The 57,671-nt window shown below is 60.2% G+C and carries 53 protein-coding genes and 1 pseudogene (1 of these 54 running past the window's edge); 32 read left to right on the forward strand and 22 right to left on the reverse strand.

All coding sequences use genetic code 11. The features are described 5' to 3' along the window. The first annotated feature begins 307 nt into the window (after window positions 1–307). The 14 genes and pseudogenes from CO666_RS23620 to CO666_RS23685 all read left to right on the forward strand — a co-directional run bounded on the left by CO666_RS23620 (window position 308) and on the right by CO666_RS23685 (window position 12,780). Window positions 308–487 (forward strand): hypothetical protein, encoded by a 180-nt coding sequence (locus CO666_RS23620; protein WP_245436839.1) that lies wholly within the window; start codon window positions 308–310, stop codon window positions 485–487. 98 nt (window positions 488–585) lie between these two features. Further along, window positions 586–848, forward strand: a pseudogene (locus tag CO666_RS34615) (SDR family NAD(P)-dependent oxidoreductase); the annotation flags it as partial. A 263-nt stretch (window positions 849–1,111) separates the two neighbouring features. After that, on the forward strand, window positions 1,112–2,125 hold the full coding sequence (locus tag CO666_RS23630) for an ABC transporter substrate-binding protein (protein ID WP_097614587.1): 1,014 nt from the start codon (window positions 1,112–1,114) through the stop codon (window positions 2,123–2,125). A 462-nt stretch (window positions 2,126–2,587) separates the two neighbouring features. Further along, window positions 2,588–3,244 (forward strand): response regulator transcription factor, encoded by a 657-nt coding sequence (locus CO666_RS23635; RefSeq protein WP_097614588.1) that lies wholly within the window; start codon window positions 2,588–2,590, stop codon window positions 3,242–3,244. Continuing rightward, entirely contained in the window at window positions 3,241–4,617 is a 1,377-nt protein-coding gene (locus CO666_RS23640; protein WP_097614589.1) for a sensor histidine kinase, read from the forward strand. Before CO666_RS23635 ends, CO666_RS23640 begins: the two co-directional genes overlap by 4 nt. A 164-nt stretch (window positions 4,618–4,781) precedes the next feature. Beyond that, window positions 4,782–5,465: an MtnX-like HAD-IB family phosphatase gene (locus CO666_RS23645; protein WP_097614590.1), complete on the forward strand. Its 684-nt coding sequence runs from the start codon at window positions 4,782–4,784 to the stop codon at window positions 5,463–5,465. 20 nt (window positions 5,466–5,485) lie between these two features. Further along, complete coding sequence (locus CO666_RS23650; RefSeq protein WP_097614680.1) at window positions 5,486–6,907, forward strand: aspartate aminotransferase family protein; 1,422 nt, start codon at window positions 5,486–5,488, stop codon at window positions 6,905–6,907. A gap of 4 nt (window positions 6,908–6,911) precedes the next feature. Then, a complete protein-coding gene (locus CO666_RS23655) occupies window positions 6,912–7,865 on the forward strand; it encodes an arginase family protein (RefSeq protein WP_097614591.1) in 954 nt (317 codons plus the stop codon). Then, window positions 7,862–8,215, forward strand: a complete 354-nt coding sequence (locus CO666_RS23660) for a DMT family transporter (protein ID WP_097614592.1) — start codon at window positions 7,862–7,864, stop codon at window positions 8,213–8,215. Before CO666_RS23655 ends, CO666_RS23660 begins: the two co-directional genes overlap by 4 nt. Next, window positions 8,212–9,084, forward strand: coding sequence for a fatty acid desaturase family protein (locus tag CO666_RS23665; RefSeq protein WP_097614593.1), 873 nt, complete (start codon window positions 8,212–8,214; stop codon window positions 9,082–9,084). Before CO666_RS23660 ends, CO666_RS23665 begins: the two co-directional genes overlap by 4 nt. Further along, window positions 9,074–9,889, forward strand: a complete 816-nt coding sequence (locus CO666_RS23670; RefSeq protein WP_097614594.1) for an alpha/beta hydrolase — start codon at window positions 9,074–9,076, stop codon at window positions 9,887–9,889. The genes CO666_RS23665 and CO666_RS23670 overlap by 11 nt, the downstream gene beginning before the upstream one ends. Beyond that, window positions 9,870–11,015, forward strand: a complete 1,146-nt coding sequence (locus CO666_RS23675; RefSeq protein ID WP_097614595.1) for a GNAT family N-acetyltransferase — start codon at window positions 9,870–9,872, stop codon at window positions 11,013–11,015. Before CO666_RS23670 ends, CO666_RS23675 begins: the two co-directional genes overlap by 20 nt. Beyond that, on the forward strand, window positions 11,015–11,443 hold the full coding sequence (locus tag CO666_RS23680) for an EamA family transporter (protein WP_097614596.1): 429 nt from the start codon (window positions 11,015–11,017) through the stop codon (window positions 11,441–11,443). Before CO666_RS23675 ends, CO666_RS23680 begins: the two co-directional genes overlap by 1 nt. Beyond that, complete coding sequence (locus CO666_RS23685; protein WP_097614597.1) at window positions 11,443–12,780, forward strand: SAM-dependent methyltransferase; 1,338 nt, start codon at window positions 11,443–11,445, stop codon at window positions 12,778–12,780. The genes CO666_RS23680 and CO666_RS23685 overlap by 1 nt, the downstream gene beginning before the upstream one ends. Here the strand turns inward: CO666_RS23685 and CO666_RS23690 are convergent. The 3 genes from CO666_RS23690 to CO666_RS23700 form a co-directional block, all read right to left on the reverse strand. After that, window positions 12,721–13,542 (reverse strand): MipA/OmpV family protein, encoded by an 822-nt coding sequence (locus CO666_RS23690; protein ID WP_097614598.1) that lies wholly within the window; start codon window positions 13,540–13,542, stop codon window positions 12,721–12,723. The genes CO666_RS23685 and CO666_RS23690 overlap by 60 nt on opposite strands. 282 nt (window positions 13,543–13,824) lie before the next feature. After that, window positions 13,825–15,150, reverse strand: coding sequence for an ATP-binding protein (locus CO666_RS23695; RefSeq protein ID WP_245436840.1), 1,326 nt, complete (start codon window positions 15,148–15,150; stop codon window positions 13,825–13,827). Continuing rightward, window positions 15,147–15,803 carry a response regulator gene (locus CO666_RS23700; RefSeq protein WP_097614599.1) on the reverse strand — a complete coding sequence of 219 codons (657 nt, stop codon included), beginning with the start codon at window positions 15,801–15,803 and terminating at the stop codon, window positions 15,147–15,149. Before CO666_RS23700 ends, CO666_RS23695 begins: the two co-directional genes overlap by 4 nt. A 134-nt stretch (window positions 15,804–15,937) precedes the next feature. On the opposite strand from CO666_RS23700, the gene CO666_RS23705 reads away from it, so the two are divergent. The 7 genes from CO666_RS23705 to CO666_RS23735 all read left to right on the forward strand — a co-directional run bounded on the left by CO666_RS23705 (window position 15,938) and on the right by CO666_RS23735 (window position 22,387). Further along, window positions 15,938–16,510 carry a hypothetical protein gene (locus CO666_RS23705; RefSeq protein ID WP_097614600.1) on the forward strand — a complete coding sequence of 191 codons (573 nt, stop codon included), beginning with the start codon at window positions 15,938–15,940 and terminating at the stop codon, window positions 16,508–16,510. Window positions 16,511–16,514: 4 nt separating this feature from the next. Beyond that, complete coding sequence (locus CO666_RS23710) at window positions 16,515–17,177, forward strand: ABC transporter ATP-binding protein (protein ID WP_097614601.1); 663 nt, start codon at window positions 16,515–16,517, stop codon at window positions 17,175–17,177. After that, window positions 17,170–17,853: an ABC transporter ATP-binding protein gene (locus tag CO666_RS23715; protein ID WP_097614602.1), complete on the forward strand. Its 684-nt coding sequence runs from the start codon at window positions 17,170–17,172 to the stop codon at window positions 17,851–17,853. The genes CO666_RS23710 and CO666_RS23715 overlap by 8 nt, the downstream gene beginning before the upstream one ends. Continuing rightward, window positions 17,835–20,489, forward strand: coding sequence for an ABC transporter permease (locus tag CO666_RS23720; protein ID WP_097614603.1), 2,655 nt, complete (start codon window positions 17,835–17,837; stop codon window positions 20,487–20,489). Before CO666_RS23715 ends, CO666_RS23720 begins: the two co-directional genes overlap by 19 nt. 91 nt (window positions 20,490–20,580) lie before the next feature. Beyond that, complete coding sequence (locus tag CO666_RS23725; RefSeq protein ID WP_245436841.1) at window positions 20,581–20,820, forward strand: DUF1344 domain-containing protein; 240 nt, start codon at window positions 20,581–20,583, stop codon at window positions 20,818–20,820. Between the two features lie 261 nt (window positions 20,821–21,081). Continuing rightward, complete coding sequence (locus tag CO666_RS23730) at window positions 21,082–21,471, forward strand: hypothetical protein (protein ID WP_097614605.1); 390 nt, start codon at window positions 21,082–21,084, stop codon at window positions 21,469–21,471. 76 nt (window positions 21,472–21,547) lie between these two features. Further along, on the forward strand, window positions 21,548–22,387 hold the full coding sequence (locus CO666_RS23735; RefSeq protein ID WP_097614606.1) for a COG4705 family protein: 840 nt from the start codon (window positions 21,548–21,550) through the stop codon (window positions 22,385–22,387). Window positions 22,388–22,665: 278 nt separating this feature from the next. On the opposite strand, the gene CO666_RS23740 is transcribed toward CO666_RS23735, so the two are convergent. The 4 genes from CO666_RS23740 to CO666_RS23755 form a co-directional block, all read right to left on the reverse strand. Continuing rightward, complete coding sequence (locus CO666_RS23740; RefSeq protein ID WP_164740519.1) at window positions 22,666–22,962, reverse strand: transposase; 297 nt, start codon at window positions 22,960–22,962, stop codon at window positions 22,666–22,668. After that, complete coding sequence (locus tag CO666_RS23745; RefSeq protein ID WP_097614608.1) at window positions 22,952–24,394, reverse strand: HlyD family type I secretion periplasmic adaptor subunit; 1,443 nt, start codon at window positions 24,392–24,394, stop codon at window positions 22,952–22,954. The genes CO666_RS23740 and CO666_RS23745 overlap by 11 nt, the downstream gene beginning before the upstream one ends. Before the next feature lie 13 nt (window positions 24,395–24,407). Further along, window positions 24,408–26,123, reverse strand: a complete 1,716-nt coding sequence (locus tag CO666_RS23750; protein ID WP_097614609.1) for a type I secretion system permease/ATPase — start codon at window positions 26,121–26,123, stop codon at window positions 24,408–24,410. Window positions 26,124–26,230: 107 nt separating this feature from the next. Continuing rightward, window positions 26,231–26,800 (reverse strand): PE-PGRS family protein, encoded by a 570-nt coding sequence (locus CO666_RS23755; RefSeq protein WP_097614610.1) that lies wholly within the window; start codon window positions 26,798–26,800, stop codon window positions 26,231–26,233. Between the two features lie 475 nt (window positions 26,801–27,275). Between CO666_RS23755 and CO666_RS23760 the strand changes: the two genes are divergently transcribed. The 3 genes from CO666_RS23760 (at window position 27,276) to CO666_RS23775 (ending at window position 31,342) form a co-directional block, all read left to right on the forward strand. Then, entirely contained in the window at window positions 27,276–28,367 is a 1,092-nt protein-coding gene (locus CO666_RS23760; protein WP_097614611.1) for a hypothetical protein, read from the forward strand. Window positions 28,368–29,132: 765 nt separating this feature from the next. Then, window positions 29,133–29,870, forward strand: coding sequence for a response regulator transcription factor (locus tag CO666_RS23770; protein ID WP_097614682.1), 738 nt, complete (start codon window positions 29,133–29,135; stop codon window positions 29,868–29,870). Window positions 29,871–30,262: 392 nt separating this feature from the next. Continuing rightward, window positions 30,263–31,342, forward strand: a complete 1,080-nt coding sequence (locus CO666_RS23775) for a protein-L-isoaspartate(D-aspartate) O-methyltransferase (protein ID WP_097614612.1) — start codon at window positions 30,263–30,265, stop codon at window positions 31,340–31,342. 64 nt (window positions 31,343–31,406) lie between these two features. Here CO666_RS23775 and CO666_RS23780 read toward each other — a convergent pair whose 3' ends face one another. The 7 genes from CO666_RS23780 to CO666_RS23810 form a co-directional block, all read right to left on the reverse strand. Beyond that, on the reverse strand, window positions 31,407–32,171 hold the full coding sequence (locus CO666_RS23780; RefSeq protein ID WP_097614613.1) for a FadR/GntR family transcriptional regulator: 765 nt from the start codon (window positions 32,169–32,171) through the stop codon (window positions 31,407–31,409). Between the two features lie 24 nt (window positions 32,172–32,195). Next, window positions 32,196–33,257 (reverse strand): four-carbon acid sugar kinase family protein, encoded by a 1,062-nt coding sequence (locus CO666_RS23785; RefSeq protein ID WP_097614614.1) that lies wholly within the window; start codon window positions 33,255–33,257, stop codon window positions 32,196–32,198. Further along, complete coding sequence (locus CO666_RS23790; protein WP_097614615.1) at window positions 33,254–34,246, reverse strand: ABC transporter ATP-binding protein; 993 nt, start codon at window positions 34,244–34,246, stop codon at window positions 33,254–33,256. Before CO666_RS23790 ends, CO666_RS23785 begins: the two co-directional genes overlap by 4 nt. Further along, complete coding sequence (locus CO666_RS23795) at window positions 34,246–35,253, reverse strand: ABC transporter ATP-binding protein (RefSeq protein ID WP_097614616.1); 1,008 nt, start codon at window positions 35,251–35,253, stop codon at window positions 34,246–34,248. The genes CO666_RS23790 and CO666_RS23795 overlap by 1 nt, the downstream gene beginning before the upstream one ends. After that, window positions 35,250–36,206 (reverse strand): ABC transporter permease, encoded by a 957-nt coding sequence (locus CO666_RS23800; protein ID WP_097614617.1) that lies wholly within the window; start codon window positions 36,204–36,206, stop codon window positions 35,250–35,252. The genes CO666_RS23795 and CO666_RS23800 overlap by 4 nt, the downstream gene beginning before the upstream one ends. Window positions 36,207–36,208: 2 nt before the next feature. Then, a complete protein-coding gene (locus tag CO666_RS23805) occupies window positions 36,209–37,165 on the reverse strand; it encodes an ABC transporter permease (protein ID WP_097614618.1) in 957 nt (318 codons plus the stop codon). Between the two features lie 127 nt (window positions 37,166–37,292). Beyond that, window positions 37,293–38,930 carry an ABC transporter substrate-binding protein gene (locus CO666_RS23810; protein ID WP_097614619.1) on the reverse strand — a complete coding sequence of 546 codons (1,638 nt, stop codon included), beginning with the start codon at window positions 38,928–38,930 and terminating at the stop codon, window positions 37,293–37,295. 328 nt (window positions 38,931–39,258) lie between these two features. On the opposite strand from CO666_RS23810, the gene CO666_RS23815 reads away from it, so the two are divergent. From CO666_RS23815 to pdxA, 4 genes are all read left to right on the forward strand, one after another. Further along, window positions 39,259–40,164 carry a dihydrodipicolinate synthase family protein gene (locus tag CO666_RS23815; RefSeq protein WP_097614683.1) on the forward strand — a complete coding sequence of 302 codons (906 nt, stop codon included), beginning with the start codon at window positions 39,259–39,261 and terminating at the stop codon, window positions 40,162–40,164. 10 nt (window positions 40,165–40,174) lie between these two features. After that, window positions 40,175–41,359 carry a sialidase family protein gene (locus CO666_RS23820; RefSeq protein WP_097614620.1) on the forward strand — a complete coding sequence of 395 codons (1,185 nt, stop codon included), beginning with the start codon at window positions 40,175–40,177 and terminating at the stop codon, window positions 41,357–41,359. A 348-nt stretch (window positions 41,360–41,707) separates the two neighbouring features. Next, entirely contained in the window at window positions 41,708–42,841 is a 1,134-nt protein-coding gene (locus CO666_RS23825) for an iron-containing alcohol dehydrogenase (protein WP_097614621.1), read from the forward strand. 85 nt (window positions 42,842–42,926) lie between these two features. After that, the gene (gene pdxA, locus CO666_RS23830; protein ID WP_097614622.1) at window positions 42,927–43,913 is read left to right on the forward strand and encodes a 4-hydroxythreonine-4-phosphate dehydrogenase PdxA; all 987 of its coding nucleotides are present in this window, start codon (window positions 42,927–42,929) and stop codon (window positions 43,911–43,913) included. Window positions 43,914–43,936: 23 nt separating this feature from the next. Here the strand turns inward: pdxA and CO666_RS23835 are convergent, their stop codons facing one another. From CO666_RS23835 to CO666_RS23845, 3 genes are all read right to left on the reverse strand, one after another. Then, window positions 43,937–45,028, reverse strand: coding sequence for an acyltransferase family protein (locus CO666_RS23835; protein ID WP_097614623.1), 1,092 nt, complete (start codon window positions 45,026–45,028; stop codon window positions 43,937–43,939). A 138-nt stretch (window positions 45,029–45,166) separates the two neighbouring features. Next, window positions 45,167–46,693 (reverse strand): lipopolysaccharide biosynthesis protein, encoded by a 1,527-nt coding sequence (locus tag CO666_RS23840; RefSeq protein ID WP_097614624.1) that lies wholly within the window; start codon window positions 46,691–46,693, stop codon window positions 45,167–45,169. A 20-nt stretch (window positions 46,694–46,713) separates the two neighbouring features. Further along, window positions 46,714–47,799, reverse strand: coding sequence for a polysaccharide pyruvyl transferase family protein (locus CO666_RS23845; RefSeq protein ID WP_097614625.1), 1,086 nt, complete (start codon window positions 47,797–47,799; stop codon window positions 46,714–46,716). 307 nt (window positions 47,800–48,106) lie between these two features. On the opposite strand from CO666_RS23845, the gene CO666_RS23850 reads away from it, so the two are divergent. The 4 genes from CO666_RS23850 (at window position 48,107) to CO666_RS23865 (ending at window position 52,742) form a co-directional block, all read left to right on the forward strand. Next, window positions 48,107–49,117: a sugar ABC transporter substrate-binding protein gene (locus CO666_RS23850; RefSeq protein WP_097614626.1), complete on the forward strand. Its 1,011-nt coding sequence runs from the start codon at window positions 48,107–48,109 to the stop codon at window positions 49,115–49,117. Between the two features lie 61 nt (window positions 49,118–49,178). Next, window positions 49,179–50,729 carry a sugar ABC transporter ATP-binding protein gene (locus CO666_RS23855; protein WP_097614627.1) on the forward strand — a complete coding sequence of 517 codons (1,551 nt, stop codon included), beginning with the start codon at window positions 49,179–49,181 and terminating at the stop codon, window positions 50,727–50,729. Further along, window positions 50,719–51,738, forward strand: coding sequence for an ABC transporter permease (locus CO666_RS23860; protein ID WP_097614628.1), 1,020 nt, complete (start codon window positions 50,719–50,721; stop codon window positions 51,736–51,738). The genes CO666_RS23855 and CO666_RS23860 overlap by 11 nt, the downstream gene beginning before the upstream one ends. A gap of 2 nt (window positions 51,739–51,740) precedes the next feature. Next, window positions 51,741–52,742 (forward strand): ABC transporter permease, encoded by a 1,002-nt coding sequence (locus CO666_RS23865; RefSeq protein ID WP_097614629.1) that lies wholly within the window; start codon window positions 51,741–51,743, stop codon window positions 52,740–52,742. Window positions 52,743–52,764: 22 nt separating this feature from the next. On the opposite strand, the gene glpK is transcribed toward CO666_RS23865, so the two are convergent. The 5 genes from glpK to CO666_RS23890 form a co-directional block, all read right to left on the reverse strand. Next, on the reverse strand, window positions 52,765–54,267 hold the full coding sequence (glpK, locus tag CO666_RS23870) for a glycerol kinase GlpK (RefSeq protein WP_097614630.1): 1,503 nt from the start codon (window positions 54,265–54,267) through the stop codon (window positions 52,765–52,767). 150 nt (window positions 54,268–54,417) lie between these two features. Further along, the gene (locus tag CO666_RS23875) at window positions 54,418–56,142 is read right to left on the reverse strand and encodes an ABC transporter substrate-binding protein (protein WP_097614631.1); all 1,725 of its coding nucleotides are present in this window, start codon (window positions 56,140–56,142) and stop codon (window positions 54,418–54,420) included. 82 nt (window positions 56,143–56,224) lie between these two features. Next, a complete protein-coding gene (locus CO666_RS23880) occupies window positions 56,225–56,521 on the reverse strand; it encodes a DUF2160 domain-containing protein (protein WP_008536409.1) in 297 nt (98 codons plus the stop codon). Continuing rightward, on the reverse strand, window positions 56,521–57,432 hold the full coding sequence (locus CO666_RS23885; RefSeq protein ID WP_097614632.1) for a carbohydrate ABC transporter permease: 912 nt from the start codon (window positions 57,430–57,432) through the stop codon (window positions 56,521–56,523). The genes CO666_RS23880 and CO666_RS23885 overlap by 1 nt, the downstream gene beginning before the upstream one ends. Window position 57,433: 1 nt before the next feature. Further along, window positions 57,434–57,671 carry the 3' portion of a carbohydrate ABC transporter permease gene (locus CO666_RS23890; RefSeq protein ID WP_008536407.1) on the reverse strand. Its footprint extends 629 nt past the window's final position, so 238 of the gene's 867 nt are visible here — the last part of the coding sequence; its start codon lies off the right edge, out of view — the gene reads right to left on this strand; it ends in the stop codon at window positions 57,434–57,436.

The following is a 57,671-nucleotide window of genomic DNA, read 5'->3' on the forward strand; positions in this document are numbered from 1 at the left end:
GCTTTGCAGCCACGCCGAGAGACAGTCCAAGTCGTTATAATTTCATATGTTTTTTTGTTCCATAACATGCATTATGCCAAACAGGGTACGATAGGGTATATTATATATCCTACAGCGGTCGTCGTTTTCGGCCGTCCAAGCGCCCCTTCCCGAGACATGGAAGGGAACGAAATTCGGAAGGCCTGGTTAGAGCTTGGCACGGTCGTTCCAAGAGCCGTGACGATGCCATGTACCCGAGGAGCATGTTGTGAATGTTCTAAGTTTTCCCAGAGGCAGAAACAATCGCGATGGTCCTGATGCCGGTTTCGTGACCACCGACGCTGATCACCGCCGGCTCTACAGGTTTGCCCTGCAATACGATATGGACGGCAAGACTTGGGCAACCGAGGTCTGGGCCTATTCTTCCAAAGATGCCGAGGACCGGGTCGCTGCCATGCGCAGATCACTGACGCTATGCGGCCAACTCTATGGCGAAGTCGAAGGCTAACACTCCCTGACGCCTGTCACATGCCGCTCGCGCGGACCAGCGGGAAACGCAAGCGTGATATCCGCTGTGATTTCGGTGCCGTTCCGAAGATCGTGGACGGGGTGAGCGTTAGCTGTCTCATGCCGAGGGCAACGGAGACCGAGTTTTTTAAGCGAGCCGATCTCATGGACACCGCCATCGCCAGGCGAAAAAGGACGATGCCGGCGAGGTCGCGCGGATCGGCTACGACGCGATGATGGACGGCGAAGGAGACGTCGTCAGCGGCTGGAAGAACAAGCTGCAGGCAGCCGTTGCCAATGTCACGCCGGCAAGCATGCTTGTCCACCAGCATTCAAAGATGGCGGAGCCGGGTTCCGGCAGGATCGTTTGCGAAGGGGCAGAACCCTTCGCTAAGCAAGTCCGCCAGCAGAGTGATATTGCGAAGTCCGCAGCCACGAGGTTTTCTTGCCCCGCAACAAATCGACAAGGCGGGTAAGCTTCGTCGATCAGTATTATTTACGGATTTGTAAAAGTCCTGAAAGCTTGCTGAAAGGTTCGACGCTGTACGCAAAAGGTGCATCGTGGAGGAGACACGATCAACGTGAGACGGAAGCGATGTAAATCACCGTATCGGAGGAGACTACAATGCGTTTTTCACGTGCACTTTTGCACACTGTTGCTTTTTCGACGTTACTTGCTGCAACCTCCTTGGCTGCAGGAACAGTCAGTGCGGCCGACAAGGTTACCCTGATGGTTGGTGGATATGAGAAGCAGATCTACCTCCCCGCCAAGCTCGCAGAATCTTTGGGTTACTTCAAGGACGAGGGCCTCGATGTCGAACTTCTGAACGAGCCCGCCGGTGTCGATGCCGAAAACCAGCTTCTGGCTGGCGCGGTCCAGGGCGTGGTCGGTTTCTACGACCACTGCATCGATCTTCAGGGCAAGGGCAAGTTCGTCGAATCGGTTGTCCAGTTCAGCCAGGCGCCCGGCGAAGTTGAGCTGGTATCCACCAAGCATCCCGAAATCAAATCGGTTGCAGATTTCAAGGGCAAGAGCCTTGGTGTGACCGGATTGGGATCATCGACGAATTTCCTGACTCAATATCTGGCGGTCAAGAACGGTCTCAGTCTTTCCGATATAACATCGGTGCCTGTCGGCGCAGGCGCAACCTTCATCGCCGCCATGCAACAAGACAAGATCCAGGCCGGCATGACGACAGAACCGACCATCACGCGTCTGGTGAAGACCGGAGAAGCCAGCATCCTTGTCGATATGCGCACGATGGAAAATACCCGTGCGGCCCTTGGCGGCACCTATCCGGCCGCATCGCTTTATATGGAAAGCTCCTGGGTCGAGGCGCACAAGGATACGGTGCAGAAACTCGCCAATGCGTTCGTCAAGACGCTGAAGTACATCAATACGCATTCTGCCGCTGAAATCGCCGACAAGATGCCGAAGGACTTCTACGTCAGCGACAAGGACGGCTACATCAAGGCTCTCGACCGCGGCAAGTCCATGTTCACGGCTGACGGTGTCATGCCGGACGACGGTCCGAAGACGGTGCTTGCCGTCCTGCAGGGCTTTTCGAAATCCCTGAAAGACAAGCAGATCGACCTTTCGAAGACTTACACGACGGATTTCGTCAAGAACGTCAAGTAAGGCCGTGGTGCCGCTCCCGAACCGCGTTCGGAAGCGGCACCCACTCGATCATGGCTTCGTCCGTCTTGCGTATGACTTCCAAGCGTGCTGAGGTCGTCCGCCTATCGCGTTCTCGGTTATCAACGTTGACCGCGTTGATGACGATGTTCAGGGAATCGCCGGCCTGCGTCTGCGAGGTGATGCGGTCGTACCATCTCTTTGTCAGCCTGCGACGGAGGGGAAGCGGATGAGGTCGCCGGGCGCCTTTGCCTCATCGTTGCTGTAGCGATCACCAGCACGATGAGAAGGCCGCCGATGTTCCACCTCGATCGACGCTGATACGATGTCGTCCCATATTCGTCTCAATGGTCGCTGTTGAGTGGATCACAATCCGTTCCCTCGTTTCCGTTGCTGCTCGCCACAACAATGCTTTAAATCGCAACTCACATCGGCCGTTCTACCTGAGTAAGGTTTGGAGCGAAAATGCGCATTCTGCTAGTTGAAGACGACAGCATTCTTGGCTCATCCCTAAAGAAGGCGTTGGAGAAACATGCCTATGGCGTCGATTGGATGCGCGACGGCCAGTCAGGACTCGAAGCGGCGGAGCATTCGCATTTTGCGGCCGTTATCCTCGACATCAACCTGCCGCAGCTTGGCGGCATCGAACTCCTGCAGAGCATACGCCGGAAGGGCAACACGGTTCCCGTCCTACTGCTGACGGCCCTTGATGCGGTCAGGCGCAAGGTCGAAGGCCTCGATGAGGGCGCGGATGACTATCTGGTCAAGCCTTTCGACCTCGATGAATTGCTTGCCCGCCTGCGTGCGCTCATCCGCCGCCGTGAGGGCCGGACCGAAAGCCTGTTGCGGTGCGGCGATGTGGAAGTAGATCCATCGGCAATGGTCGCGCGCAAGGGCAACCTGCAGATTCATACCACGGCCAAGGAATTTCACCTGCTCAAGCTCTTGATGGAGCGCAGCGGCCGCTATGTGACGAAGAACGACATAGAATACGCGCTCTACGATGCACACAGCTCGGTCGAAAGTAATGCAATCGAGGTGATGATCTACAATCTGCGCAAGAAGCTCGGGACCGATTTCATCAAATCGATCCGTGGCATCGGGTACATGATCGAACGATGAGCCAATCTACCCTCACGCGCAAGCTCTTCTTCAGGATCGCGCCAGTCGTGGTGGTGACGATCATGGTGATCGCAGCTTTCGCCTTCAACAGCGCCACGCGCGAGATCAACAACATCTACGACGCGCAACTTATCAACGATGCAAACGTTTTGTGGAGCCTGCTTCATAACCGGCTGCAGCATTTGCCAGAACACACGCCGCAACAGGTCGACGACATCGACTTTAGCATGGACAACCAACTAGCCTTTAACGAAGACGCGGACGACTACGCCGACGCGCATATGTTCCGCGCCTGGGTAAACGGCAAAATCCTCTTCTACAGCAGCACGGCATTCCTGTCCGACGTGCCGCACCAGCGGGCGGGTTTCACGAACCTAAGCTATCGCAATGAGAACTGGCGCGTTTATTCGCTGCCGATCCCGAATTCCGGCATTGTCATGGAAGTCGGCGAGAAGATCTCGCTGCGCCAGACGTTGGTCTCCAATATCCTGCTGAACCTCTTCTTTCCGCTGCTCATACTGGTGCCGGTGATCGGCTTCTTGATCTGGCTCGGCATCAATAACGGCCTGCGCACCATCCATGGACTGGTCCACCAGATTCGTACCCGTTCCCCCGACGACCTTTCAGAAATACCGGTCGGCGATCTGCCCAGGGATCTCTTGCCGCTCCGCCGTTCAATCAATCAGCTTCTCGGCAAACTCGGGCGGTCGCTGACGCTGGAAAGACGCTTTTCGGATCTTGCCGCCCATCAACTGCGCACGCCGCAAGCAAGCGTCAAACTGCTCTTGCAGATGCTGGATAGCGCCGACGACGAACAGGAGCGCAAGGCGATCATTGCCGATCTGGTTACCAGCAACAACCGGGCAACCCATCTGATTGAGCAGTTGCTGCGCCTTGCGAGAGTTAGCCACCATCCCCTAAATCCGATGCCTGTTCGTCTCTACCATCTTATGGCATCGACGCTCGCGGAACTCGGCAACATCATCACCAGCCGTAAGCTCGACGTCTCTTTGGACGGTCCTGAATCGGTCGAGGTGAGGACGGACGCATCGTTGCTGCAGATGATGGTCGGCAACCTCCTGGACAACGCGATAAAGTACACCCCACCCGGTGGTCGGATCGAGGTGGTTCTCGCCGCGGAGGCTGACTTCTGGCTGATTTCAATCAGTGACAGCGGACAGGGAATACCGCCCGACGAACGTCAAGCGGTCTTCAAGCGCTTCTATCGTCTCGACACCCTCAGCGCCGAGGGCGCTGGCCTTGGGCTTGCCATCGTCGCCGATACGGCGGATCGTCTTGCGGCATCGGTCAAGCTTTCCACACCGGTCTGGGGCCACGGCTTGCGAGTTGAGCTGCGACTGCCGAACAACTGAACCCGGACCGATACCTTCCGATCCCGATCAAAGCCTAAATAAACTGACCATCACAGGCGTTTCAGGTCGCGGCGTCCGCATATTTCATTTTCGGATCATTTTCCCTTCAGTCCTGCCTCATCGGCGCCCAGTAAGACCGCCGAGAAAGTTCGAAAGGGCATTTGATGCAGGTTTTCTCCGATTTTGACGGCACGATTTCCATCCAGGACGTGACGGATATCGTGCTGTCGCACTTTGCCGATCCCGAATGGGAACAGATCGAACAGAAATGGAAGGACGGGCTGATCGGATCGGCCGATTGCATGCGCCAGCAGATTGCACTCATCCACGCAAGCCCAAGCGAGCTCGGCGCGCTGCTTGATACGGTCGCCATCGACCCCGGCTTCAAGTCCTTCCTCGACTATTGTCGGCTGGCCGGCGTGCCGGTGAGCGTCGTCTCCGACGGCGTCGACCATTTCATCCGACACGTCTTGCTGCGTAATGGCATCCACGATCTTCCCGTTATTGCCAACCGCCTCTCCTGCCGGCTCGTCGACGGCCGCGAGGCCTACGCCCTTTCGCCCGCGCCCAGGGCGACCGGCTGCTTGTCCGGTTCGGGTGTCTGCAAATGCCAGGTCATCTGGGGCATCGAACCACACATCTTTATCGGGGACGGACGAAGCGATTTCTGCGTTTCCGGCATGGCCGATCTTGTCTTCGCCAAGGACAAGCTCGCCGATTACTGCACCGACCATGGCATCCCGTTTATCGGCTTTGCCGACTTCACCGACCTGCGTTCGAAGCTGAAAACGGTCCTTACAGGCATCGCGCGCCAAGGCCGCGTGGTCCCCCAATCCCAAATCGCATGAACCAGACCAAGAGGCATCTGATGAACATTGTGAATGTCGAAACCTTCTTCGAAAAGTCCCCGCTATCCGAACGCTCGGAGGCCGAACTGCGGCTGATGGAAGAAGCCTACTGCTCGCATGGCGATACCGTCCACTACGCGGCGGAGCCGAAATTCTTTGCGGAATGCGAGGGATCCTATGTCTACGACGCCAAGGGCACACCCTTCCTCGATCTGCAGATGTGGTACTCGGCCGTCAATTTTGGCTATCGCAACGAAAGGCTGAATGCCGCCGTCCATCGACAGCTCGACCGCCTGCCGCAAGTCGCCTCGCAATATCTGCACCGTGAAAAGGTCGAGCTTGCCGCCATGATCGCGCAGGATGCCGAACGCAAATTCGGGCGCAAGGGCCGCGTTCATTTCAATGTCGGCGGCTCACAGGCGGTCGAGGATTCGTTGAAGCTCGTGCGCAACTATACCGGTGGCAAAAGCCTTATGTTCGCGTTCGAAGGCGGCTATCACGGCCGCACCCTCGGGGCCTCGGCCATCACCTCCAGCTATCGCTATCGCCGCCGCTTCGGCCATTTCGGCGAACGGGCGCAGTTCGTCGAGTTCCCCTACCATTTCCGCGGTCCGAAAGGCATGACGAAGGAGGAATATGGCGAGCACTGCGTGCGCAAGTTCGCCCGCCTCTTCGAAAGCGAATATAACGGCGTCTGGGATCCAAAGGTCGGCAGTGCCGAATATGCGGCCTTCTACGTCGAACCGATCCAGGGAACGGGCGGATACGTCATCCCACCGATGAACTTCTTCACGGAACTCAAGAAGGTTCTGGACCAGCACGGCATCCTGCTCGTCGTCGACGAGATTCAGATGGGCGTCTACCGGACGGGCAAACTCTGGTCGATCGAACATTTCGGCGTTCAGCCCGATATCCTTGTCTTCGGCAAGGCAATCACCAATGGGCTCAACCCGCTGTCGGGCGTCTGGGCCAGGGAAGAAATGATCAATCCGACGGTCTTTCCGCCTGGCTCCACCCATTCCACTTTCGCCAGCAACCCGATGGGCACGGCCGTCGCGCTGGAGACCATGAAAATGCTGGAAGAGGAGGATTTCGGCGCCGCGATCATGGCCAAGGGCGCGTATTTCCTCGATGGCCTGAAACAGCTCCAGAAACACCATGCGATCGTCGGCGATGTCGATGGGCTCGGATTGGCGCTGAGATGCGAAATCTGCAAGGAAGACGGTTTCACGCCTGACAAGGCAACGATGGACTGGCTCTGCGACGAGGGCATGAAGGGCGATCTTGAGGTCGGCAACAAAACCTATGGCCTCGTTCTCGACGTCGGCGGCTATCATAAAAACGTCATCACGCTGGCCCCGAACCTGCTGATTACCCGCGAGGAAATCGACCTGGCGCTGACGCTGCTCGACCAGCTCTTCAAGCGCGCGGTCCGGAGATAGTGTCGTGCAGCTTCTCCTCCTTCATCTCGACGATGCTTTGGAGTTGCAGCCGGACTTCGTGCGCGCCTGCACGCTTGCGGGCGCGTGCCACCATGTTGACAAGTTGAGCGGCAAGGCGATCAGACTGTGGGGCAGGCAGAAGATGCTTGCCGAGCTCAGCCGAGACATAGCGCGATCGCTGCCGCCGCGCAGCAGAGGACCGTACCTTGCTTTCATGGGTTCGGGCGATTTCCACCATGTGACCGCCCTGCTGCTCGATGCCGCTCTCGAGCGGTGTCCAGTTTCGACCACGCTCGTTCATTTCGACAATCACCCCGACTGGGTGAATTTCGAGGGCGGCATGCATTGCGGCTCGTGGGTCAACAGCGCACTTTCAAATCCCAATATCGAGAGGGTCGTCACCATCGGGGTCTGCAGCCACGACCTGCGCAATCCCGAGCGCAAGGGCGCCAATCTCGGCTGGCTGCGGCAAGGCAAGCTCGAACTTTATCCTTACGAGCATCCGCCTAGCCGCGTGAAGGCCGATTATGGCAACGGGCCGAGCTACCACCAGGACAAAGGCGCCTTGCACTGGAATTCCATCTCCGAGATCGGAGAGGACAATTTCATCGACCGGATCCTCAGCCGCATCGGCACCGAAGCAGTCTATGTCACGGTCGACAAGGACGTGCTCGCCGCCGATGACGCCGTGACCAACTGGGATCAGGGGCGCATGCGGCTGCCCTATCTGATGGCGCTGATCAGCGAGATCGGCAGCCGCCATCGGATCATTGGTGCCGATGTCATCGGTGATTATTCGGTGCCGAGCTATGCCGGCGGCTTCACGACCCGTCTGCTCAAGCAGGCCGAAATCTTCATCGATCAACCGCGTCTGCGAAAGGCGGCCGATGCAGTGCGCAACATCAACAGCGCTGCAAATCATGCTTTGCTGGAAGTCTTGGCGGAATCGATGGGATGACCGGCAGCCTCACATTGCCGATGCTCGGTCTGATCCTCTTCTGCGTGCTGGCGGAAACGGTGCGCGAAGTCTGCTTCAAGCAGGCTGCCAGCGACAGCCCCGTGCTGGCGACGCTTACCAAACCGCTGACCTGGCTCGGCATTGCCTTCTGGGCCATCGAACTGCTTGCCTGGACGGCCGTGCTTGCCAGCGTGCCGCTCACCATCGCCTTTCCGCTGATGGCGCTCAGCTATGTGGCGACCGCCGCAGCGGGCGCATTTGTCTTCAAGGAAAATATCAACCTTCGCCACGCGACGGGCGTGTTTCTCGTTACCGCCGGCGTGGCCTGTGTCGGAGCAACCGGACTATGAAAATCTTTGCTCATACCAGATGGGACGCCACCCCCGTGTTGGCGGCCGTCGTGCATCTCGTTTTCGACGTCAGTCTGATCGTCGGCTTCGAAAGCCGGCCGATTTGGGTCTCGTTGATCCTGGGCTGCCTTTATGCTGTGTCGATATCCTGGAACATCAACAGCATCTCGCACAATTTCATCCACACGCCCTATTTCAAGCCTCGCTGGATGAATTACGGCTTCAGCCTCCTGGAGTCGGTGGCAATCGGCTTTTCGCAGACCTATTACCACTGGGTGCATATGCGCCATCACTCCGGGAATAGTGACCGGCCGGATGAGAACGGCGACACAATCGATCTTCTGTCGATCTATCGCCACGGCCGCGACGGCCGGCCGGAAAACGTCTGGTCCTACACGCTGAAGAGCTTTTTCCGCGACAGTCTCGGCGATATCCACAAGGCGATCGCCAAACGGCGTCCTTTCGATGCAGCATGGGGCCGCTTCGAGCTGCTCGCCTTTCTCGGCCTCTTGATCATCGCGATGATCTATGACTGGAAAGCCGTATTCTTCTTCCTGCCATTTTACTATGCCGGCAACTGCCTGTCTTCGCTCAACGGCTATTACGAGCACCTCCACGGCAATCCGGAAGAGCCGATCGCCTGGGGCGTCAGCAGCCACAAGCCCTTCTACAACTGGTTGTGGTTCGGCAATGGCTACCATGCCGAACATCACTACCGGCCACGCACCCACTGGACGCGGCTGGCAACGCTGCACGAACAGATTAAGAGCGAACAGGAAAGAGCCGGCACGCACGTGATCAGCACCTGTCATGCGCTCGGCTTCATGGCCCCCGAAAACCGTGAGGCGGAGCTTCGGCATGAGGTCTGAGGATTTGAGTTTCTTCTTGGAAGGAACAAACGGCAAGGGTGTCCTGCTGATCCATGGCCTGACCGGCGCGCCGGCCGAGATGAAGCTCGTTGCCCGCCAGCTCAATCGTCGCGGCTACAGCGTCCATGCGCCGCTGCTGGCCGGTCACGGAGAGGATATCAAGACATTGCGCCGGACCCATTGGGAAGACTGGCTGACAAGTGCGCTGCAAGCATCCGAATTCCTGGCTGAGCGAACCCATGCGATATTTGCGGCCGGCATCTGCGTTGGTGGCAAACTGTCACTGCTCGCAGCCGAGCAGCGGCCGGATCTGATCAAAGCGGTCGCCATCTATTCGCCGTGCTTTCACTATGACGGCTGGGATGTTCCGCGGCATTACACACTGCTCTCACCGCATATTGGATGGTTGTCCCGCATCCCCTTCCTCGACCGCCTCAATTTCAAGGAAAACGAATCACTCGGCATCAAGGACGAACGAATGCGGCGTATGGTCGAAGGCATGGCCGGCGAAGGTATGCTCGACAAGTTCCCGGGCCGGGGCATCGTCGAAATGCATCGGCTGGGGAAGGCGCTTCGCGGAATCCTGCCGCAGATCCAGACACCGACGCTGATCCTGCATGCGGAAGAAGACGATCTGAGCAACCCGAGACATGCCCGCTACATATCCGAGCATCTTGGCGGGCCGCACGAACTCAGGTGGATCAAGGACAGCTATCACATGATCCATCTCGACCGTCAACATCGACAGGTAGCGGCGTTCACGGCGGATTTCTTCGAGGCAAGCCATGCTGCAATTCGCGCATAATCGTCCACTTGCCGGAAACACAGAGCCAGTCACACAGATCTACGACACGATCCGTGCCATCGGCCGCGAGGCGTGGAACGCCTGCTTCCGCGGCCATGTCGAGGATTATGATTGCCTGCTGGCGATAGAAGGCGCCGGCATCGGCGATTTTGAGTGGCGCTATCTCGTTGTCGTCGAGGACGGCAGGATTAGTGCCGCGATGCCGGCTTTTCTTTGTCCCTATGCGCTGGACACTACACTGGAAGATGGCATCGCGCGCCGGCTGATCCGCCGCCTCCGGCAGTCCGCTCCGGGCTTCCTGGTGTTAAGGCTTGCCTGTCTCGGTTCACCCTGCACCGAAACCGGCGCCATCGGCTTCCATCCCGACGTGCCGCAGGAGCGTCGCGAGAGGCTGTTTGCGGGGCTTTTGTGCGCCTTCGAGACCCTAGCGGCCGAAGAAGGTTGTGCGCTGACTGGGATGAAGGATATTCCAGCACCGATTGCTGCCGAATTCGGCGTGCTGTTTGCAAGGCGCCGCTATGCGGCAATAGGGGGCCTGCCGTCCGCTTGGCTCGACATCGATTTTACGACCATCGACGACTACATGGGCAGACTGTCGGCAGGTACCCGCAAGGACATGCGGCGCAAGCTGAAGTCCTCCGACGCCGTCCGCGTCGAAATCAGAACCGATATCGACAAAGAGCTGCCGCGGATCATGGCGCTCTATCACGACACGCGGAATCGAAGCGAATGGCAGTTCGAAGAACTGACGCCGGCCTATTTCGAGGGAATCCTGACCCATATGGCTGACCGCTCGTTCTGTGCCCTTTATTTCGTCGGCGACGAACTGCTTGCCGCCAATCTGATTGTCCATGACGACCAGGTCGCAATCGACAAGTTCTTCTGTATGGATGGTGAGAAAGGACGACCTTACAATCTCTATTTCCTAAGCTGGTTCACCAATCTTCGATACTGTCTCGGCAAGGGCCTTTCCCGCTATCAGAGTGGTCAGGCCTATTACGAAAACAAGGTCAGGCTCGGCAGCCAGCTCACGGCTAACACGATGTACTTTCGGCACCGCAATTCGGTGCTGCAGGCGTTGCTGCGACTGGTTTCGCCACTTTTCTCTCAAGAACAGGCCAAGTGATGACATCGATGCGCCTGAGATGGCTTGCCGTGCCTCTCCTCAACACGCTGTTCCAGATCTTCATCAAGCTCGGCGCGACGCAGCTCGGTACAACCGAGGGCGCGACCTGGTTAAGCGCCGCGCTCACGTCGCACTGGATCCTGGCCGCTATCGTCGTCGAGATTGTCTGCTTCTTCATCTGGATGACGGTGCTTGCCGAACTCGACCTCAGCAAGGCCTTTCCGCTTTCAGGCATCAGCTACGTGCTGATCATTGCCACCGGCTGGTTCGTTTTCGACGAACCGATCGTCGATCTTCAGATTGTCGGCAGCGGTCTGATCCTGGCCGGCGTCTGGCTGATCGCCGGTGCCTCAGGAAAAACGGGCTCTGTCGGCGACCATGATGCGGAACCTGTCCTTCCGCACGCCCATGTCAGTGAGGATCGGTGATGCGGCCACCACGGAATTTCGTCCTCCGTCATGCCGAAGCCGCGGCGTCGGCGTTCAGCAACTGGATCATGAAGCGAGCGCTCTCACGCATCGTCACCCGTGGTTGTCTCAACGTCACCACATCCAATGGACTGCAGCTTTCCTTCGGCGACAGATCCGGAGAGCGGGTGCATGTCAGTTTTGCCGACCTTGCAGCGCAGTGGGCCTTCCTCGCCGATGCCGATCTGCGGCTCGGCGAACTCTATATGGATCGTCGCTTTCTCATCGAACAAGGCTCGCTCCACGAGTTCCTGGCGATGATGCTGCGTGAGTCGCAGAATGCCAGGCATCCGCTCATCGCCCGGCTGATCGATCGTGCTCGCACCCGGCTGCGCATCTTCCGCCATCGCAATCTGCCGGCCCGCTCCCAAGCCAACGTCGCCCACCATTACGACCTCGATGGCCGGCTCTACGCGCTCTTCCTCGATGCAGACCGGCAATATTCCTGCGCCTATTTCGAAAGCCCCGACCAGTCACTGGAGGCAGCGCAGCGCGCAAAGGAGCGGCACCTGGCGGCAAAATTGCTGCTCGGGCCCGGCAAGAGCGTGCTCGATATCGGCTGCGGCTGGGGTGGACTTGCCCTGCACGTGGCCCGGCATGTGCCGGGCGGGCATGTGCTCGGCATTACCCTGTCGGAGGAACAGCATGGCTACGCCCTGAAGCGGCTTGCTGAACACGAGCGAATGCAGGCAGGGGTCCGGTTTGCGCTTCAGGACTATCGCAGCGTGAGGGGACGCTTCGACAGGATCGTGTCGGTCGGCATGTTCGAACATGTCGGACTGGCATCCTACCGCGCCTTCTTCGAGAAATGCGCGGAACTGCTGGAAGATGACGGCATCATGGTTTTGCACACGATCGGCTGTTCTGCCACCCCCGGCTTCACCACGCCCTGGCTGGACAAGTATATCTTTCCCGGCGGTTACATTCCCGCACTGTCGGAGATCCTTCCCGCAATTGAGAAAGCCGGTCTTGCGGTCACCGATATCGAGGTCCTGCGCCTCCACTATGCCTGGACGCTGGCCCATTGGCGAAAGCGCTTCGTAGCGCGCTGGCAGGATGCCGCTGCACTTTACGACGAACGCTTCTGCCGCATGTGGGAATACTATCTTGCAAGCGCCGAAGCCGCATTCCTCCATGAGGATCTGGTGGTTTTCCAGATCCAATTGAGCAAACGCAACGACGCAATCCCGGTGACGCGCGACTATATCGGCGACCACGAACGGGCGGCAGTGCAGTGCTCAGAAGCCGATCTGGAAGGACCGGTTGAGCGTAAGACCGATGATGTTCTGATCGGCTGAGCCGAGCCTCGAGGTGATCGGGCTGTCGGCGGCATCTCCGACAAGGCGGCTATATTTGTCGTATATTTGCACGCTCCAGGCAGGCGAGAGCGTATAGGTGGCCGCCACGGTGAAGCCGATGGATTTCAGTCCGCCGTTTGTGTCGAACGCCTCGACGCGATCATTGCGGGCAGCCTCGCCGGTGGAAACCCCGAAATTGTTGCGCATGTAAATGGCGTTGGCCAGGGACAGACGTGGACCGGCAGACACCAACCAGCGATCACCGACCGGCTGGAACCAATCGAGGTAGAGATCGGCAAGCAGACCGTCGCCACCCCAAAGGGCCTGACGTGTTTCCGCCCGCACGCGCAGACGATCCTCTATCGGCCAATATTGCGCAAAGACGCCGGCATCGAAGTTCCAGTGGACTGAGTGCAGGCCTTCCAGTTCAGAATCATCGAATGGCGACCTTCCGCCTCTCAGGCCGACGACAGGACCGATTTCGATACCGCCGATATCAAACAGCCCATAGTCGATATTGTCGTCGGGCGCGCCGTATTGGGGCGCCTCTCCGAGGCGCCGGAAATCGAAAGACGGCATGACGCTGAAGGAATGGTGTTTCGATCCCTCATAGGAAGGACCGTATTCGACGGATCCTCCGAGTGTCACGACCCATTGGCTTTTTGAGGATTTCGCATCCTGGCACGAGGCCGGGTGAAAACCGAGTATCACGGGCAACGACAGCGCCGCGATGCGGAGTGATGCCCAGCCCGACGATATCATATACGCCTTACTCCACGCCTCAAGCATCAGCGGCCATTCCTTTTTCGAAGAGCCCCGCTTCCCTGTCTCTTAGCGCACTTTCTGCGTTTTGCCAAAGAGTTCACCGACGTACCTGGGAGTCATTGGTCCATAATATACACGCCGACGAAGACCAGTTGTTCCTAGCCGGTTCCTTCTTGTAGGGCTGTCGGCTGATCGGAGGTCCTCGATAGGCGCGATCTCTCATTGAGGCAGTCAGCTACGCCTTTCGACAACCCCTAGATCTGTTTGGGCGGGAGATAACTAAGCTTTTGGTGAGGGCGTTCGTATGATGAGGCTTGCGACAAGGCCAGGCCCGTCCTCGCGCATGGCGAGGGTTAGCCGCGCTCCGTGTCTTTCGGCTGCGGCTTTCGCGATCGCCAGTCCCAAGCCGCTCCCCTCGCTATCCTGAGGCCCTGCGCGGAAGAAGCGTTCAAAGATGCGTGGCATCTCTTCCTGGGCGATGCCGGGGCCAGTGTCGCGGATTTCGATTCGTAGTTCGTGCCCGGCGACGGCCACCGCGACGTCGACGGTTCCGCCCGGTGGCGTGTACCGCACGGCGTTCTCGACCAGATTGTCAAGGATGATCTCGAAATCGGCGAGCGCACCCATCGTAGTAGCCTTGTCATGGCGTGTGATGCCGAGGTCGATCCCTCGGCTCTGGGCGAGCGGGCTCAGGCGCGCAACGGTGTCAAGCGCAAGCTGGACGAGGTCGATCGGCTGCGGTGCGGGCGCGGTCTCGTGGGCGTCGTAGCCCGCGAGGCGCAAGAGCTTACTCACGAGGTTGTTGGCCCTGCCGATTCCAGCTTCGAGTTCGGTCAAGCGCTGAGAAAATCGGCCATCCCGGTCGTCGTGCCGAAGGTTGTCGATCTGAATTTGCAGAGCCGACAGCGGTGTGCGCAATTCATGGGCAGCATCCGAAATGAACCGCCGTTGTCTCTCCAGCAATGCGCGGAGCCGGGTGAGCAACAGATTGATCGAACTTACGAAGGGAATGACTTCGGCCGGTACGTCATCGATCGGAACAGGACTGTCCACCGTCGTGTCTCGGGAGGCGACCGCAGCGGCCAAGTGATTGAGCCGGGCCATGATCCGATCGATGATCCAGCTCAGTGTCAGCAATGACAATGGAATCAGAACGATGATTGGAAGTGCCGCCTGGAGCGCAGCATTGGCCGCCAGTTCCTGTCGGACGCTCATGTCCTGGGAAACCTGAACCGTTCGATCCGGCGCGGCCAGCGTGTAAACGCGCCAATTGTCACTGCCGGTCGAAATGTCGGCAAACCCGGTCGCTGATTGGCGGGGGATAGCAGGGGCGGGATGCGATTGTCGCAACGTCCTTCCGGCCGCATCCCAGACCTGGATGACGAAATCGTCTTCGGGATCGTGCGGCGCACCGCTGTCTGGGCCTGTTGCTGGTGATGAACGCGCATCTCCGACATAGAGTGCGATCTGCCGAAGCTGATTGTCGAGGAAGTCGGCTGCCTCGTCCTGAACCAGGAAGTATGATGTTGTGGCCGCGCAGACGCCGATAGCTCCCATCAAGCCGGCGAGCCATAAGAAAGCCGTGCGTCGGATCGATATTGTCACTTCGGGACCATCCAGCCGGCCCCTCGGACGTTGCGTATGATGTCCTTGTCGAACTTGCGCCGCACGTAATGGATGAGGACGTCTATAGCATTGCTTTCCACCTCCTCACCCCAACCATAGAGCCTTTCCTCAAGCTGGGTGCGGGAAAGAATGGTTCCGGGACGCTCCAGCAATGCCTGAAGCAGTGCAAATTCGCGCGCCGGCAATACCTCGCCGCACCCACGATATTTCACCTCATGGCTAGATAGATCTAGCTCGATTTCGCTCGTATAGAGGATTGAAACCGCCTGACCTCCATGTCGGCGCAGGACCGCGCGCATGCGCGCGAGCAGTTCTTTGACCTGGAACGGCTTCACCAGATAGTCGTCGGCCCCGAGGTCGAGCCCCGTGACGCGATCATCGAGTTTGTCACGGGCGGTGATCACCAGGATTGGCCTCTTGTCGCCGGCCGACCGCAGCGTGCGCAGGATTTCCAGGCCCGAACGGCCGGGCAAGCCGAGGTCGAGCAGCACAAGACCATGGCCGCCAACCGCGACGGCTTCGTCCCCGAGTTGCCCGTCACGCACCCAGTCTACCGACATGCCGGCATCATCGAGGGCTTGCACGAGAGCCCGACCAAGCATGACATCATCTTCGATCACGAGAATACGCATGCTTCAAAGTAGCCTAAACGCATCCCCCTGCACAGATTTTGGTGCGGGTCGACTGCACGACGGCTGATCATCTAAGACCCTCCTAATTCTGCTGGCGTCACATGCCTTCTCAAGTCAGCAGAGGAGCGCCAATCATGACAGTCCGTCATCGAATATCCACCGCATTAGCCGTGCTGCTCACCGTGTCAGCGGGCGCGTTTCCCCCCGCTGTGGCGCAGGAGAAACTCGTTGCGCCCGAGACAAATCCGCCGGGCGACATTCCGGACAATCAGGTTTTCGTCATCTACACCTCTCCTGACGGATTTGATCTGAAGGTGCCCGAAGGATGGTCACGCACCGAGATCGACCATGGCGTTCGGTTCTCCGACAAATACGATGAAATAGATGTTACCCTTGGCACTGCGAGTGCTGCACCCACGGCGTCCTCAGCCAAGGCCCACGAAATCTCTGACCTCAAGACGGCCGCGCACGACGTCAAAGTCACCGCAGTTAAGGATGTAAAGCTCGCAGCCGGCCCGGCAGTTCGCATCAGCTATCTCTCGAGTTCCACGCCAAATCCGGTCGCGAACAAGCTGATCAGGCTCGAGCACGAGCGCTTCATTCTGTTCAAGAACGGCAAGACAGTCACACTCGATCTTGCGGCGCCTGCCGGCGCGGACAACGTCGACCAATGGCAGTTGATCTCCAACTCCCTGCAATGGAAATGATCACATGCCGGTACTAGAGGCGACTGAACTTTACCGTTTCTTTCATGCCGGCGACGACGAAGTCGTAGCTCTGCGCGGGATCACGGTGGCCCTTGATCCCGGGGAACTAACCGCGTTGCGAGGTCCATCGGGCAGCGGAAAGTCGACCTTGCTCGCCTGTCTTGCGGGAATCGACGAACCGGATGGCGGCACGGTGTCGGTCGTCGGCGAGCGCATGAGCCGGCGCTCAGAGGCGGAACGGGCACGCCTTAGAGCCCGCCACCTCGGCATGCTGATGCAGTCCGGCAATCTGTTCGAGCATCTGACGGTCGGAGCCAATGTCCGCCTCCAGATGCAGGTATCCGGCCGTGACCGTCCTGATGAGATCGCGGACATTCTCGACAGCTTGGGCCTCGATGGTCTCGCCAACGTGTTACCCGCCCACCTTTCGGGCGGTGAGGCAGCTCGGGCCGGTCTCGCCGTCGCGCTCGCGCCAAAGCCGCCGATCCTCCTGTGTGACGAACCGACCGCCGAGGTCGACGCGATGACAGAACAGCGTGTCATCGAGCGCCTTATCGAAGCTTGTCGCATTGGCACTGCCGTCCTAGTCGTCACGCACAGCGCCACCCTCGCCGCACGAGCCGATCGCGTGATCGATATCCGGGATGGAGGCATTGTGCATGACTAGAACCTTGTCTATCGCCGCCGATCTTTGGCGCAGCTTCCAGCGAGAACGGGGTGTCGCGGTGGCCGTTCAAGGATGCTCATTCAAGATCAACGCGGGAGAAACCATTGCAATCGTGGGACCCTCGGGCTGCGGCAAGACGACGCTTTTAAACCTGATCGCCGGGTTAGACCGCCCCAGCTCGGGCCGGATCGAGTGGCCCGGCCTGGGTCAGCAAGACACTTTACGCCCCGAGCGAATCGGCGTCGTCTTCCAATCGGCGAACCTGATGCCCGCCCTCACCGCCATCGAAAACGTCGAGCTACCGATCCTTCTCGGTGGCGGCTGCGAAGCCGAGGCGCGCGCGCTCGCAGCGCTTGCCACTTTCGGGGTCGAAGCGCTTGCGGCAAAGTTGCCGGAGCAGCTGTCCGGCGGCCAGGCTGAGCGTATCGCCGTAGCCCGAGCCATTGTGACCCAGCCGGAATTGATTGTCGCTGACGAGCCGACGGGCCAACTCGATCAGGCTGGCGCTGCGATCCTGGTCGACCGGCTCCTCGCCTGGGGACAGCAGACTGGAAGCGCCATTGTCATCGCCACGCACGATGAGCGCGTAGCGGCAAAGATGAACCGCATCTGGCGGATGCGTCATGGCAAATTTGAAAATATGAACGCGAGGCCTGTATGTACAGGTACTGGTTGATTGGACTTCTGCGAACCCGTTCCGGTCGCCTCGTCGGCACCAGCGGCGGTGTAGCGCTGACAGTCGCCTTCATCGCGTGCCTGGGTGCCTTTTTGCAATCCAGCACGGCGGAGATGACGGCACGGTCTGTCGCCCACCTGCCCGTCGATTGGCAGGTCCAGTCGCTGCCCGGGGCGGCCCCTAGTGTAATCGAGGCTGCGATCCATTCAGCCGCTCCGGTTACCAGCCTGCACCTTGTCAACTATGCCGACGTACCAAGCTTTGAGGCGAACACGGGAAGCACCGTGCAGACCACGGGCGGCGGGACAGTTGTTGGAATCGGGCCGGATTATTTTGGCCAATTCCCAGCACAGGTTCGACCGCTCCTTGGATCGGTCGACGGCGTTCTGATAGCGCAGCAGACTGCCGCCAACCTGGACGTCACAGTCGGAGATCAGGTCATCATCCATCGCCAGCAAGCGCCCGATGTCAGCGTCACGATCACCGGCATCGTCGATTTGCCAAACGCCGACGCGATGTTTCAGGCCATCGGTGTCCGGGCTCGCGCCGCACCACAAGCCCCGCCGGACAACGTGCTGCTCTTGCCGATGTCTGAGTGGCGGCAGGTGTTCGAACAGCAAGGCGCCAGCCGGCCTGATACCATTAGGAGCGAGTTTCACGTCAAGCTCGATCATCGTGATCTGCCCTCCGGCCCGATCGCTGCGAGCACTTGGGCAACTGAGCGCGGCCACAATTTCGAGGCGCGCGCCGCTGGAGCCGCGCTGCTTGCAAACAACCTCGCGGCCCGATTGGAGGCTGTCCGCGAGGACGCCCTCTATGCGCGACTGATTTTCCTCTTTCTCGGGGCCCCGGGGGCTATCCTCGCCATCCTCCTTACGCTTGCCGTAGCCGGAGCTGGGCGGGACAGGCGCCGCCGCGACCAGGCGTTGCTGCGCTTGCGGGGGGCAACGGTCGATACGGTTCTTCGCTTGACTGCCGCTGAAGCGGCAGTTGCGGGCCTCGGCGGTGCGATCCTCGGTCTTCTCCTTGCTGCTCTTGCCGCGAATTTTATCCTGGGGATGGCACTCTTGAGCAGCGCAGCGGTTCCGTTGCTCAGCGCTGTGGCGGTGGCGGGGATCGCGCTTTCGCTCGCAGCGATCCTGATCCCCGCCTGGCGCGACGCACGCGGCTCGACCATTGCTGCCGCCCGGCGGCCAATCGGCAATGACCGGACACCAACGTGGCTCCGCTTGTATCTTGATCTGGTGCTGCTGGCGCTCGCCGCGGCGCTCTACTGGCGTTCAGCAGCGAGCGGTTACCAGGTCGTTCTCGCACCGGAGGGCGTGGCAGCGGCGGCGGTCGACTACACTGCCTTCCTCGCCCCTTTGTTGCTCTGGACCGGCCTGGCGCTATCGGCCATGCGGCTCGTCGGAGCCGGGTTGCGGCAAGGCCGGCCGGTGATCGCTAGGGGCTTGCGCCCCGTCGCTGGGCGTCTGGCGGATGTGGTGGCCGCGACATTTGGGCGGCAAGGCCGCCGACTGACTGCTGGCATTGGCCTGGCTGCGCTTGCTTTCGCCTTTGCATCGTCAACCGCGATTTTCAACGCGACCTATGAGGCTCAGGCGCGGGTCGACGCTGAACTCACCAACGGGGCCGACGTCGCCGTCACAGGCACATCCGCCGCGCCCGCATCCCAGGCACTCGCGCGTCTTTCCAAACTACCGGGCATAGCGGCTTCCCAGCCGATGCAACACCGATACGCTTATGTGGGAGCCGACCTTCAGGATCTCTACGGCATCGATCCGATGCGCATCGGGACAGCCACGGCGATCTCCGACGCCTATTTCGCCAATGGCGATGCCACGGCGGCACTCGCCGACCTTGCACAGACGCCGGACGGCGTGCTCGTTTCGCAGGAAACGGTAAACGACTATCAGCTCAGCCGCGGCGACAGCATCAACCTTCGTCTGCAAAACGCAGCCGATCACCAATATCACGTCGTGCCATTTCACATCGTGGGCGTGGTGCGCGAATTCCCGACCGCACCGAAGGATTCGTTCCTGGTCGCTAACGCGGCTTACATCGCCCAGCAGACAGGTTCCTCGGCAAGCGAGATTGTTCTCATTCGATCGAGCGGTGATCCCGCCCGCGTCGCTTTGGCCGCCCGAAATGCGACTGCGGGCATCCCTGGACTCAAGGTCAGCCAGATCGGCGATGCCGTCGCCCTGATCGGGTCGAGCCTCACCGCCATTGACCTCGCCGGCTTGACGCGGCTTGAACTGATCTATGCCTTAGTCGTGCTGGCCGCCTCAGGCGGACTGGTGCTTGGCCTTGGCTTTGCCGACCGCGAGCGCTCGTTTGCCGTTCTCGTGGCTCTAGGAGCCCGACCGCGACAGCTCGGCGCCTTCCTCTGGAGTGAAGCAGCATTGGTTACTGGCAGCGGCATGGTCCTAGGTCTCGGGGCAGGCATGCTGATTGCCTACGTGCTCGTCAAGCTGCTGATTGGGGTGTTCGACCCACCGCCCGATACGCTTTCGATGCCATGGCTTTATCTCCTAGCTCTTATCGTGACGACAGCGGGCGTGGCTCTGGTGGCCGCGACTGGCGAGGCAATACGCAGCCGGACACACGTCACTGAGAAGCTCAGAGGCGAGTGAGACCCTGTTTTCCCGCAACCATGCCGCCGTTACGGGAAAGATAGATATCGGCGGCCGAGATCTTGAAAGGATTAAGCAAATGAAACCGCAAATGACCATGGCCGCCATTCTAGTGCTGGCGCCGATCGGTGTCGCATTCGCTGCACAGACATCCGGCACGATCACCGCGATCAGCAAGAAAGCCGATACGATCACGCTGTCGGACGGCAAGACTTACGTCCTGCCCGAAGGAATTGAAGACACCAAACTCCGCGTCGGCGAGAAGGTTCAGCTAACTTATGCGGACAAGGCCGGTAAGGCGGTTGTCTCTCATCTGGTTCCGCAGAAATGAAGATTGCGGCGGCCGGAGCCATTACCGGCTGCCGCATTCGCTCGCGCGCAATTGGGACGGGTTGACTACGTGTCCGATGTCCCCGGACATGCGCCCTAATTCTCAGCTAATTGAATCCGCGTAGTCAAAACGGGCCAGCCGACCGTCGCCCGCAACCGGACAAACGATAGCGCTACTGCACCAGGCGCTCCATTCAACCGGCGAGGAGCGGCACTGAAGTGACGCCTTCCTTGCACCGCCAAAATTCGGAGAAATCCAGTGATGAGACAGATTTTTCTTGTCATCGCACTCATTGCCGCCCCAGTGGCGGCCTTCACGAGCTTTGAACTCTACGCCAACAATGCGCCCGCCGAGGCGGCGGATCTAGGCGATCTATCATCGTTCAAAGCCATCGTCGCCGATGTTCAGAGTCTCGCTTCCAAAGGAGACCTGCCGGCCGCCGCAAAGCGTATCACCGATTATGAGACGGCCTGGGACGAGGCCGAATCCGCAATCCGTCCGCTGAATCCGAACGACTGGAACAACATTGATGCTGCCTCCGACGCAGCGCTGAAGGCGCTGCGTCAATCCGCTCCATCGGCCGACAAAGTCAATAACACACTTGCCGCTCTCATGGCGGTTCTCAACAACCCGGCTCAACCTTCTCACTAGGCGGGCGGTTAAAACCGCGCGACCCTGTATCAGAACTGTCCCGCGAGACGTCAGCGCTCGCTCAAGGAGACCCGTCATGTCTGCACCGAACGCCAAAGCTGTCGTTTACAATCGTGTTCCCCGTGTCACCACCGAATTCTGGCTCATCAAACTGATGGCCGTTACCATGGGTGAAACGGCTGCCGACTATCTAAGCGTGCAAATGGGTCTGGGCCTGACGGCGACGTCGCTGATTATGTCCGCAATTCTCGCTGTCGCATTGGTTTGGCAGTTTGCGCAGAAGAAATATGTTCCCGCCCCCTATTGGTTTTCCGTGGTGCTGATCAGCATCGTTGGCACATTGATTACCGACAATCTGGTCGACAACTTCCGTGTGCCACTGCTGGATACGACCATTGCATTCTCAATAGCCCTGGCGCTGACTTTCCTGCTGTGGTTCCAGACGGAGCGTACACTTTCCATCCACTCGATATTCTCCGGGCGGCGCGAGGCCTTCTATTGGCTCGCTATCCTATTCACCTTCGCGCTCGGCACGGCCGCCGGCGATCTGGTTGCCGAGAAATTCGCGCTCGGATACTTGGCTACCGGCATCCTGTTCGGCATGATCATCATCTCGCTCTCCATTGGCTACTTCTTCTTGGGTCTGGATCCGATATTGGGCTTCTGGCTGGTCTACATTCTGACAAGGCCTCTGGGCGCGTCGCTCGGCGACCTGATGTCTCAGCCAGCACAATACGGTGGCCTCGGCCTTGGCACAGTCGTAACGAGTGCAATCTTCCTCGCCGCGATCGTCACGATTGTAGCCCTCATGAGCGCGCGGCATGAAGGCGAGGAACTGAACGAGATCGGCGACGATGACGAGGTGGCAAAGGCGAGCCGAGGCGAGAGGTTTACGATTGCCGAAAAAGAGCTCTAGCGTAGACTCCGCGTCCTCCAGCAAACGACCCCAACAATGGCAAGTGCGCGGCATCATTGCTATGACGAACGGAACAGCGGCGGCGGCAGTGGACGAACCGCATTCGCGCCGCGCCACATGCGTTTATAGCCGTTGAAGATATTATGAATTGGCGGTCCAATTGCAGTCGGGACCGCCACGGTGTGATCGAGCGTGCTGCTTTTGGGGCCGCATTCCTTTGCGCGCTTCGGAAGGCTCCCTTTCCGGAACAGGGTGGCGCGCTACTCTACTGTGCAGAGTTAATTTCGCCCTTTCGATGACTTCGCCAGCATCTCGCTCAGCGTGGCCGCCGAGAGCATGGCTTCCGCCAAAAGCTTCTTGAGCTTCTGGTTCTCTTCCTCCAGCGCTCGCACCCTTCTGGCTTCGAGACCGGCGCTTCCGAAGTGCAGGGATTGCCACCGATAGAAGGTCGGCTCGCTGATGCCGTGCTTGTGGCAAACATCTGCCACCGTCACGCCGGCCTGGTGCTCCTTCAGAATGATCGTAATCTGGTCGTCGTCGAATTTCCTCTTGCCCATCACCGCTTCAGTCCTCACGAAATGCTCTGTTGAAGCTGTCGAGAAGTGGTCTGACAGCATAGAGCGCCACGCTGCTTTTGCCTGTTTCGATCAGTGTTTGTGCGGGCATGCCCGCGACCAGTTCGACATCGCGCATTTTCGCCAGCCGCTCGTCCGTTACACGGATCGTCGCGGCAAAATAGGGCTGGCCGTTCTGCGGATCGGTGAGACGGTCCGCTGATACATACTCGACCCGACCTTTCAGGAGTGGAACGCGCCGCTGATTGTATGGCAGGAGGTGAATCTGTGCCTTGAGCCCCGCATGGACGAGATTGATATCTTCCGGTCTGACGTGGGCAGAGACGATAAGGCGATCGGCGCGCGGCAGAAGATCGACGAGCGGTTCTCCCGCACCGATCACCCCACCTGATGTGTGGATGCGCAGGTTCATGACCGTTCCATCTTCGGGAGCACGGATATCGGTCCTTGAAAGCTGGTCGTCGATCGCCCGCAGGCGCTCGCGCAGCTGCATGATCCGGCTTTCCGTGTCGCGCATGCCCTGGGCGACTTCGCTCAACCGGTCGCTCTCGAGCTTTGCGAGATCGGCCTGGGCTTCGCTGATCACCTGATAGGCGCGGGAAATCTGTGCCTCCACTTGCCCCTGCTGGCCATCCAGGTCTGCCTTTTCGCGCTGGAGGTTGAGAAGCCTGCTCCTTCTTTCCAGCCCTTTGGCGGTGAGGTCCGTGACCTGATCCAGTTCCTGGCTCGAGATTGCGGCTCTGTCGGCCAGTGCCGCCTTCTGCGCGCCAAGTCCGACGATTTCCTGCCGCACCTGGGCGATTTTTTCATTGGCGATCTGAATTTCCGCCTGCATGACCCGGCGACGCGCTTCGAAGATTTTCTGTTGCCCACTGAGGATCGCGCTGACGGAGGGGTATCGGTCCATGGCTGCCCTGAGATCCTCGGGATAGGCCACATGGTCGCCGCCCGTCTGCTCCGCAAGCAGACGGGCGCGGCTTCCTTCGGCATCCCAAAGTTGCCCTTGGAGGCTGTCGCGCTCCGAGCGAAACTTCGTGTCGTCGAGTTCGATCAAGATCTGTCCGGCCATGATCGCGTCGCCGTTTTTGACGAGGATCCGTCGGACAATTCCGCCTTCCAGGTGCTGAATGGTCTTGCGGCTGGACTCCGGCTCGATAACGCCCGCGGCGACCGCAGCGCTTTTCAGCGGCGCCAGAACCGACCATATTCCCAATCCGACGATGAAAACCAGGATCAACAGGTTCCCCGTCCAGACGACGCTTTTGAGCCCCGGCATAGGCGAAGGGGGGGCGGGTCCGCGCTGTTTCTGTTCGATCACCGGTGCATAGGCCGTCTGTTGCCTGGCTGCCGTCGGCCGCTGAGCCAACCGCTGGTCCATCCTTGATGGATTTGAAAATCTCGCCGGCGTTGGGTCCAGTGGAACAAGGGTCATGGCGGCGTCTTCCCTACGTTCCTGTTCGAGACGGTGGTTGAAGATAGGTTTCATAAATCCGCTCGCTGTCGCCGAAGGCGGCTACCGTCCCGTTGCGCATGATGGCAATCTTGTTGGTGACCGGCAGGATCCCCATCCGATGGGTGATGACAACGACGATCATCCCCCTGGATTTCATGCGCTCGATTGCCGTAAACAGCATGCGTTCGCCGTCATAATCCAGGCTCGAATTCGGATCGTCGAGAACGATAAGAGACGGATTTCCATAGGCAGCCCGCGCCAGTCCCAGCTGTTGGCGCTGCGCGCGAAGGAGCAGGTTTCCACCTTCGCCGATATCGGTCTCGTAGCCCTGCGGCAGCCGCATGATCGCCTCGTGCAATCCAACCAGCTTGGCGGCGTCGATCGCTTTGCCGGGATCTCCACCGTCCAGCCGGCCGATCACATCCTTGATTGCGCCGCCGAAGAGCTCGATGTCCTGCGGCAGGTACCCGACATGGCGGGTCCCGCCGCACAGACGCAGAGCCGAGATATCGACCCCACCGAGGAGCGCATATCCGCTCGTTGCCGGCACGACGCCTGCGATCACCCGACCAAGCGTCGATTTTCCCGATCCCGACGGACCGATGAGCGCTATGCAGTCGCCCGGCGTCAGCCGCAATGTGATATCGGTCAATATCGGCCGATCGGCGAATGGCTTGAAATAGCTGACGTTATCGAGAAGGAGGCCATTGGGCTCCGGTAGAGGCACCATCCGCGCATCGCAGTCCGATGCGACTGTTATCAGCATTCTGTTCAGGCGATGGAAGGCATTGCGCGCAAACATAAAGGAGCGCCATGCACCTATTGCGCCCTCGATCGGTGCGAGCCCGCGCCCGAGCAGCAGGCTGGCAACGAAGATGATCCCGGGACTGCCGCTGTTTGCGAGTACCAGCCATGTCGCGGATCCCATCATGAAGATCTGTGCAAGTGTGCGGATCGATTTGGAAAAACCAAGAATGATCTCGGTGCGATGCATGGCGATGTCCTGCGCCCTTCTTGCCATTTCCGCGTCGCGATAGACGATCAGCGCTGCGCCGTCCTGCATGCCCATTGCCCTGATAACCTCGATATTCTTGAGGGCGGTCGCAAATCGCAGATAGCTCCTCGAAAGGGCAAGATTGGCGTGGGCAAGCGGTTCTCGCGTCGCCAGTTCCGTCATGAACGCAAACAGCAGAAGTGCCAGTGCGCTCAGAAGGCCGATGGTCCCAAGCAGCGGATGAACGAGAAAGAGCAGGAGCAGGAATATCGGCGCCCAGGGAACGTCAAAAAAAAGCGAGCTGGCCGGTGAATCGAGGAATTGGCGCAATGCCGCCAGGTCCCTGTAGCATTCCGTGGCAGCTCCCGTATCGGCGCGGGCGGCATATTCGAACGAGGCGGTGAGCACCATGGGGCGTAGCCTGTGGTCCAGCCAACTGCCGATGCGCGAAAGAGCTGCCCTGCGCACGATATCCAGCGTGGACCCGACCACAACGGCAATGGCGATGATCATCGTCAGCATCACGAGCGTGTCGACGCTTCGGCTCGACATGACCCTGTCATAGATCTGCAGGAGATAGATGGAAGGCGCCAGAAGAAAGAGATTGTAGCCGCAACTATAGAGGAAGACCAAGCCGAAGGCGCCGGCACAAGCGCGCAGCGCAACAACAAGCTGTGTCGGCGGGCGCGGTGGCTTTATGGAAATCGTTGTCATTATCAGATCTCGCTGCACTTGATACTGACAAGAAGAGGCTGCCGGCTGGTCGAGTCATCCCTGAGGGTCGCCAGCCGAAGCCGGCGGCCCTCATAGGCCTGAATGCATCAGCCAAGATGGCTGACATCGATATGGCCGAAGGCGTTTATGAAATGATCGAGAGAATTGTTCACCGTCGTCGTTTCGGGATCCGTGTGAACCAGAGCCGACGAGATATCGCCGCCTAAGGCGTTGTTTCCGTTGCCGCCGTTGCCGCCGACGCCTGCCAGGATGGTGGCATGCTGATCAGCCACGAGTTGCGTATATTGGGTGGCGGTCGTCGCCGCAGCCACCGAAGCCGTGTCATGGCCGCTCGTGTTGCCTTGATCGCCGTTGGAGTGGGCGTTTCCTCCAGCGCCGCCGGCGCCGCTGGTCAGCGATGCCAGGAAGCCATACTGGGCCTGGCTCAAGCCACCGGATCCACCACCGCCGGCGTCCCAATCTGCCGTCTGCCAAACGTGATCGCCGTTGTGCAGATGGGTGGATGCGCCGTCGACCGTTTGCACGGGCGAGATATAGGCAACCGGATTGTAATTGATGTTCCCATCATTGTGGCCATCACCGCCGTTGCCGGCTTTCGCATCGCCCGCATCCGGGTGGTTGAGATTAATCGTGTCGGATATTTGTGGAATAGGCATTGATGTCACTCCTTCTACTTGGTTTCGTCCGCGTTGGTTTTTACGGCGTCCCCCTACGGCGTGCGTTCGGCACTTCACCGCAGCCAATACAACCGCGGTCGAATATTGCCTGCGATTTAATCTCCGAACTATCTAGATATTCGGGGGCACTCCTTCGGATGTATACTTGACGTTCCAGAGCGTTATTTGGATTGGTGTTTGATGAGTTGGTGTGGGTCGCATGGCGCTGATCATGTCTGCGAACCTCGTCGAAGCGACGCCGGGGCCTCTAATCCAAAGGCGGATCGGTGCTTGCAAATTCCCGTAACGGCCGCTGCGGCCATGACAGCCAAATGGCTACGGAACTAGCCAACAGGATGTAGACGAATTGCAGGCTCCGCTTTTCCTGCGTTCAGATGCACAATGACGGAACAATTCAGGCTGCATCACGCCGCATGCTCGGTTGGCACGCGGTCGACCGCGAATGGAGACGGTAATGGCGGAAACTCGTCCCTTATTGGAAGACCAGCCCAAGTCGGGCGCCGATCAACACCTCGCCCCCAATGCGGCCGCGGGGCATCTGGCGCTGGTGCCGACCTGGCTTCCCCTGGATGTCGCTTCCGGTCCGAGCCATAATTCAGCCGGCAGCGGTGGTAACGGGATCAGCGAAGGCGTGGTCAGCAGCAATGCACTGGCCGTCTTCATGCCGTCCAATGCCGCCATTGCCGGACCGCATTCGGGTGCCGACGCTTTCCAGGGCAACGATGCGCTCATCAATCAGCATCCCACCGAAATGGCTGGGATAGGCGGGAATGGCGGAAGCGGCAATGTTGCGATCGGCAGCGGCGACGGCGCCAATCATGCCGGCACGGGCGGCAATGGGATTTTCTACGGTGGGATGGTGAGCACCGAAGTCGCGCTGTTTGCCCCCGTCAATACTGCCGTGGCTGCAGGCCCCGGTGCGGAAGCTCATGCCGATCAATCGAACAACGCCCTGTTCCTGCAGGGCGCAACCCAGATCGGCGGCATGGGCGGCTCGGGCGGAGACCATAATGTCGCGAGCCATGGCTCGTCGATGAGCCCGGGAACTGCGCTGACATTGACCGGCGACTTTTATGCGGGCCACGGCGGCGATGGATATTTCGTCGGCAGCATGGTCGACGTGAGTATCGCCATCTTCTCACCGATCAATATCGCCATTGGCGCGGCAGGCGGCTCCGCCGAGGCTCATCAGACAAACAATGTCATTTTCGATCAGGGCACGGTGCAGATTGCCGGTATCGGCGGCAATGGCGGCGGCTTCAACCTGTCGTCGGATACGATTTTCACCGGCAATCATGCGCTCGGCGGAGGCGGTGGGCACGGATCGTCGACCGGCAGCATGGTCGACGTCAATTTCGGCTATTTCCATCCCATCAACATTGCCGTCCCCGCCGGTGGGACGGCGGACGCCCAACAGACCGATCATGTTCTCTACGATCAGCATGCGCTTCAGTTGGCCGGCATCGCAGGCCATGGCGGAGACGGCAACCTCACGGATGCCCATTCTGCTCTCGTCGACGACATTCTGAGCTTCATGCATAGCTAGCGGATAGACTCCGCCTTGCATTGCAGCGGTCCAACTGCACGAGGCTGTGCTTCGTGTCATTTTTCAAGCCATATGTTGAATCGCCTCCTCCGCCCGGCTTTCGTCTCTTCAGCCGATATGGCACGGAACGGACCGGCTCACCGAGAGAGCGAACATCCCGCCCTGACCTCATCCGCGTTGTCGCCGATTTCGGCCACCAGAGGCCATGACCTCCGGCTGGCGTCTGTCGGCGCCGAAGGCGCAGGTGTTGCCTGAGCGAGAACAGCATTAACTGGTATTAATGCGTCATTAGAGCGCAGTTTTACTAATCATAACGGGTAGTCGGCGATCTTGTGCTTTTGCCGCTTGTCGCCTTTGTCGTTTTGCTGTCGGGTTTTGCGACTGCTTTGAATTGAGATCTGGAAACAAAGCCGAGCCGATCGCCAGCTCGTTAGATCCAATGGCTCTTTCCTCAATGGGTCTGCGGCAGATCGGTTGCCTTTTCAGTGCCTTTGAAAGCTTTGTTGACCCGCTCGCCGTACGTGAATTCGGCGAAAGCCGGAAAGTCTGCAGCGACAAGTCGAATCAGAGGACCTCCATGAAAAAGCCCTTCAATGTGCTCCGCAGCCCCAGTTATCTATCGATGAAATCTTATAGACTATAAGAATTATCGTGAGAGATCAGACTATTGATACCAACAATACACTCTCTTTTTATCATGACATGTAATGAGAATAGGAATAATGTGAACAGCTGTTGCGTTGCAAATATCTGGGGAGCACGCAAGTGTCAGACATTGCTAGAACTAAGCGCCGTCTGGGGCGCAATGCACCAACTGTGATCATTATTGAGCATTCTACTCTGGCGCGCACGACCGTGGTGAAACTTCTTCAGGGTGAACTTGCCGGGTGGAACTTCATAGACTTAATCTCTACCGAGAGTCTCGATCGAGCTCTTGGAGCTGAGGTGCGTTTGATTGCTCTGGATCTGGCCGGCAGAAGTGTCGACAGCACCAGCCTGCGTGATGATCTCGCGGCAATTGCTGCGCGTTTTCCGGAGGCCCCTATCACGTTGCTCTCAGGTACGGATGACGCCATCATTGCCGGTCAGGCGCTCAAGATAGGCATCCGCGGCTTTTTCTCGACTTCACTGCCCATTGACATTGCCCTTGCCGGTCTTCGTCTCGTTCTGGCGGGCGGAACATTTTTCCCGCAGCTATTGGGAGCTGTTACAGCAGCCTCGAACGCGCATAGCCCGCCCAGAAATGAGGCCGAAAAAAGCCTGGATGATAGGACGCAATATCTGGCGATTGCCGATTTTACTCCCCGCGAGACGGATATCCTCGCAGAGTTGCAAAGCGGCTGCTCAAATAAGGTCATTGCCGGAAAGCTCAATTTGTCGGGGCATACGGTGAAGATGCATTTGCAACACATAATGCGTAAGTTGCAGGCGCAGAACCGCACCGAAGTGGTTGCCCGTTTGGTTCAAAGAGCCGCCGGCGGGCATAACGCCTCGCCGAGTTAGGTAGGTCGTCAGGACCAGGGAGCGTCTCACTGAGTCTGTCAGAGATCCTTTCCAAAGAATGGCTTCGGGCGCCGATGCCCCAATCTCTCGAAGAAGATGTTCATGTCGGGCTTCCTGGTTTGCATAGGCCTGTCGAACTTCCCTCCTCACACTAAATTCTCCGAATGAACCGAGCGAAAACACCGCAATGACGGGTCTCGGAAGAAAGACCTGTTGAGCTCCCCTTCGAAATAGAGTGGGAGAAGCGTTCCTCGACGTATCGGACATCGAATTGACAGGCTCCCGCGTGCCAAAACCTGCCGATCCCAGGAACTCCCCGGTCGCCGATTTGTTTTACATTCTGCACCGCCCGGAAGTTTGCCAAGTTGCAATCGGGACAGTGGAGCTGATCCATGGATATGACGCGCATCCGAGATCAAATGGTGGAGCACCACGTTACGCGTCGTGGCATTCGCGATCAAAACGTCACCGCGGCGATGCGCGCGGTGCCGCGCGAAAAATTCGTAGCGCCCGGCTGCGAGGAATTCGCCTATGAGGATGCACCGCTGTCGATCGGCGAGGGCCAGACGATCTCGCAGCCGTTCATTGTCGCTCTGATGCTCGAAAAGGCCAAGCTGGATGCCGGCGACAAAGTGCTCGAGGTCGGAACCGGCTCCGGCTACGCTTCAGCCCTGATCAGTCGGATAGCAAGGCAGGTCTATTCCATCGAGCGACATGAAAGCCTGGCGCTTCAGGCTAGCGAACGGTTCGAGAAACTCGGATACGGCAACATTGACGTTCGCGTCGGCGATGGCAGCAAAGGCTGGCCGCAAGCCGCCCCGTTCAATGCCATCATCGTTTCTGCGAGCGCACCCCAAGTGCCGACCGCGTTGAAAGAACAGCTGGAGCTTGGGGGCAGGCTCATCATCCCGATCGGCCGCGGTGAAGAGCAGCAGCTGAAACGCATCACGCGCATTGGGGCCACCGCGTTCGAGGAAGAAGATCTCGGCGGGGTGCGTTTCGTTCCCTTGATCGGCGAAGACGCCTGGACTGCCGCACATCCGATGTACACGGCACCGGCCCCATCACCGCCGGGAGCTTTTGCGTCCGCGCAAAGTTTGCCGCGAAACGCTGAAGAAGGGGGCATGGGAAAAATGCCTAAATCGCCCGCGTTGCCGGAAGGCGTGCTCGATCATGGCGAATTCCAGCAATGGTTCTGGGCCGTTCAACGCATTTCCTGGGTCGCCTTTTGCCTTTCCTGCGTCAAGAGGTGGTGGCCTCGCACAGCGCATATCATCGATGGCGTTCCGACCGTCCTCGTGACGGATGGCGTCTACGACGAAGGCGCGCTCAAAGGAGCCCGCCTGCAGAAGGAAGATGTCATGCGAGCGGCTCGAAGCCAGGAAGGCATCGAGAGCGTGACGGAGATCAAATTCGCCATCCTCGAAGTGAGCGGCAATATCAGCATCATCAAGAGAGAGAAATCCGGCTGACCGCCCGAGTTAAGGGCATGAGCTGTCTACAATTTCCGAGCCAACGGCCGCTCGGGAATGCGCTTCAGAAGGACAGGTCGAGCGCCCTGCCCTCGAACAGACGGTCGCGGGAGCCTTCGAGATGCGCCTTCATCAATCTCTGCGCATCGTCAGGCCGGCCATCGGCGATCGCCTTGTAGATGGCATTATGCTCTTCATAGACCTGTTCCAGCCCCTGGCGGGGCCCGAGCAGCGAGAGGCCGTGGAGATGCATGCCGACAGCGATATGGGCCTTCAGCGCATCGATCGAGGCGGTGTAATAATGATTGTTGGCAGCCTCGGTCACCGCGCGGTGGAAGATGAAATCGGCGTCGGTGCGATGAAGTTGGTGGCTGGTCGCCTCGCGCAGATCGGCAAGGGCGCTGGCGATCTTCTGGATCGCCTGCTCATTGCGGCGCTTGGCGGCGAAATAGGCGGCGGCCGGCTCGATGGTCAGGCGGAATTCGTAGCAGCGCTGAATGTCGGCGATCGTCTTGACCGGCGAATAGGCGAGCTGCGTCGTCGGCGACCCATGCGCGCTGACGAAGGTGCCGGCGCCCTGCCGGGCATAGACCATGCCCTGATCGCGCAGGCGGGCCAGCGCATCACGGACGATCGGCCGGGAAACACCCAGCATCGAGGCAAGTTCATGTTCACCGGGAAGGCGTGAATCCGGCGGATAATTTCCGCCGCGAATCCGCTCGAGCAGCTGGTCGAAGACGCGATCGACGAGCTTGACGGCCTTGCCGCGTTCGGGCTTGCCCGCCGGGCCGGCTTCCGCGTTCAAAGATTCGCCATTCACTTCAACCACGTCATTCTCCCCGACGGTATTGTACTATGCCGCCTGATTCCGAGAAACCAGTCTTAGCAAACTATCGGGATGGCCGAAGCCCCCCGACTTGACAGCACACCGAAATTGCCGCCCGTCGCCGGCCGTGACATCGAACCACGGAATACCGGCCTCGATCTCGCCCTTCGGCGCCAACACCCTGACGCCAAGCGCCCGGAACACGGCAAGGGCAGTATCGCCGCCGCCGACCATCAGCATATCAGGCCTCGTATCATCGATGACCGCTTTGACGCCTGCCGCAAAGCGGCTGGCGACGAGGCCCGCATCGGCCGTCAGGTCGCCGGTGCAGCGCAGCAGGACCGGCAGTGCCAGCCCCTCCCCGCATCCGATCTCGCCGACCGGAGCATCCACCACCATGCGCAGGGCACCCGAGGCTTCGAGCCGGTTCATCTGGACGACGGTGATCGGGTCGCGAGAGCCGAAGGCAAACAGCGTCCGCGGGCTTGCCGCAAATTCCATGGCGGGCTGCCCCGCTTCGCCAAGCCGGCGGGCAAGTGCCGCGCCGAGGCCACGCGCACCGACCGCAAGGGTCCTCATCCAGTCATGACCGTCGACGATCTGGTCGAGGTCAAGATCGTCCTCTGCATCGGCAACGACAACATTATCCCCACCGCGCCCGAACAGGTCGGCGATCGGCAATGGCTTGGGAACCCCGCGCCCGACGACGCAGCCCCGGTAGGTTACACGCTCCTGATCGGGAATGGCGGGCGCCACCAGGATGGTTTTCAGACCGAGCGCCTCGGCGAGCGCCAGGCTTTCCGCCGCGACATTGCCCTTCAGCCGGGAATCGATCTTCTTCATCACCACCAACGGCTTCTCGCCGCGAAGCACTTCCGTCGCCGCACGGACCGTTTCGACGGCTTCGCGTTTGCCGAGCGCGCGCGAGGCGGTGTTGACGACGACGACGTCGCAGCCGGTTGCGATGGCATCCTGCGCCGCCCCGACGTCGACGGCGACCGCAACCGAAAGGCCAGCCGCAACGAAGGGCGTACCGGTATCGAGTGCGCCCGTCAGATCGTCGGCGATAATGGCGGCCTTCAATGTCATGCGATCTGCTCTGTATTGACGGCGTGGCAGGCGACGAGATGGCCGGGTTTCGCTTCCTTCCAGGCGGGAATAACCTTGCTGCAAACGTCCATCGCGATCGGGCAGCGCGTGTGGAAACGGCAGCCCGACGGCGGGTTCAGCGGGCTCGGGACATCGCCCTGCAGGATCTGGCGCTGGCGGGTGCGCTCGTGCTCCGGATCCGTCTCCGGAACGGCCGACAGCAGCGCTTTGGTATAGGGGTGCAGCGGATTGTCGAAAAGCTCCTCGCGGGCGGCAAGTTCTGCGAGCCGCCCGAGATACATGACGCCGACACGGGTGCTGATATGGCGCACCACCGCCAGGTCATGCGCGATAAACAGATAGGTCAGCCCGTATTTCTCCTGCAGATCGAGCAGCAGGTTGATGATCTGCGCCTGGATCGATACGTCGAGTGCGGAGATCGCCTCGTCGCAGACGATGAATTTCGGCTGGCAGGCGAGCGCCCGGGCGATGACGACGCGCTGACGCTGGCCGCCGGAAAGCTCGTGCGGATAACGCTGGGCAAACCGGGGCGGCAGGCCGACATCGGTGAGCAGCGTCGCCACCCTCTCCTTCAGCTCGGCCTTGGTGCAGAGCTTGTGGAAGAGGATCGGCTCGCCGATCGCCTCGCCGACCGTCATGCGCGGATTGAGCGTCGAATAGGGGTCCTGGAAGACGATCTGCAGGTCGCGGCGGAAGGGCCGCATCTGCTTTTCGTCGAGCGTCGCGAGATCCTGGCCCTTGTAGACGACCTTGCCGCTGGTTGCCTTGTAGAGGTTGAGGATGGTGAAGCCGGTCGTCGACTTGCCGCAGCCGGATTCGCCGACGAGGCTCAGCGTCTCGCCTTCCATGATGTCGAGATTGACGTTGTCGAGCGCATAGACCGTTGCCGAACGTTCGCCGAAGGCGCCGAGCTTGACGTGGAAATGCTTGACCAGGTTCTCGACCTTGAGCAGCGGTTGAGCAGCCATCACGCGGCCTCCTGCAGTCTCTGGGCGACGAAACAAGCGGTGCGGTGATTGCCGCTGCCGCCAAGCGGTTCGAGCTGCGGCACCTTCTCGTGACAGATCGCCTCTGCAAGCGGGCAGCGCGGCGCGAACGGGCAGCCTTTCGGCCGGCGGCCGGGCTCCGGCGGCGTGCCGCCGATCGAACTCAGCCGGCTTGCCGGCGGATCGGATAGTTTCGGGATCGAGGAGAGCAGACCGCGCGTATAGGGGTGGCTCGGGCGGGCATAGAGCTCGTCGACCGGCGCGTCCTCGACCACCGTGCCGGCATAGAGCACGGCGACGCGATCGACCAGGCCGGCGATCAGCGCCAGGTCATGGGTGATCCAGACGACGGACATGCCGAGCTTGGCTCTAAGATCCTTCACCAGGTCGACGATCTGGGCCTGAATGGTGACGTCGAGCGCCGTCGTCGGCTCGTCGGCGATCAGGAGCTTCGGGTTGCAGGCAAGGCCGATGGCAATCATCACGCGCTGGCGCATGCCGCCTGATAGTTCATGCGGAAAGGCCTGCAGCCGCTCTTCCGGGCCCGGAATGCCGACGAGGCGCAGCAGTTCGACGGCGCGAGCCCGGGCTTGCGCCTTCTTCATGCCGCGGTGATAGATCAGCGGCTCGCAGATCTGGTCGCCGACACGCATGACGGGATTGAGCGAGGTCATCGGATCCTGAAAGACGAAGCCGATATCGCCGCCGCGCACCTTGCGCAGCTCGGCGTTCGACATCGTCTGCAGGTCGCGGCCGTCGAAGGTGGCCGATCCCCTGGTGACCTTGATCTTGTTCGGCAGCAGCCGCATCAGGCTCAGCATGGTCAGGCTCTTGCCGCAGCCGGATTCGCCGACGACGCCGAGGGTCTCGCCCTTGTCGACATGAAGATCGATGCCGTCGACGACGACGGCCGGGCCGCTGCGGCCGTCGATCTCGACGGTGAGGCCCCTGACGTCGAGCAGGCGGTCTTTGCTTTGCGTGTCCATCATTTGCTGCCCCGCGGATTGAGCGCGTCGTTGAGGCCGTCGCCGAGGAAGCTGAAGGCAACCGAGGCAAGGCCGAGCACGGCCGCCGGAGCGGCGAGAAGATGCGGATAATGCTGCCAGACGCGAAGGCCGTCCGAGATCATGTTGCCCCAGCTCGGCGTCGGCGGATTGACGCCGACACCCAAGAAGCTGAAGGCGCTTTCCAGCACCATCGCCGTGCCGAGACCGGCGCTGACCGAGACGATCAGCGGTCCGAGCGCATTCGGCACGACATAACGCTTGATGATGACCCAGTTCGAAAGGCCTAGCGCCTGGGCGGCGGTGATATAGGGACGGCTGCGGATCGACAGCACCTGGGCGCGCACGAGACGGGCATAGGGCGGCCAGGAGATCAACGCCATCGAGCCGAAGACGAGGATGAAATCCACCCATATGGTCTGGCGGTAGAAGGGATTGAGGGTCTCGAGGTAACGCGCCTCCATCCATCGGGTGATCGGCGATTTCAGCGAAGCGTTGATGACGACGACGAGCAGCAGGTTGGGAACCGACATCGTCACATCGGTCAGCCACATGATGACGCGATCGAAGGGATTGCCGAAGAAGCCGGCCACCGCACCGAGCGTCAGACCGATCAGCACGGCGAAGAACGTGACGATGACGGCAACGAGGAAGGCGGTCCGCGTGCCGAAGACCACGCGGCTGAAGACGTCGCGGCCGAGATCGTCGGTGCCGAAGAGGTGGCTCATCGACGGCAGCGCGTTGCGGGCGTTGAGATCCTGGCTCAGATAGTCATAGGGCGTAAGATAGGGCCCGAAGATCGCCGTGAAAGCGAGGATCATGACGACGACGAGGCCGAAGACGGCGAGCTTGTTGCGCTTCAGCCGGTACCAGGCGTCGCGCCACAGACTGACCGGCGGCTCCTCGACGGTTTCGGTGGAAAGAGGAATTGCGGACATGGTCAGCGGCTCCGTCTTGAATCATTGGCACGCGGGTCGAGCAGCGGATAGAGCACGTCGACCAGCAGGTTCGACACCATTACCAGGAACGACCCGATCAGCGTGATGGCCAGGATGACCGGATAATCGGAATTGATGAGCGCCTGCACCGTCAGCCGACCGAGACCCGGCAGGCCGAACACCAGCTCGACGAAGATCGCGCCGTTGACGATGGTGATCATGATCAGACCAAGCTGGGTCACAACGGGCGTCAGCACCGGCCGCAGGATGTGGCGCAACGCCACGACGATCTCAGGCACGCCCTTGGCGCGGGCGGTCCGGACGAAATCCTCCGACAGTACCTCGATGACGGCGGCACGGGTCTGACGCACGATCAGCGCGATCGGCTGGAAGGAAAGCACGAGCAGCGGCAAGAGGATGCGGACATCGAGGATGCCACCCCAGCCATAGGGCACGCTCGCACCCGGCAGAGCCACGATGAGGCCGACCATCAGCAGCGGCCCGGCGACATAGGCCGGGATCGCCCAGAGGAAGAGCGCCGAACCGAGAATGGCATAATCGAGCCGCGAATTCTGGTTCAGCGCGGCGATCATGCCGAGCGGGATCGCGACGACGGCCGTCAGAATGATGGAACAGAGCGCAAGCTGAAAGGAGACGGGTGCGGCAGCCGAGACCATCGCCCAGACGGCGCGGCCCGAAGTCAGCGAATTGCCGAACTGACCGTGCAGCAGGTTCCAGATGTAAAGACCGAACTGCTCGATGAAGGGTCTGTTGAGGCCGGCGCTTTCGCGGATCGCCTCGATGCGCTGCGGATTGTAGGCGACATCGCCCGGCGCGCGCAGGAAGATCAGCTTGATCGGATCGCCGGCGCCGTAAAAGGCCAGCGCATAGACGGCCAGCATCACCACCAGAACCGACGGAATCCAGATGGCGAACCGGGTTAGCACGTAGCGCAGCAAGGCCACCTCCCACCTGTTGTCGATGCGGTCCCTCCTCAAGCCAGGCAGATCGCATCTCTTCTTCTTGAAATTTGCGCGAAGACCTTGCGGCCTTCGCGCGGCTATTGCCAGGAACGACAGTTCCGAATCAGCCGATCGAAATGTTCCAGGGTTCGACGATCTGCCAGTCGAGGTTCTTGTCCAGACCCTTGACCTCCTTGGTGGCCCAGCGCGACATCGCCTGAGAGTACCACGGGATGAAGGCCCAATCGTCGCGGAACGCCTTCTGGGCCTGCTGGGCGAGCGCGATGCGCTGCGGATCGTCCGCAGCCTTGGTCGTCGCTTCGGCAAGCGCGCTGTCGACCTTGTCGTTCTTGTATCCGCCGAGCTTGTTCTGGGCGTTCGACGATGTCGAGGCGATGCTGCCCGCCAGATACGACACGGCATCGGGGACACGGGTGCCGACGTCGTCGCGGAAGATCTGGACCGAGTTCTGGTCCGGGCCGGCATAGGCGTCCTGCTGCGGCTTCATATCGACGGCCGTGATGCCGAGATTCTGGCGCCACTGCTCGGCAATGAACTGGGCGGCAGCCTGAATGGCCGGTCCCGAGATACCGACGAACAGGAGCTTCGGCAGCCGCTCCGGCCCGCCATAGCTGGATTCGGCCAGCAGCTTCTTGGCGCCTGCCGGATCGTAGGGATAGGGCTCGAAGCCGGAATTGTCAGCACCCGGAACCGCGTTGAGGATCTGGTCGGCCTTCTTGTGCGGCCCGTCGGGATAGGACGCCTTGAACAGGCCGTCACGGTCGACCGCCATGATCAGCGCCTGGCGGACCTTCGGATCGTCCATCGGCGCGCGGGAGATGTTGAACCAGAAGTGCTGGCTGGTCGGGATCAACGGGCCGGCCGAGAATTCCGGGCCGAGATCCTGGATGATGGTCGAGGTGATGAGTTCGGTATGAGCATTGAACTCTCCCGACTTGATCAGCGACGTGGCGCTGACATTGTCCTCGATCGAGGTGATGTCGATGCGCGCAAGCTTCGGTTTCGGCCCGAAGAAATTCTCGTTCGGCTCGAAGGTGAGTTTGCCGGCGTCGATATCGAGGCTCGTCAGCTTGAAGGGACCGGAGAAGACCGGCTTGCTGTCCGGCTTGTACCAGTCGATGATCTCCTCGCCGTCGCTGCCGCGCGACTGCGACGCCTTGGTAATCGGCGCGATGTGGTTTGCCAGGCGCATGAAGAAGATCGGATCGGCGGCGGCCAGCGTCACGACGACGGTGCCCTCGTCGGGTGTTGCGACACCCGTCAGCTCGTTGCCGGAGCCGGCAGCGATTTCGGCATAACCCTTGACCTTGCTCAGCACCTGATCGGCGCGCTGGCTCTTGGTATTCGGCATCGAGGCGACTTCCCACGATCCCTTGACGTCGGCCGAAGTGATCTTGCTGCCATCGGAGAAGACCGCTTTCGGGTCGATCTTGAAAGTCCAGACCGTGTTGTCGGCCGATTCCCAGCTGGTGAAGACGTAAGGCTTGATATTGCCCTGGCTGTCGAAATACATCGGCGACGCCCACCAGATCGAATTCCAGCGGAAGGTTCTGCCGCCGCCGCGCAGCGGCGACCAATCCTGGTCGAAGGCCGGATGTGCGACCTTCAGCACCTGGCCTTCATCGGCCATAAGGATGCGGGCGTTCATCCCGAACACGGTGAGGCCGACGCCGGCCGCAAGCCCGAGCTTCAGCGCATTGCGGCGCGATAGATTGGTTTTATCCGATTGATCAAAAGACATGGCATTCCCTCCCACGGTGAATTCGGCAGCGTTCTCCCTGCGCCTGCCGGGCGCAGCACAATCCGTTCCGTATCGTTCTCTCGTTATTGTAAATATGTCAACAAAAAATCGCTGTTTTCGCCAAAACAAAATTCACGTCTAAAAATATCATAGCAATAACAGATAGATAATTTTTAGAGACCACAGGAAAGCATTTTGTCTTCTTGACAAAAGCGCAGCAATGGAAAAGTTCTTAGCACTCCATCGCAAACAGACGACGACAATCGGATGCGCAACCGGACGGTTCGACCGCGGATCGGCAAGACAGGACGCGCCGAAGGAGGACAGGATGAGCCATCACAGGATCACAGGGGTCTTCAGCGCGGCCGCAACCCCGCTGACGGCTGACAATACCCCGGATTTTGCCCTTTTCACCGATCATTGCCGGCAATTGCTGGCCGAGGGATGCCACGGCGTGGCATTGCTCGGCACCACGGGTGAGGCCAATTCCTTCTCCGGCTCCGAGCGTCGGGCCATTCTGGAAGCGGCTGTGAAGGCCGGCATTCCCGCCGACAGGCTTCTGCCGGGCACCGGCGTCGTCGCCATTCCCGAGACCGTGGAACTGACCCGGCACGCGCTGTCGCTCGGCGTCACCAAGGTGGTGATGCTGCCGCCCTTCTATTACAAGGGCGTCTCCGACGACGGCCTGTTCGCGGCCTATTCGCAGGTGCTGGAAAAGGTCGCCGATACCCGCCTGCAGGTCATCCTCTATCACATTCCGCAGGTCTCGGGCGTACCATTGTCCGTTCCGCTGATCGGAAGGTTGATTGCCGCCTTCCCGCAAACGGTGGTCGGCATCAAGGAATCTGCCGGCGATTTCAACAACATGCAGGCGATCATCGCCGCCTACCCCGGCTTCTCGGTGCTGGCGGGCGCCGATCCGCTGCTGCTGCCGCTGCTGAAGGCCGGCGGCGCCGGCTGCATCACCGCCACTTCCAATCTCGTGGCGGATTCGCTCCGCACGATCTACGATCATGTCCATGACGCCGCGCGCGCCGGCGAAGTCGAAGCGGCGCAGGCGCGCATCAACGCCTATCGCACGCTGTCCAATTCCTACGTCCAGATCCCGACCATCAAGGCAATGGTCGGGCTGAAGACCGGCAATCCTTCCTGGAAGCGCACACGCGCGCCGCTGATGCCGCTCGGCGAGGCGGATTATGCCGCACTCGCCGAAAGCTACGCCAAACTGCCTTGAGGAGATCGTCATGCATTTTACCGGCCTGCCCCCGGAAGCCGTTCCGGCCCTGATGACCGGGATCATTAGCCCTCATCCCGCCGTCGACGGCCGTGCCGAGGCCTATCTGCCCTCGCCCTGCATCCAGAACCATGCCGCCAATCTCGCCTTTCTGCCCGACGGCACGCTGAGCTGCGTCTGGTTCGGCGGCACGATGGAAGGCATGGGCGACATTTCGATTTACATGTCGCGGCTGACACCGGGCACGACGCGCTGGTCGGAGCCGGAGAAGATGAGCGACGATCCGGAGAAATCCGAGCAAAATCCGTTGATTTTCAATGCTCCGAACGGAAAGGTCTGGTTGCTCTATACCTCGCAGACCTCGGGCAATCAGGACGGTTCGATTGTCAAATGCCGGATATCGGATGATGGCGGCCGGAGCTTCGGTCCTGTCCGGATCCTCTGCGACAGCCCCGGCACCTTCGTTCGCCAGCAGATCGTCGTCAACGGCAGGGGCGACTGGCTGCTTCCGGTCTTCCGCTGTGTCGGCCTGAACGGCCAGCGGTGGAGCGGCGATGCCGATACCGCAGCGGTGCTGATTTCGCGCGACGGCGGTGCGAGCTGGCAAATGCACGATATTGCGGACAGTCTCGGCGCCGTGCACATGAACATCCTGCCGCTCGGCGGCGACGAGATGATCGCCTTCTATCGCAACCGTTTCGCCGAAAATATCCTGTCCAGCCGATCGTCCGATGGCGGCGAGACGTGGAGCGTGCCCGAACCCACCGAACTGCCGAACAACAACTCCTCGATCCAGGCCACGATCCTGAATGATGGAGCAATCGCAATGGTTTACAATCATTCGAATGCGACCATGTCGGATGCGCGGCGCCAGTCGCTCTACGACGAAATCGACGGCGACGAGGCGGGAGCGGCCGTCATTGCCGCCGATAGCGGCCGCAAGGCGGTCTGGGGTGTTCCGCGGGCGCCGCTGAGCCTGGCGATATCCAGGGATGGCGGCAAGAGCTTTCCGCACCGCATCGATCTCGATACCGGCGACGGCTTCTGCCTCAGCAACAATTCGAAGGATTCGCTGAACCGCGAATTCTCCTATCCCTCGATCATCCAGGGCCGCGACGGCGTGCTCCATATCGCCTATACCTACTACCGGCGCGCCATCAAATATGTGCGCCTTGCCCCGCAATCGCTGCCCTGATCGACGCGGCAGACCGAAGTTTGTAAACCTGCATCCGATCGTGCGCGAAAGGATGCAGGATCATCGCCGTTGGACCACTTCCCTGGTGATGAAATTGACAAGAGGCGTAGACTGGCAGATGGCGGCCGCTTCTTCGCGCCCGAAAATCCTCTCTGTCGCAAAAAATCATTTAACATATTGATATAACTTTTGATTATTGCACGGCAGCGCTGATTTTAAAGTCGTGCCGACCCATGCCGGGCGATAAAAATTTCCGCGCCGTGGAATGCCGGCTTGACATTGATCTTACAACTTTACAATAAAGAAGGCGACATTATTGCCGCAAGCTCTTGCAGGGAGGACTGGTTCATGGCCAGCTTGGATTCGCCGATCACGATCGTTCGGCCGCATCTGATCGAATTCGGCATCGGCACAGCGGGAAAGCTTGGCACATGGGCTGCCGGAAAGGGCTATCGGCGCACGCTTGTCATTTCCGATGCTTTCAACGCTTCGCGCATCGACGTGCTGGAGCTCAAAGGGGAAGTGACGGTTTTCTCCGAAGTGACGCCCGAGCCGGATACCGCCAATCTCGATAAAGTGCTGGCCGCGGCGAACGCGGCCGAAGCCGAGCTGATCGTCGGCTTCGGTGGCGGCAGCGCCATGGACCTGGCAAAACTGGCCGCCGTTCTTGCCGGCTCCGCGCAGACACTGCGTGAGGTCGTCGGCCCGAACAAGGTGCATGGGCCGCGCAAGGTGGCGCTTGCCCAGGTACCGACGACATCGGGCACCGGCAGCGAGGCCGGCATCCGCGCGCTGGTCACCGATCCCCAGACGATGGCCAAGCTTGCGGTGGAAAGCCTGCATATGCTGGCCGATATCGCCGTCATCGATCCTGCCCTTACCTTCAGCGTGCCGGCCCGCACGACGGCCGCCACCGGCGTCGACGCGATGGCCCACTGCGTCGAGGCCTTCACCAACCGCAAGGCCCATCCGATGGTCGACATCTATGCAATCGAGGGAACGCGCCTCGTCGGCAAATATCTCGCCCGCGCCGTCAAGGATGGGAACGACGCCGAGGCCCGCGCCGGTCTCTCACTCGCCTCGCTGTACGGTGGTTTCTGCCTCGGCCCGGTCAATACCGCCGGCGGCCATGCCCTGGCCTATCCGCTCGGCACGCGCTGGCATGTGGCGCACGGCGCGGCCAATGCGCTGATCTTCCCGCATGTGCTCGCCTTCAACACGCCGTCGGCCCCGGAAAAGACGACAGCGGTGATGCAGGCGCTCGGGCGGCAAACGTCGGGAAATACGGCATCCGTCTTCGATGCAGCTTACGCTTTCTGCGCCGAACTTGGCATCGAGATGAAGCTGTCCGCCCTCGGTGTGCCGGAAAGCGATCTCGACGCCATGGCCGACGACGCCTTTGCCATCCGCCGGTTGCTCGACAACAATCCGCGTGATCTCACACGCGCCGACATTCGCTCGATTTACGCGGCCGCCTTTTAGAGCTTGATGCGAAAAGTGTAAGCGGTTTTCGGATGACATCATGCTCCGGATCTAAAGCAAGACGGTTTTCAGAAGGGACTTTGAGATGGACAGGAATGCGAAAGTCGCGGTGACGCTCGGTGATCCCTCCGGCGTCGGTCCCGAGGTGATCGTCAAGGCCTTGGCGGCGCTTCCGAGCGAGGAGCGCCGCGATTTCGTCATCGTCGGCAATGTCGAAGCGCTGGAACGCGCCGACCGCGTCAGCGGCACCGGGCTGAAATTCGGGCCGGCCGATGCCGGCGGCGACGGCAGGATCGCCGTCGACGAAGTCGCGCTCGGGGCTGCGCTGCCCGAAATCGGCAAGGTCAGCCCCGTCGCCGGCGACGCCTCGGTGCGCTACATCACCCGCGCCGTCGATCTGGCCATGTCCGGTAAAGCCGATGTCATCGTCACCGCGCCGATCAACAAGGAGGCGATGAACCTCGCCGGCCATCACCATGACGGCCATACCGGGCTTCTTGCCCATCTCACCGGCTCGAAGAGTTCCTTCATGCTGCTTGCCTCCGAGCGGCTGAACACCATCCATGTCTCCACCCATATCTCGTTGAAGGGCGCGATCGAACGCGCCAAGACCGAGCGGGTGCTCGCCACCATCGAAGCCGGCCACCGGCACTTCCTGCGCTTGGGCAAAAACGCACGTATCGCCGTTGCCGGCCTCAATCCGCATTGCGGCGAAAACGGCCTGTTCGGCACCGAGGACATGGAATTCCTGGCGCCCGCCGTCGAGCAGGCACAGGCAAAAGGTATCGACGTCGTCGGGCCGATCTCGGCCGATACGGTGTTCGCCCGCGCCTATAACGGCGCCTTCGATCTCGTCATCGCCCAATATCACGACCAGGGTCATATCCCGATCAAGCTCGTCGCCTTCGAGACGGCGGTCAACGTCTCGCTCGGCCTGCCGATCGACCGCGTCTCGGTCGATCACGGCACCGCCTTCGACATTGCCGGCACCGGCAAGGCCAACCACGTCAACATGCTGTCGGCGATCGCCTATGCCCGGCTGATGGCCCGCTCGCCGCGGCAGAGGGCGTGACCTGACGACATCCGTTGGCGGGCTTATCGAGCTGGCCGAGCCCGCATGGTCATCGTTTTGTCTACGAGACGAGCCGTTGCGTAAGCGAAGCCTACGACTGCGCTTAGGAGCATGAAAAAGGCGATAGGGCCGCTCAATCCGATCGACCCGGCGACTGCCTTGAAAACACCGATCACACCGCGGTGCAGGATGTAGACGGGGTAGGAGATATAGCCCACCCACGTCGCCAGCCTCTCGGCTTTTGCAGGCATCTCCAGAAAGAGGCCAAGCATCACGATGAGCGGCGCCAGGGCCATCGCGAACATCAGATCGTAGTAGGGCCGCAGCATGGAAGGAACCGGCGCGGCCATGAGAATCATCAGAAGAAGGCACGGCACGATCGCCGCCCAACCTTTCCTCCAGGCGGGCATGCCACCGAAGAGCCGGCTGATCACCACCCCTGCAGTAAATGAAAACATGACCCTTGGCAGACCACCTATTGCGGAAGGCCATTCCCAGCCGATATTCAACATACCGTACTTAAGACCCACAAAGGCCAAAAGCGCAGCCGCAACCAACGCGACCAGGCAAAGGGCACGCACAGAGAGCCGGAAAAGCCATAGCGCGAAGACGATGTTCACCAACAGCTCCCAGAACATCGACCATGCCGGACCATTGATTGGAAACATCCCCTGCATCGGGTTCGTTTGCAGGAAATACATCGGGCTGGGCAGAAAAACCCCGTTGGCAACGGTCGACACCAGCAGGTCAATGATACTTTGATGTCTCAGGCCCCAGCCTGTCAGCAGGACGATCTGTACGAGACCGACCAAGATTCCGATCAAATAGAGCGGATAAAGGCGCCTGATTCGAGCCGCCATGAACGCCTGGAACGGCAGGTCACGCGCAAGCCGTTTTCCATAAATCTCGGCGATGATAAAACCGCTGAGGACGAAGAAAAAGTCGACCGCCAGATAGGCCGATGGGGCATATCGTTCCTGGAAATGTGTGGCGACGACACAGATAGCGGCAAACCCGCGCATTGCATCCAGGGAGTAGTAACGGCTGCGGTCGGGAATCGAGACTGCTGCGGCGTCAATCGTCGATGGCGAATAACCGCGGTCGAGACTGGTCATCTGATCGATTATCCTATTTCGCTTGGTGCCTGAGCGGCGTTCAGATGCGGCGGATTGAAAGTGACGTCGTGCCGTCACTTGCTTTTGCATATCAGTCGGCTCCTCCGCAACACAGATCGCTGCGGAGGAGCCCCGATATCACGATTGATGTGCCGCAGGGTCGGCAAGCTCGTCCCTGTTGGTTTTGCGCTGCCGTATCTGCTTTATGCTGCCGATCAAGACATTGAGATGCGATCTGCACAGAACAAAGATCAGGCAGCAATAGGCAATCCCGCCGGCGACGATTTCCACGGCCAAACGTGGATAAGGCGACCAATGAATGAGCGACTCATGCAGGAGTAAAACCACGGCGACCATTCCTCCGCAAGCCATGCTGGGCCGAAGAAATTGCATCAGATAGGCCCCGACACTCAGCTCGATATGGCGCGAAATCTTCCAGCTGGTGATCGGCCAAAACAACAGAACTTCGATCATGATCGCGAAAACAACTGTTGTGACGCCATAAGGATAAAGAACTGCGATCGTCACGAGCGTGAGGAGATTTCGTGCCAGCTGGTAGTAGAACCACCAATCCATCTCCCCCTGGCTCTTGATCAAGGATGCCTGCACATAGCCGATTCCAGCCATCAGCCCGATAACGCAGTAGAACCGAACCGGCCAAACGGCCTCGATCCAGTGCGCACCGAAAATCGTCGTGATCGCATCACCGGCAACCGCGGCAAGGCCAATGAAGACGGGGTAGGAAACCAGGGCGCAGCCAAACGTCGCCATCAGAAATGCTTCTCGAACTTTCTTCGGATCGCTCCGCAACGAGGACAGCAAGACGTGGGTGACGGATGTCAGGCCCCCGGCGATGACGTTGTTGATCATATCGAACAAACGCTTCGAGAAATTATAGATACCGAGCGCTGACGGGCTCAACAACACGCCGATGATCAAGTTGTCCAAGCTCATCGTCTGCAAAAACCGGGTGCCCGACGCAAAGAAGCCGTAGTGCAGGAGATCGTTCAGGCTTTCTCTCTTCACGTGAAGCCCGGGCGACCAACCCGCACCCCAGAAAGCAGCGCCGCAGGATGCCGCTGTGGCCGCGATCTGCGCGATCGCAAGCGCCCACAAGCCGAAACCCGCGAGTACCAAAGCAAGGCAAATACAACCCGAAGTAATTGTGGCGATAACAGTCCGGACGGCGACCAGATGGAATGACATCTTCCTGTTGACGATCGCATTCGGAACGACGGCCGTGAAGTCGAAGAACACCTTCAGTCCCATGATGTAGATAAGGGACGTGATTTCCTTATGTCCCACGTAGGCCGCGATGGGCGAAGCGGCGACACACAAAACGCCATAGACCAAGAATGAAAAGGCAAGCGAAAGCATAAATATCGTATCGAGGTGGCTTCGCCTTATTTCGGATCGCTGGATGATTGCTTCGCCAAAGGCGGTCGGTCCAAAACTGCCGGCAAACGACACGATGCTGAATGCCAGCGCAACAAGACCGAAATCCTGAGGCTGGAGCACTCGAGACGTCACCACGAAAACTGCGAAGGTGAGGACCGTCGGAATGAGCGTGCTCATCGCCGACCAGAAGGCACCGGTTACAGCCGCCGCGGATCGGTTCTTATTGACATGGCTGAATAGAATATCATCGTCTCGTGCAACCGACAAAACTGAGCTCCTACTGGGAATCAAACGATCGAGGGATGAGCGACTAGATCTCGGGCAGGAAGGCTGGGGCTTAGATCCATGGGTCTGCTTGCCTTGTACCAGGTTCCGTTCATCTCATACGGAAGACGGGACATTGCCGCTAAAAGCTCACCGGCATTTGTCGCTTTTTCTACCAAAGGACTGTCGCTAGCCCAGCTACTGATGGCGTCGTGCAGCCTGCTTCCATTTCTCGCAACGGCGACATGCGGCTTATTGAGCAAAAGACAGAGAATATGACCGTGTAGACGGTTGGTGATGATCCGCTGCGCGCCGGACAGCATCTTCACGCCATAGTCGACATATCGGGCAGCGACATCCTCGCGATGTTGAGCCATCATCTCGGAGCGGCTGAAGCCACGCCGCATGGCCGCCTTGACGACACTCGACTTGCGCATGCGCGCCAAGCTATCCGGACCGTTGATCCAGTTGGTCAGGGGGCCGTCGGCAATCGCGCGCGCTTCGGCTATATCAACATCGTCCTCTCCAAAAGGCTGCATGACGTACAGTACCCTGAGAGGATCGGCATCGAACGGTTTCAGCGGCCCGATGCCGAATGCCGTGTCCGGGCCAGCCTCGACATCGCAGTCGAAATTCGCTTTTGCCAGCCCGAAACTCTGCTCGTCGCGCGCCATGAAGAAAAATTTGCGATGCCTGCCAATCGTACGCTTGGCATATTCCAGAAGTGCTTCGTTGGCGAAATCGATGGTTTGAGGCATCTGAACGATGGTTCGATCAGGATATCTGCATGCCAGACGAAAGCGAATATCGTCCCGGCCTAGCTGGCCATCGCCAAAATCGGACCACCCGCAAATGAATATAGGAGCGTCGCCCGGAGTTGATTTTACGTCATCTATACTTTTAGCGGAGGCACCGGTAAGCACCGGCTGCCGCCCCGTTACTTCGTGCAATACCTTCACCAATCCCAACCAACTTGCATTGTGGCCGGGATCTTTGGTGGATGGAAAATCCATTATGATGTAAGGTTGTCCTCTACTAACAAATTTCCTTACCGATCTAATCAACTTTTCTTGCTGTCGTCGTATTAAAACTTCGCCGAGATGATACATATATTCTACTTGAATGATCAAAAATCGGATCAGCAATTACATGCCAGGTTGTGCAAGTCAATTGGACGGCCGTGCGTCATAGCTACGCACCAAATTTACCCTACTTCTTAAGGTAAATGAGGATGACGAGGCTCAAGCCTCGCCGGCTTGGGGCGCACCAGCGGATCGATCGCGAGAAACCGCAGCCAGGGATGGGCTTTCGCTCCCTCCACTCTTTTCCCCGAAGATCGTTCTTTTGGAAATTCGTTCCTCCCCATCCGCATTAATACATTTAATCTATAGACATAATTAATTGGAGAGAATGACCATGAGTATCGAAAAATCCGGAAACGGTTTGGGAAGACGGGACCTGTTGAAACTGTCCGCAGCCGCCGGGGTTGCCGTCGCCGGTGCTTCGCTGATCGGGCAGAAGCCGGTTTTAGCAGCCGAAGAGCTGTCGCTGAAAGGCAAGCGCATCGCCATCAGCGCCACCGGCACCGATCACTTCTTCGACCTGCAGGCCTATAATGCCCAGATCGAAGAGGTAAAGCGCCTCGGCGGCGAGCCGATCGCCGTCGATGCCGGCCGCAATGACGGCAAGCTGGTCTCGCAGCTGCAGACGCTGATCGCCCAGAAACCGGATGCGATCGTTCAGATCCTCGGCACGCTCAGCGTCATCGATCCCTGGCTGAAGAAGGCACGTGACGCTGGGATCCCGGTCCTGACCGTCGACGTCGGTTCGACCAATTCGATCAACAACACCACCTCCGACAATTGGGGCATCGGCAAGGACCTGGCGCTGCAGCTCGTCTCCGATATCGGCGGCGAAGGCAATATCGTCGTCTTCAACGGCTTCTACGGCGTGACGCCTTGCGCGATCCGCTACGACCAGCTGGTCAATGTCGTCAAATATTTCCCGAAGGTGAAGATCCTCCAGCCGGAACTGCGCGACGTCATCCCGAATACGGTGCAGGACGCCTTCACGCAGATCACGGCCATCCTCAACAAATATCCGGAAAAGGGTTCGATCAAGGCGATCTGGTCGGCCTGGGATATTCCGCAGCTGGGCGCGACTCAGGCGCTGACGGCCGCCGGGCGGACCGAAATCCGCACCTACGGCGTCGATGGCAGCCCGGAAGTGCTGCAACTGGTTGCCGATCCGAATTCACCGGCCGGCGCCGACGTGGCGCAGCAGCCGGCGGAAATCGGCCGTACCGCCATCCGCAATGTCGCCAAGCTGCTCGCCGGCCAGACGCTGCCACGCGAGACCTATGTTTCGGCACTGCTCGCCAACAAGACCAATGTCGGCGAGGTCACCAAGAAGCTCGGCATCGGCTGACAAGGCTCCCGAGCGATCCGGCCGTGATCGGATCGCTTGGAATCTGCCCGGAGAGATCGACATGACCGCCATTTCGTTGAAGCAGCCGGTGACGGCGCGCGACGACATCATCCGCTTCGAAGGCATCGTCAAGCATTTCGGCGGCGCGCAGGCGCTTGCCGGTGCGTCGCTGCTCGTCAGGCGCGGCACCATCCACGGCCTCGTCGGCCAGAACGGCGCCGGCAAGTCGACGCTGATCAAGCTGCTGGCCGGTCTTCACCAGCCGGATGCCGGCCGGATCGAGATCGAAGGGCAAACGTTCGACAGGCTGACGCCGCATCTTGCCGAAGCGCTCGGCATTCACTTCATTCACCAGGACCGGCTGCTGGTGCCGACCTTTACCGTCGGCGAAGCGCTGTTCCTCGGCCGGGAACCGCGGATCTCAGGCACGCCCTTCCTCGACCGGCGTCTGATGCAGCGGCGCGCATCCGATATTCTCAATGACTATTTCGGTATCCGCTTGCCGAACAGCGCGCTGATCGGCGAATTGTCGACCGCCGAAAAGCAGATCGTGCAGATCACCCGCGCCCTCCTCAACCAGCCGAAAGTGCTCGTCTTCGACGAGCCGACCGCCGCCTTGGTACGCCGCGAGGCCGATATCCTCTTCCGGCTGATCCGCCGCCTGCGCGACGAAGGCGTCACCGTCATCTATATCTCGCATTACCTGAACGAAATCGAAGAGCTCTGCGACCACGTCACCGTGTTGCGCAATGGGCTCGACGTCGCCTCTGTGCCGATCGGCGAGACTTCGGCCGCGGCGATTGCCCGGCTGATGGTCGAGCGCGACATCAAGGAGATGTTCCCGAAGCCGCAGGTCAGATCGGGCGAAGAAATCCTTAAGGTCGAGCAGCTGTCGGCGCCGGGGAAATATAGCGACGTCAGTTTCACGCTTCGCCGCGGCGAGGTGCTCGGCCTCACCGGCCTGCTCGGTTCCGGCGCCAAGGAGCTGGTCCGCACTCTCTTCGGGCTGGAGACCCCCGCTTCCGGCCATATCGAGATCAGCGGCAAGATTGCCCGTTTCAGCAATCCGACGCAGGCGACTGGGCGCGAGATCGCGCTGGTGCCAGAAGACCGGCGACGCCACGGCATCGCGCTCGACCTCAGCGTTACGGAAAACACCAGTCTTTCAAGCCTCGGCCGCTTCACCCGTTTCGGCTTTCTCGACCGCAAAGCCGAGCAGCGGGAAGTCGATGCTCTGATTGCTCGGCTGCAGGTCAAAACCAATGGACGGAATGCCTTGCTGCGCACGCTTTCGGGCGGCAACCAGCAGAAGATCGCCATCGCCAAATGGCTGAGCCGCCACTCCGAGGTCTATCTCCTCGACGAGCCGACGGTCGGCGTCGACGTCGGCTCCAAGGTCGAGATCTATACGCTGATCGGCGAACTCGCGGCGCGCGGCGCCGGCGTCATCGTGCTGTCTTCGGACCTGCCCGAACTCGTCGGCATCACCGATCGCATCCTGGTGCTCTTCCGCGGCCGCGTGGTGCGGGAATTCATCTCGTCGGAGACCACGGCCGATGCCGTGCTGGCGCAATCTACAGGATCATCCGAGGGACATCGCCATGTCGGCTGAAGTGGAATTCGCGCCTTCCGGTTTTTCCGCTGCGGAATCGCCGCCGCGGCCGGCCGGCAATATTGCGGCTGCGGCGTTGCGCTTCGGATCGCTGGTCGCATTTGCCGCCATCCTGATCGTCTTCTCGCTGACCGCCCCCTATTTCCTCAGCATCGGCAATATCGGCAATGTGCTTGGCCAATCGGCGATCTCAGGCCTGCTTGCCATCGGACTGACGATCGTGCTGATCGCCGGCGGCTCCAATGTCGTCACCGGCGGCATCGACCTGTCGCTCGCGGCCAATATGGGCCTCAGCGCCGCCGTCTATGCCAGCCTGACGCAACTCGGCTACGGCGACACGACGGCGATTGCGGCGGCGATCTTCACCGGCGCGCTGATCGGCACGGTCAATGCCATTGCCGTCGTCTATGCCGGCATCGTGCCGCTGCTCGCCACGCTTGCCGTGATGAACGTCGTCGCCGGCCTCGAACTGGTGCTGACCGGCAATACCGTGCTGCCGGCCTCGACGCCCTTCCTCTCGGCGCTTTCGGCCACGGATCCTTTCGGCATTCCGGTTCTTGCCTATGTGCTGCTCGGCTTCACGGCGATCACCACGGCGATCGTGCAATATACCCCACTCGGCCTGCGGCTCTACGCTGTCGGCGAGTTCCCGGATGCGGCACGGGCCGCCGGGCTGCCGCTCCGCCGCCTGCTCGCCGGCGCCTTCGTCGCCAGCGGCCTCTCCGGCGGCATCGCCGGCATCCTGTCGGTTTCCTATCTGAGCGGCAGCACCACCGGTTCCGGCGAGATGCTGCTGCCCGTCGTCGTGACCGCGCTGCTCGGCTCGGTCTTTTCGCGCCGGCTGGTTCCGACGGTCACCGGGACGCTGCTTTCAGCCCTTTTGGTCGGCTTCCTCACCAACGGTTTCCAGCTCTTGAACATTTCGAGCACGCTGGTGAGCGGCGTCCAGGGCGTGCTCATCCTCATCGTCGTTTCCGCGACGACGCTGCTGCGCCGACAGGAGGCCTGACCATGTCGCTGCAAACCTCCCCTTCCCCTGCCATCGGCTTGCCGCGCCTCATCGCCGGCGGCCTGGTGCGCTATGGGCTGATCCTTGCCCTGATTGCGGTCTTCGCTGCCTTTTCCTTGATAACGCCGACATTCCTGACGTTGGCGAACCTGCAGAGCATCCTGGTCAACAATTTTACGCTGCTTGCCATCGTCTCCATCGCCATGACCTTTGCCGTGGCGGCGGGCGGCATCGATCTTTCGGTGGGAACGGCGGTGGATTTCGCCAGTTTCGCCTTCGTTTCGCTCGTCCTCGCCGGCCAGCCCGTGGCAATCGCCGCGCTCGCCGGACTGGCGGCCGGGGCAGTCGTCGGCGCCTTCAACGCGCTCTTGATCTCCGGGATCGGCGTGTCGCCGTTCCTCGCGACACTCGGCACGCTGTTCATCGGCCGCAGCGTTCAGCAGCTGCTGACCAATGGCGGCAATCCGGTCTATCTGCCGCCGAACGGCGTGCCGGACGCCTTCCGTTTCCTCGGCCACGGCACGATCGCCGGCTTTCCGGTGCCGCTGGCCGTTGCCATCGTCGTCATCGCGGCCGCTGCCGTTGTGTTTGCCCGCACGCGTTTCGGCCGCGTCATCCTGTCGATCGGCATCCAACCCGGCGTCGTGCGTTATTCCGGCATCGCAGCACCCGCCCATGTCGCGGTGACCTTCATCCTGGTCGGGTTGATCGCGGCCATCGCCGGCCTGATCCTGACCGCCACGGTCACCACCTACATCCCCTCCTCGGGCAATGCGTTCCTGCTGAACGCCATCGGCGCGACCTTCATCGGCACGACGCTCAGTCCGCTCGGGCGGCCGAATGTCGGCGGCACCGTTCTCGGCGCACTGCTGCTCAGCATCGTCGCCAACGGGCTGCTGCTGACCGATCTGAACTTCTATTGGCAGCAGGTCGGTACGGGAACGCTGATCTTCGCCGTGCTCGCGCTGAGCTTCATCAACAGAAAGGCGGCCGGGGGCGCATAAAGAGATACCATATCCGGACGGATCAACCCGCTGAGGCGTCCGAAATCATCCGCGAGACGGCATTCTTCCAGCCGATGATCTTGGCCTGCCGCTCGGTCTCCTCCATCGACGGGCTGAAGCGGCGGTCGCAGGCCCAGGCCTGCGCGAACTCCCGCCTGCCCGGCCAGATGCCGGCTTTCGAGCCGGCCAGCCAGGCGGCCCCGAGTGCCGTCGTCTCACGGATTGCCGAGCGGTCGACGGGATTTCCCGTCATGTCGGCCAGGCACTGCATCGTCCAGTCCGAAGCCGCCATGCCGCCATCGACGCGCAGCACGGTTTCCAGCTGGTTGACACCCCAGTCCTTCTTCATCGCCACCAGCAGATCGAGCGTCTGATAGGCGACGGATTCGAGCACGGCGCGGGCGAATTCCGCCGGCCCGCTGTTGCGCGTCAGGCCGAAGATCGCGCCGCGCGCGTTCGGATCCCAATAGGGCGCGCCAAGGCCGGTGAAGGCGGGGACGATATAGACCTGCTGTCCGGGATCGGCCTTGGCCGCGAGCACGCCCGCCTCCGACGCCTGATCGATGATGCCGAGACCGTCGCGCAGCCATTGCACGGCGGCACCGGCAATGAAGATCGAGCCTTCAAGCGCATAGGTCGTCTCGCCATCGAGGCGGCAGGCGACGGTCGTCAGCATCCGGTTGGAGGAGGAGACACGGTCCCTGCCCGTGTTCAACAAAGCAAAGCAGCCGGTGCCGTAAGTGGATTTCATCATGCCGGGCTCGAAGCAGGCATTGCCCATGGCTGCCGCCTGCTGATCGCCGGCGACCCCGAGGATCGGAAGCTCGGCACCGAACAGCGCCTTGTCGGCGCGGCCGAAATCATCGGCGCATTCCTTCACTTCGGGCAGCAGCGCGGCCGGAATGCCGAGAATGCCGAGAAGCTCTTCGTCCCAGGCGCCGTCATCGATATTATAGAGCAGCGTTCGCGACGCATTGGTCGCATCGGTGGCGTGCATGCGGCCGCCGGTCAGCTTGTAAATCAGCCAGCTGTCGATCGTGCCGAAGCAGACCTCCCCCGCCTCGGCCTTCTCCCGCAGCCCGGCGACATTATCGAGCAGCCAGCGCAGCTTGGTGCCGGAGAAATAGGGATCGAGCAGCAGGCCGGTCTTGGCGCTGAACAGTTTTTCATATCCGTCGGCCTTCAGGCTGTCGCACATTTCCGCCGTGCGCCTGTCCTGCCAGACGATCGCCCGGTGAAGCGGTGTGCCGGACCGGCGGTCCCAGACCACCGCCGTCTCGCGCTGGTTGGTGATGCCGATCGCGGTGATGTCGGCGGCGCCGAGACCGGCATCGGCGATCGCCTTGCGCGCCGTGTCGACGACGGATTGCCAGATTTCGCCGGCGTCATGCTCCACCCATCCCGGCTGCGGATAATATTGGGTGATCTCCGCCTGCGCCGAGCCGGCCATCTTCATGTCGCCATCGAAGATGATCGCCCGCGACGAGGTTGTGCCCTGGTCGATCGAAAGAATATAGCCGCTCATGTCAGTCTCCGGCTCGCACGAAATCGCTCCGCCCGGCGAAAAGGGCAGGATGCGGCGGTTTCATGAGAGAAAGATTGTGGGTGCCACCGGCCGCAGCCGGTGGCTAGATGTGATGGCCGGAAGCCTCGTCGCCTCCGGCCGAGGTCCGCCTTACTTCGACTGCCAGCTCTTGACGAGTTCGTCGTAGTTGACGGTGACCGGCTTTTCCTTTTCGTTCTCGATCTTCAGCTGCGGCGCAAGGTTGCCCTTCTTCACCGCATCGGCGTTCCAATAAGCGAGGTCGTGCTCTTCGGCCAGTTTCGGGCCGATATCACCCTGGACGCCCGATTTCTCGATGCGGCCCATGACCTTCTCCTGCTCGCCGCAAAGAGAATCCATGGCTTCCTGCGGCGTCTTGGCGCCGGCAGCGGCGTCACCGATAGCCTGCCACCAAAGCTGAGCCAGCTTCGGATAGTCGGGAACGTTGGTGCCGGTCGGCGACCACTGAACGCGGGCCGGCGAACGATAGAACTCGATCAGACCACCGAGCTTCGGAGCACGTTCCGTAAAGCTCTTGTCGCGAATGGTGGATTCGCGGATGAAGGTGAGACCGAGCTGGCTCTTCTTCACGTCGACCGTCTTGGAGGTCACGAACTGTGCATAGAGCCAGGCAGCTTTCGCACGGTCCGTCGGGGTCGATTTCATCAGCGTCCACGAGCCGACGTCCTGATAACCGAGCTTCATGCCGTCTTTCCAGTAAACGCCATGCGGGCTCGGCGCCATACGCCATTTCGGCGTGCCGTCCTCGTTCATCACAGGCAGGCCAGGCTTGACCATGTCTGCGGTAAACGCGGTGTACCAGAAGATCTGCTGCGCGACGTTACCCTGTGCCGGAACCGGGCCGGATTCCGAGAAGGTCATGCCCTGAGCTTCCGGCGGCGCGTAAGCCTTCAACCAATCGAGGTACTTCTGGATCGAGTAAACCGATGCCGGGCCGTTGGTATCGCCGCCGCGCGCGACGCACGAACCGACCGGACGCGACTTCTCGTCGACCTTGATGCCCCATTCGTCGACCGGAAGACCGTTCGGCAGGCCCTTGTCGCCGTTGCCGGCCATCGACAGCCAGGCGTCGGTGAAGCGCCAGCCGAGCGACGGGTCCTTCTTGCCGTAGTCCATATGGCCAAAGACCTTCTTGCCGTTGACGTCACGGCCGGTGAAGAATTCGGCAATGTCCTCATAGGCCGACCAGTTGACCGGAACGCCGAGATCGTAGCCGTATTTCGCCTTGAAATCGGCCTTGTTCTTCTCGTCGTTGAACCAGTCGTAGCGGAACCAGTAGAGGTTGGCGAACTGCTGGTCGGGAAGCTGGTAGAGCTTCTTGTCCGGCGCCGTCGTGAACTTGGTGCCGATGAAGTCGTCGATATCAAGGCCGGGGTTGGTAACGTCCTTGCCTTCGCCGGCCATCCAGTCGGTCAGGTTGCGCACCTGCTGATAGCGCCAATGGGTACCGATCAAGTCGGAGTCGTTGACCCAGCCGTCGTACAGGTTCTGCCCGGTCTGCATCTGTGTCTGGATCTTTTCGACAACGTCACCTTCCTGAATGACGTCGTGCGTGACCTTGATGCCGGTGATCGCCGTGAAGGCCGGAGCCAGAACCTCGGACTCATACTTGTGCGTGGTCAAGGTTTCCGAAACAACCTTGATCTCCATACCGTTGAAAGGCTTCGCCGCATCGACGAACCACTGCATTTCCTTTTCCTGGTCGGCGCGAGAGAGCGTCGACATGTCGCCGATCTCTTTGTCCAGGAAAGTCTTCGCCTCGTCCATGCCGGCATAGGCCGACCCGGTCATGGCCAGCAGTACCGCTGCTGTCGTCGTCAATAAATGCCTTCGCATGATATCCTCCCAGGGTTTGCGATTGCAGTCTTCACATCTCAGGCGGCCAGAAATACCCCCGGGCCGTCTGCATCATTTTGCCTCACACGTAACGGAATACGCCGACGGCGTAGACAACGGAGAGAGCGAGAGCCCACCAGAGGCTTGATCCCGCGAGACCAAGCCAGGCAAGATGGATAAAGGCGCTGCCAAGCAGCGAAAGGAAAAGCCGGTCACCGCGCGTCGTCTCGAAGCGCAGGATTCCGATCCGCGGGTTGCCGCCCGGCGCGGCATATTCCCAGACACCCATGCCGATCAGCAGCAGTACGATGACGATGAAGAAGGCGGCCGTCGGCCAGGTCCATGCCATCCATGAAAAATCGGGAAGCGAAAAGCTCATCAAACCCTCCCCAGGGCGAAGCCCTTGGCGATGTAATTGCGCACGAACCAGATCACCAGCGCCCCCGGGATCAGGGTCAGAACACCCGCGGCGGCGAGCAAGCCCCAATCCATGCCGGATGCAGAGACGGTGCGGGTCATGGTGGCAGCGATCGGCTTCGCGTCGGTCGTCGTCAGCGTTCGCGCGATCAGCAACTCGACCCAGGAGAACATGAAGCAGAAGAAGCAGGCGACACCGATGCCGCTCGCAATCAGCGGCGTGAAGATCTTCAGGAAAAACCGCGGGAACGAGTAGCCGTCGATATAGGCCGTTTCGTCGATTTCCTTCGGCACGCCCGACATGAAGCCTTCAAGGATCCAGACCGCCAGCGGCACGTTGAAGAGGCAATGCGCCAATGCCACGGCGATATGCGTGTCGATCAGTCCAAAGGCCGAGTAGAGCTGGAAGAACGGCAGGGCAAAGACTGCCGGCGGCGCCATCCGGTTCGTCAGCAGCCAGAAGAAAAGATGCTTGTCGCCAAGGAACCGATAGCGGGAGAAGGCATAGGCGGCCGGCAGCGCGACTGCCACCGAGATCACCATGTTGATCACCACATAGGTGATCGAATTGATGTAGCCGGAATACCACGCCTTCTCCGTGAAGATCGTCACGTAATTGGCGATCGTCGGGTTATGAGGATAAAGCGTCAGAGAATTGACGATTTCCGCGTTGGTCTTGAAGCTCATGTTGACGAGCCAATAGATCGGCAGCAGGAGCACGATGATATAGATCGTCGGAACCAGCCACCACCAGCGCGATTCCTCGCCGCGCCGGCGCATCAGACGGCTGACTTCGTCGGAGGAGAGACCGCTTGCGACACTGGTAGCGCCTGAAATCTTTCGGCTCGCTGTCGTTTCGTTGGAGACGCTCATTTCAATTCTCCGCGTCGTGGCTTGTCATGACGGTGTAGAACACCCACGAAAGCAGCAGGATGATGAGGAAATAGATCAGCGACATGGCGGCAGCCGGACCGAGGTCAAACTGTCCGAGGGCGGTCTTGACCAGATCGATCGACAGGAAGGTGGTCGAATTGCCCGGACCGCCGCCGGTGACGACAAAAGGCTCGGTGTAGATCATGAAACTGTCCATGAAACGCAGCAGCACGGCGATC

It is taken from the genome of Rhizobium chutanense, assembly GCF_002531935.1.
Taxonomy (GTDB): domain Bacteria; phylum Pseudomonadota; class Alphaproteobacteria; order Rhizobiales; family Rhizobiaceae; genus Rhizobium; species Rhizobium chutanense.

Coding starts and splice junctions, on each gene's coding strand:
- CO666_RS23630 (WP_097614587.1), top strand. CDS start 1,112: ATGCGTTTTTCACGTGCACTTTTGCACACTGTTGCTTTTTCGACGTTA.
- CO666_RS23635 (WP_097614588.1), top strand. CDS start 2,588: ATGCGCATTCTGCTAGTTGAAGACGACAGCATTCTTGGCTCATCCCTA.
- CO666_RS23640 (WP_097614589.1), top strand. CDS start 3,241: ATGAGCCAATCTACCCTCACGCGCAAGCTCTTCTTCAGGATCGCGCCA.
- CO666_RS23645 (WP_097614590.1), top strand. CDS start 4,782: ATGCAGGTTTTCTCCGATTTTGACGGCACGATTTCCATCCAGGACGTG.
- CO666_RS23650 (WP_097614680.1), top strand. CDS start 5,486: ATGAACATTGTGAATGTCGAAACCTTCTTCGAAAAGTCCCCGCTATCC.
- CO666_RS23660 (WP_097614592.1), top strand. CDS start 7,862: ATGACCGGCAGCCTCACATTGCCGATGCTCGGTCTGATCCTCTTCTGC.
- CO666_RS23665 (WP_097614593.1), top strand. CDS start 8,212: ATGAAAATCTTTGCTCATACCAGATGGGACGCCACCCCCGTGTTGGCG.
- CO666_RS23670 (WP_097614594.1), top strand. CDS start 9,074: ATGAGGTCTGAGGATTTGAGTTTCTTCTTGGAAGGAACAAACGGCAAG.
- CO666_RS23675 (WP_097614595.1), top strand. CDS start 9,870: ATGCTGCAATTCGCGCATAATCGTCCACTTGCCGGAAACACAGAGCCA.
- CO666_RS23680 (WP_097614596.1), top strand. CDS start 11,015: ATGACATCGATGCGCCTGAGATGGCTTGCCGTGCCTCTCCTCAACACG.
- CO666_RS23685 (WP_097614597.1), top strand. CDS start 11,443: ATGCGGCCACCACGGAATTTCGTCCTCCGTCATGCCGAAGCCGCGGCG.
- CO666_RS23690 (WP_097614598.1), bottom strand. CDS start 13,542: ATGATATCGTCGGGCTGGGCATCACTCCGCATCGCGGCGCTGTCGTTG.
- CO666_RS23700 (WP_097614599.1), bottom strand. CDS start 15,803: ATGCGTATTCTCGTGATCGAAGATGATGTCATGCTTGGTCGGGCTCTC.
- CO666_RS23705 (WP_097614600.1), top strand. CDS start 15,938: ATGACAGTCCGTCATCGAATATCCACCGCATTAGCCGTGCTGCTCACC.
- CO666_RS23710 (WP_097614601.1), top strand. CDS start 16,515: ATGCCGGTACTAGAGGCGACTGAACTTTACCGTTTCTTTCATGCCGGC.
- CO666_RS23715 (WP_097614602.1), top strand. CDS start 17,170: ATGACTAGAACCTTGTCTATCGCCGCCGATCTTTGGCGCAGCTTCCAG.
- CO666_RS23720 (WP_097614603.1), top strand. CDS start 17,835: ATGTACAGGTACTGGTTGATTGGACTTCTGCGAACCCGTTCCGGTCGC.
- CO666_RS23725 (WP_245436841.1), top strand. CDS start 20,581: ATGACCATGGCCGCCATTCTAGTGCTGGCGCCGATCGGTGTCGCATTC.
- CO666_RS23730 (WP_097614605.1), top strand. CDS start 21,082: ATGAGACAGATTTTTCTTGTCATCGCACTCATTGCCGCCCCAGTGGCG.
- CO666_RS23735 (WP_097614606.1), top strand. CDS start 21,548: ATGTCTGCACCGAACGCCAAAGCTGTCGTTTACAATCGTGTTCCCCGT.
- CO666_RS23745 (WP_097614608.1), bottom strand. CDS start 24,394: ATGACCCTTGTTCCACTGGACCCAACGCCGGCGAGATTTTCAAATCCA.
- CO666_RS23750 (WP_097614609.1), bottom strand. CDS start 26,123: ATGACAACGATTTCCATAAAGCCACCGCGCCCGCCGACACAGCTTGTT.
- CO666_RS23755 (WP_097614610.1), bottom strand. CDS start 26,800: ATGCCTATTCCACAAATATCCGACACGATTAATCTCAACCACCCGGAT.
- CO666_RS23760 (WP_097614611.1), top strand. CDS start 27,276: ATGGCGGAAACTCGTCCCTTATTGGAAGACCAGCCCAAGTCGGGCGCC.
- CO666_RS23775 (WP_097614612.1), top strand. CDS start 30,263: ATGGATATGACGCGCATCCGAGATCAAATGGTGGAGCACCACGTTACG.
- CO666_RS23785 (WP_097614614.1), bottom strand. CDS start 33,257: ATGACATTGAAGGCCGCCATTATCGCCGACGATCTGACGGGCGCACTC.
- CO666_RS23790 (WP_097614615.1), bottom strand. CDS start 34,246: ATGGCTGCTCAACCGCTGCTCAAGGTCGAGAACCTGGTCAAGCATTTC.
- CO666_RS23795 (WP_097614616.1), bottom strand. CDS start 35,253: ATGATGGACACGCAAAGCAAAGACCGCCTGCTCGACGTCAGGGGCCTC.
- CO666_RS23800 (WP_097614617.1), bottom strand. CDS start 36,206: ATGTCCGCAATTCCTCTTTCCACCGAAACCGTCGAGGAGCCGCCGGTC.
- CO666_RS23810 (WP_097614619.1), bottom strand. CDS start 38,930: ATGTCTTTTGATCAATCGGATAAAACCAATCTATCGCGCCGCAATGCG.
- CO666_RS23815 (WP_097614683.1), top strand. CDS start 39,259: ATGAGCCATCACAGGATCACAGGGGTCTTCAGCGCGGCCGCAACCCCG.
- CO666_RS23820 (WP_097614620.1), top strand. CDS start 40,175: ATGCATTTTACCGGCCTGCCCCCGGAAGCCGTTCCGGCCCTGATGACC.
- CO666_RS23825 (WP_097614621.1), top strand. CDS start 41,708: ATGGCCAGCTTGGATTCGCCGATCACGATCGTTCGGCCGCATCTGATC.
- pdxA (WP_097614622.1), top strand. CDS start 42,927: ATGGACAGGAATGCGAAAGTCGCGGTGACGCTCGGTGATCCCTCCGGC.
- CO666_RS23835 (WP_097614623.1), bottom strand. CDS start 45,028: ATGACCAGTCTCGACCGCGGTTATTCGCCATCGACGATTGACGCCGCA.
- CO666_RS23845 (WP_097614625.1), bottom strand. CDS start 47,799: ATGTATCATCTCGGCGAAGTTTTAATACGACGACAGCAAGAAAAGTTG.
- CO666_RS23850 (WP_097614626.1), top strand. CDS start 48,107: ATGAGTATCGAAAAATCCGGAAACGGTTTGGGAAGACGGGACCTGTTG.
- CO666_RS23855 (WP_097614627.1), top strand. CDS start 49,179: ATGACCGCCATTTCGTTGAAGCAGCCGGTGACGGCGCGCGACGACATC.
- CO666_RS23860 (WP_097614628.1), top strand. CDS start 50,719: ATGTCGGCTGAAGTGGAATTCGCGCCTTCCGGTTTTTCCGCTGCGGAA.
- CO666_RS23865 (WP_097614629.1), top strand. CDS start 51,741: ATGTCGCTGCAAACCTCCCCTTCCCCTGCCATCGGCTTGCCGCGCCTC.
- glpK (WP_097614630.1), bottom strand. CDS start 54,267: ATGAGCGGCTATATTCTTTCGATCGACCAGGGCACAACCTCGTCGCGG.
- CO666_RS23875 (WP_097614631.1), bottom strand. CDS start 56,142: ATGCGAAGGCATTTATTGACGACGACAGCAGCGGTACTGCTGGCCATG.
- CO666_RS23880 (WP_008536409.1), bottom strand. CDS start 56,521: ATGAGCTTTTCGCTTCCCGATTTTTCATGGATGGCATGGACCTGGCCG.
- CO666_RS23885 (WP_097614632.1), bottom strand. CDS start 57,432: ATGAGCGTCTCCAACGAAACGACAGCGAGCCGAAAGATTTCAGGCGCT.